General features: G+C 35.6%; 51 protein-coding genes and 1 tRNA gene (1 of these 52 running past the window's edge). 42 read left to right on the top strand and 10 right to left on the bottom strand.

Annotation, left to right across the window (positions count from 1 at the left end; all coding sequences use genetic code 11):
• Window positions 1-152 precede the first annotated feature (152 nt).
• From glgB to whiA, 13 genes are all read left to right on the top strand, one after another.
• Window positions 153-2,042 carry a 1,4-alpha-glucan branching protein GlgB gene (gene glgB, locus FC46_RS04495; protein WP_057798284.1) on the top strand — a complete coding sequence of 630 codons (1,890 nt, stop codon included), beginning with the start codon at window positions 153-155 and terminating at the stop codon, window positions 2,040-2,042.
• Window positions 2,043-2,055: 13 nt separating this feature from the next.
• Complete coding sequence (locus FC46_RS04500) at window positions 2,056-3,201, top strand: glucose-1-phosphate adenylyltransferase (protein ID WP_057798286.1); 1,146 nt, start codon at window positions 2,056-2,058, stop codon at window positions 3,199-3,201.
• Window positions 3,191-4,333, top strand: coding sequence for a glucose-1-phosphate adenylyltransferase subunit GlgD (gene glgD, locus FC46_RS04505; protein WP_057798289.1), 1,143 nt, complete (start codon window positions 3,191-3,193; stop codon window positions 4,331-4,333). Before FC46_RS04500 ends, glgD begins: the two co-directional genes overlap by 11 nt.
• Window positions 4,334-4,342: 9 nt before the next feature.
• Complete coding sequence (gene glgA, locus FC46_RS04510) at window positions 4,343-5,773, top strand: glycogen synthase GlgA (protein WP_057798291.1); 1,431 nt, start codon at window positions 4,343-4,345, stop codon at window positions 5,771-5,773.
• Window position 5,774: 1 nt separating this feature from the next.
• The gene (locus FC46_RS04515) at window positions 5,775-8,183 is read left to right on the top strand and encodes a glycogen/starch/alpha-glucan phosphorylase (RefSeq protein WP_057798293.1); all 2,409 of its coding nucleotides are present in this window, start codon (window positions 5,775-5,777) and stop codon (window positions 8,181-8,183) included.
• A 2-nt stretch (window positions 8,184-8,185) separates the two neighbouring features.
• Window positions 8,186-9,973 (top strand): glycoside hydrolase family 13 protein, encoded by a 1,788-nt coding sequence (locus FC46_RS04520; RefSeq protein ID WP_057798396.1) that lies wholly within the window; start codon window positions 8,186-8,188, stop codon window positions 9,971-9,973.
• A gap of 44 nt (window positions 9,974-10,017) precedes the next feature.
• On the top strand, window positions 10,018-11,742 hold the full coding sequence (locus tag FC46_RS04525) for a phospho-sugar mutase (RefSeq protein ID WP_057798295.1): 1,725 nt from the start codon (window positions 10,018-10,020) through the stop codon (window positions 11,740-11,742).
• 98 nt (window positions 11,743-11,840) lie between these two features.
• Window positions 11,841-13,886 carry an excinuclease ABC subunit UvrB gene (gene uvrB / locus FC46_RS04530; protein ID WP_057798297.1) on the top strand — a complete coding sequence of 682 codons (2,046 nt, stop codon included), beginning with the start codon at window positions 11,841-11,843 and terminating at the stop codon, window positions 13,884-13,886.
• The gene (uvrA, locus tag FC46_RS04535) at window positions 13,876-16,719 is read left to right on the top strand and encodes an excinuclease ABC subunit UvrA (RefSeq protein ID WP_057798299.1); all 2,844 of its coding nucleotides are present in this window, start codon (window positions 13,876-13,878) and stop codon (window positions 16,717-16,719) included. Before uvrB ends, uvrA begins: the two co-directional genes overlap by 11 nt.
• A 66-nt stretch (window positions 16,720-16,785) precedes the next feature.
• Complete coding sequence (locus FC46_RS04540; protein WP_057798301.1) at window positions 16,786-17,328, top strand: HdeD family acid-resistance protein; 543 nt, start codon at window positions 16,786-16,788, stop codon at window positions 17,326-17,328.
• Window positions 17,329-17,438: 110 nt separating this feature from the next.
• A complete protein-coding gene (gene rapZ, locus FC46_RS04545) occupies window positions 17,439-18,314 on the top strand; it encodes an RNase adapter RapZ (protein ID WP_057798303.1) in 876 nt (291 codons plus the stop codon).
• Between the two features lie 9 nt (window positions 18,315-18,323).
• The gene (locus FC46_RS04550; RefSeq protein WP_057798398.1) at window positions 18,324-19,367 is read left to right on the top strand and encodes a gluconeogenesis factor YvcK family protein; all 1,044 of its coding nucleotides are present in this window, start codon (window positions 18,324-18,326) and stop codon (window positions 19,365-19,367) included.
• Window positions 19,360-20,295, top strand: coding sequence for a DNA-binding protein WhiA (gene whiA, locus FC46_RS04555; RefSeq protein WP_057798305.1), 936 nt, complete (start codon window positions 19,360-19,362; stop codon window positions 20,293-20,295). The genes FC46_RS04550 and whiA overlap by 8 nt, the downstream gene beginning before the upstream one ends.
• Window positions 20,296-20,352: 57 nt before the next feature.
• On the opposite strand, the gene clpP is transcribed toward whiA, so the two are convergent.
• Window positions 20,353-20,937 carry an ATP-dependent Clp endopeptidase proteolytic subunit ClpP gene (gene clpP, locus FC46_RS04560; RefSeq protein ID WP_005718663.1) on the bottom strand — a complete coding sequence of 195 codons (585 nt, stop codon included), beginning with the start codon at window positions 20,935-20,937 and terminating at the stop codon, window positions 20,353-20,355.
• A gap of 178 nt (window positions 20,938-21,115) precedes the next feature.
• Between clpP and FC46_RS04565 the strand changes: the two genes are divergently transcribed.
• Window positions 21,116-22,702: an SH3-like domain-containing protein gene (locus tag FC46_RS04565; protein WP_057798307.1), complete on the top strand. Its 1,587-nt coding sequence runs from the start codon at window positions 21,116-21,118 to the stop codon at window positions 22,700-22,702.
• A gap of 40 nt (window positions 22,703-22,742) precedes the next feature.
• On the opposite strand, the gene FC46_RS04570 is transcribed toward FC46_RS04565, so the two are convergent.
• The 3 genes from FC46_RS04570 to FC46_RS04580 form a co-directional block, all read right to left on the bottom strand.
• Window positions 22,743-23,186, bottom strand: coding sequence for a Fur family transcriptional regulator (locus tag FC46_RS04570; RefSeq protein WP_057798309.1), 444 nt, complete (start codon window positions 23,184-23,186; stop codon window positions 22,743-22,745).
• A 97-nt stretch (window positions 23,187-23,283) separates the two neighbouring features.
• Complete coding sequence (locus FC46_RS04575) at window positions 23,284-24,717, bottom strand: APC family permease (RefSeq protein ID WP_057798311.1); 1,434 nt, start codon at window positions 24,715-24,717, stop codon at window positions 23,284-23,286.
• 143 nt (window positions 24,718-24,860) lie between these two features.
• Window positions 24,861-24,932: transfer RNA gene (locus FC46_RS04580), tRNA-Arg, on the bottom strand.
• A gap of 244 nt (window positions 24,933-25,176) precedes the next feature.
• Here FC46_RS04580 and FC46_RS04585 point away from each other — a divergent pair.
• The 5 genes from FC46_RS04585 to FC46_RS04605 all read left to right on the top strand — a co-directional run bounded on the left by FC46_RS04585 (window position 25,177) and on the right by FC46_RS04605 (window position 30,299).
• The gene (locus FC46_RS04585; protein WP_057798313.1) at window positions 25,177-26,208 is read left to right on the top strand and encodes a sugar-binding transcriptional regulator; all 1,032 of its coding nucleotides are present in this window, start codon (window positions 25,177-25,179) and stop codon (window positions 26,206-26,208) included.
• Window positions 26,209-26,260: 52 nt separating this feature from the next.
• Complete coding sequence (gap, locus tag FC46_RS04590) at window positions 26,261-27,277, top strand: type I glyceraldehyde-3-phosphate dehydrogenase (protein ID WP_057798315.1); 1,017 nt, start codon at window positions 26,261-26,263, stop codon at window positions 27,275-27,277.
• A gap of 103 nt (window positions 27,278-27,380) precedes the next feature.
• Window positions 27,381-28,592 (top strand): phosphoglycerate kinase, encoded by a 1,212-nt coding sequence (locus tag FC46_RS04595; protein ID WP_057798317.1) that lies wholly within the window; start codon window positions 27,381-27,383, stop codon window positions 28,590-28,592.
• A 21-nt stretch (window positions 28,593-28,613) separates the two neighbouring features.
• On the top strand, window positions 28,614-29,369 hold the full coding sequence (gene tpiA, locus FC46_RS04600) for a triose-phosphate isomerase (protein ID WP_057798319.1): 756 nt from the start codon (window positions 28,614-28,616) through the stop codon (window positions 29,367-29,369).
• A gap of 363 nt (window positions 29,370-29,732) precedes the next feature.
• A complete protein-coding gene (locus FC46_RS04605) occupies window positions 29,733-30,299 on the top strand; it encodes a GNAT family N-acetyltransferase (RefSeq protein ID WP_057798321.1) in 567 nt (188 codons plus the stop codon).
• On the opposite strand, the gene FC46_RS04610 is transcribed toward FC46_RS04605, so the two are convergent.
• Together FC46_RS04610 and FC46_RS04615 are read right to left on the bottom strand one after the other, a co-directional pair.
• Window positions 30,296-30,817, bottom strand: coding sequence for an LURP-one-related/scramblase family protein (locus tag FC46_RS04610; protein ID WP_057798322.1), 522 nt, complete (start codon window positions 30,815-30,817; stop codon window positions 30,296-30,298). The genes FC46_RS04605 and FC46_RS04610 overlap by 4 nt on opposite strands.
• A 5-nt stretch (window positions 30,818-30,822) precedes the next feature.
• On the bottom strand, window positions 30,823-31,701 hold the full coding sequence (locus tag FC46_RS04615) for a Cof-type HAD-IIB family hydrolase (protein ID WP_057798324.1): 879 nt from the start codon (window positions 31,699-31,701) through the stop codon (window positions 30,823-30,825).
• Window positions 31,702-31,768: 67 nt separating this feature from the next.
• Here FC46_RS04615 and FC46_RS04620 point away from each other — a divergent pair, with 67 nt between their 5' ends.
• From FC46_RS04620 to tsaE, 3 genes are read left to right on the top strand one after another with little or no spacing between them, the layout of a single operon-like run.
• Window positions 31,769-32,467: a uracil-DNA glycosylase gene (locus FC46_RS04620; protein ID WP_057798326.1), complete on the top strand. Its 699-nt coding sequence runs from the start codon at window positions 31,769-31,771 to the stop codon at window positions 32,465-32,467.
• 30 nt (window positions 32,468-32,497) lie between these two features.
• Complete coding sequence (gene pta, locus FC46_RS04625; protein ID WP_057798328.1) at window positions 32,498-33,478, top strand: phosphate acetyltransferase; 981 nt, start codon at window positions 32,498-32,500, stop codon at window positions 33,476-33,478.
• Window positions 33,475-33,954, top strand: a complete 480-nt coding sequence (tsaE, locus tag FC46_RS04630) for a tRNA (adenosine(37)-N6)-threonylcarbamoyltransferase complex ATPase subunit type 1 TsaE (protein ID WP_057798330.1) — start codon at window positions 33,475-33,477, stop codon at window positions 33,952-33,954. Before pta ends, tsaE begins: the two co-directional genes overlap by 4 nt.
• A 35-nt stretch (window positions 33,955-33,989) precedes the next feature.
• On the opposite strand, the gene FC46_RS04635 is transcribed toward tsaE, so the two are convergent.
• A complete protein-coding gene (locus FC46_RS04635) occupies window positions 33,990-34,523 on the bottom strand; it encodes a 3'-5' exonuclease (protein WP_057798331.1) in 534 nt (177 codons plus the stop codon).
• 100 nt (window positions 34,524-34,623) lie between these two features.
• Between FC46_RS04635 and murB the strand changes: the two genes are divergently transcribed.
• The 18 genes from murB to FC46_RS04725 all read left to right on the top strand — a co-directional run bounded on the left by murB (window position 34,624) and on the right by FC46_RS04725 (window position 53,233).
• Window positions 34,624-35,517: a UDP-N-acetylmuramate dehydrogenase gene (gene murB / locus FC46_RS04640; protein ID WP_057798333.1), complete on the top strand. Its 894-nt coding sequence runs from the start codon at window positions 34,624-34,626 to the stop codon at window positions 35,515-35,517.
• Window positions 35,518-35,568: 51 nt separating this feature from the next.
• Entirely contained in the window at window positions 35,569-36,666 is a 1,098-nt protein-coding gene (locus FC46_RS04645) for an ABC transporter ATP-binding protein (protein ID WP_057798336.1), read from the top strand.
• Window positions 36,659-37,477 carry an ABC transporter permease gene (locus FC46_RS04650; RefSeq protein WP_057798338.1) on the top strand — a complete coding sequence of 273 codons (819 nt, stop codon included), beginning with the start codon at window positions 36,659-36,661 and terminating at the stop codon, window positions 37,475-37,477. Before FC46_RS04645 ends, FC46_RS04650 begins: the two co-directional genes overlap by 8 nt.
• On the top strand, window positions 37,474-38,280 hold the full coding sequence (locus tag FC46_RS04655; protein WP_057798340.1) for an ABC transporter permease: 807 nt from the start codon (window positions 37,474-37,476) through the stop codon (window positions 38,278-38,280). Before FC46_RS04650 ends, FC46_RS04655 begins: the two co-directional genes overlap by 4 nt.
• Window positions 38,277-39,350, top strand: coding sequence for an ABC transporter substrate-binding protein (locus tag FC46_RS04660; protein WP_057798343.1), 1,074 nt, complete (start codon window positions 38,277-38,279; stop codon window positions 39,348-39,350). Before FC46_RS04655 ends, FC46_RS04660 begins: the two co-directional genes overlap by 4 nt.
• A gap of 44 nt (window positions 39,351-39,394) precedes the next feature.
• Window positions 39,395-40,240, top strand: coding sequence for a diadenylate cyclase CdaA (gene cdaA / locus FC46_RS04665; RefSeq protein ID WP_057798345.1), 846 nt, complete (start codon window positions 39,395-39,397; stop codon window positions 40,238-40,240).
• Window positions 40,237-41,208 carry a CdaR family protein gene (locus FC46_RS04670; protein WP_057798347.1) on the top strand — a complete coding sequence of 324 codons (972 nt, stop codon included), beginning with the start codon at window positions 40,237-40,239 and terminating at the stop codon, window positions 41,206-41,208. The genes cdaA and FC46_RS04670 overlap by 4 nt, the downstream gene beginning before the upstream one ends.
• Window positions 41,209-41,229: 21 nt before the next feature.
• Complete coding sequence (glmM, locus tag FC46_RS04675) at window positions 41,230-42,582, top strand: phosphoglucosamine mutase (RefSeq protein WP_057798350.1); 1,353 nt, start codon at window positions 41,230-41,232, stop codon at window positions 42,580-42,582.
• Between the two features lie 182 nt (window positions 42,583-42,764).
• Window positions 42,765-44,576: a glutamine--fructose-6-phosphate transaminase (isomerizing) gene (gene glmS, locus FC46_RS04680; RefSeq protein ID WP_057798352.1), complete on the top strand. Its 1,812-nt coding sequence runs from the start codon at window positions 42,765-42,767 to the stop codon at window positions 44,574-44,576.
• A 102-nt stretch (window positions 44,577-44,678) separates the two neighbouring features.
• Window positions 44,679-46,742 carry a BglG family transcription antiterminator gene (locus FC46_RS04685; RefSeq protein ID WP_236702291.1) on the top strand — a complete coding sequence of 688 codons (2,064 nt, stop codon included), beginning with the start codon at window positions 44,679-44,681 and terminating at the stop codon, window positions 46,740-46,742.
• A 128-nt stretch (window positions 46,743-46,870) separates the two neighbouring features.
• The gene (locus FC46_RS04690) at window positions 46,871-48,616 is read left to right on the top strand and encodes a PTS mannitol transporter subunit IIBC (protein WP_057798354.1); all 1,746 of its coding nucleotides are present in this window, start codon (window positions 46,871-46,873) and stop codon (window positions 48,614-48,616) included.
• Window positions 48,617-48,631: 15 nt separating this feature from the next.
• Window positions 48,632-49,078: a PTS mannitol transporter subunit IIA gene (locus FC46_RS04695; RefSeq protein WP_057798355.1), complete on the top strand. Its 447-nt coding sequence runs from the start codon at window positions 48,632-48,634 to the stop codon at window positions 49,076-49,078.
• Between the two features lie 2 nt (window positions 49,079-49,080).
• On the top strand, window positions 49,081-50,253 hold the full coding sequence (locus FC46_RS04700; protein WP_057798356.1) for a mannitol-1-phosphate 5-dehydrogenase: 1,173 nt from the start codon (window positions 49,081-49,083) through the stop codon (window positions 50,251-50,253).
• Between the two features lie 144 nt (window positions 50,254-50,397).
• Window positions 50,398-51,213 (top strand): Cof-type HAD-IIB family hydrolase, encoded by an 816-nt coding sequence (locus FC46_RS04705; protein WP_057798358.1) that lies wholly within the window; start codon window positions 50,398-50,400, stop codon window positions 51,211-51,213.
• Window positions 51,214-51,274: 61 nt separating this feature from the next.
• Entirely contained in the window at window positions 51,275-51,664 is a 390-nt protein-coding gene (locus tag FC46_RS04710) for a fluoride efflux transporter FluC (protein WP_057798360.1), read from the top strand.
• Window positions 51,665-51,666: 2 nt separating this feature from the next.
• A complete protein-coding gene (gene crcB, locus FC46_RS04715) occupies window positions 51,667-52,041 on the top strand; it encodes a fluoride efflux transporter CrcB (protein WP_057798361.1) in 375 nt (124 codons plus the stop codon).
• On the top strand, window positions 52,041-52,766 hold the full coding sequence (locus FC46_RS04720; protein WP_057798363.1) for a hypothetical protein: 726 nt from the start codon (window positions 52,041-52,043) through the stop codon (window positions 52,764-52,766). The genes crcB and FC46_RS04720 overlap by 1 nt, the downstream gene beginning before the upstream one ends.
• Window positions 52,766-53,233, top strand: a complete 468-nt coding sequence (locus tag FC46_RS04725) for a low molecular weight protein-tyrosine-phosphatase (protein WP_057798365.1) — start codon at window positions 52,766-52,768, stop codon at window positions 53,231-53,233. The genes FC46_RS04720 and FC46_RS04725 overlap by 1 nt, the downstream gene beginning before the upstream one ends.
• Window positions 53,234-53,246: 13 nt before the next feature.
• Here FC46_RS04725 and FC46_RS04730 read toward each other — a convergent pair whose 3' ends face one another.
• On the bottom strand, window positions 53,247-54,392 hold the full coding sequence (locus tag FC46_RS04730; RefSeq protein WP_057798367.1) for a glycerate kinase family protein: 1,146 nt from the start codon (window positions 54,390-54,392) through the stop codon (window positions 53,247-53,249).
• A gap of 166 nt (window positions 54,393-54,558) precedes the next feature.
• Here FC46_RS04730 and FC46_RS04735 point away from each other — a divergent pair, with 166 nt between their 5' ends.
• Together FC46_RS04735 and FC46_RS04740 are read left to right on the top strand one after the other, a co-directional pair.
• Window positions 54,559-54,828 (top strand): FMN-binding protein, encoded by a 270-nt coding sequence (locus tag FC46_RS04735; RefSeq protein WP_057798369.1) that lies wholly within the window; start codon window positions 54,559-54,561, stop codon window positions 54,826-54,828.
• 19 nt (window positions 54,829-54,847) lie between these two features.
• A complete protein-coding gene (locus FC46_RS04740) occupies window positions 54,848-55,846 on the top strand; it encodes an asparaginase (RefSeq protein WP_057798371.1) in 999 nt (332 codons plus the stop codon).
• 49 nt (window positions 55,847-55,895) lie between these two features.
• Here the strand turns inward: FC46_RS04740 and FC46_RS04745 are convergent, their stop codons facing one another.
• Together FC46_RS04745 and FC46_RS04750 are read right to left on the bottom strand one after the other, a co-directional pair.
• On the bottom strand, window positions 55,896-56,720 hold the full coding sequence (locus tag FC46_RS04745; RefSeq protein ID WP_057798374.1) for a Cof-type HAD-IIB family hydrolase: 825 nt from the start codon (window positions 56,718-56,720) through the stop codon (window positions 55,896-55,898).
• Between the two features lie 101 nt (window positions 56,721-56,821).
• Window positions 56,822-57,671: the 3' portion of an APC family permease gene (locus FC46_RS04750; RefSeq protein ID WP_169787531.1), read on the bottom strand. The gene runs 752 nt beyond the window's last position; 850 of the gene's 1,602 nt are visible here — the last part of the coding sequence; its start codon lies off the right edge, out of view; the stop codon is at window positions 56,822-56,824.

A 57,671-nucleotide genomic window follows, 5' to 3' on the forward strand; every position in this document is an offset into this window, starting at 1 on the left:
CAAATGACCTTTTTTAATTTAGGACATAGTGTCCAACTTCATTTTACAATCGGCCATTAAATAATATATAATGAAACTAGAAGAAATTGATTATATTAACTATATATAACCAGTAATATGCTTGCTTTTTGAGGAAGAAAGAAGTGAAGAATATGACAGAAGTATCTGAAAGGATTACAAGGTTTCATTTAGGAAAAGAATTTGCAGCACAAGAAATTTTGGGCTGTCACAAAGAAAATGATGAATATGTTTTTAGGGTTTGGGCACCTCATGCACAAAAAATCTGGCTAACAGGTGATTTTAATGATTGGTCAAAATCACTTGAAATGACTCGAAATTCGGAGGGGATTTGGAGTATTACAACTGATTTACCACAAGAAGACCAGTTGTATAAGTATTTGGTTAAACAAGCTGACGGAACGGAAATTATGAAGATTGATCCGTTTGCTATCCAATTAGAGGCAAGACCTGGTAATGCCGCTGTGATTAGAGATTTTCCTCAGAAGAAATGGCATGACGGTGGTTGGATTGGCCGCAACAAACGGTCAAATCACTTTGCAAGACCAATTAATATATATGAAGTTCATCTGAGCTCTTGGAAAAGACATGAAGATGGGGCGCTATATTCATTAAAAGAATTACAAAAAGAATTAATTCCGTATGTTAAGCAGCAAGGCTTTAATTATATTGAATTTTTACCTTTAACAGCGCATCCACTTGATGCGTCGTGGGGATATCAGACAATTGGCTATTATGCTTTAGAGCGGACGTATGGAACTCCTGAAGAATTGCAAGATTTTGTTGAAGCGTGTCATAACGAAAATATTGGTGTAATTACAGATTGGGTGCCAGGTCACTTTTGTAAAAATGATGATGCATTAGCTTATTACGATGGTACACCAACATTTGAATATTCAGAAAGTTGGCGTGCAGAAAATAAAGGTTGGGGCGTACTTAATTTTGATTTAGGAAAACCAGAAGTACAATCGTTTTTATTATCAAGCGCATTGTTTTGGTTAGAACTGTACCATATTGATGGACTTAGAGTAGATGCAGTTTCTAATATTCTTTATCGTGATTATGATCGAGCACCCGGAGAATGGACACCAGATAAGTTTGGTGGGAATCGCAATTTAGAAGGAATTGAATTCTTACAGAAGTTGAATAGAACTATCAAAGGTTGTCATCCAGAGTCTTTGATGATTGCTGAAGAAAGCTCTGCACAAGTAAAAATAACTGGTCGAATTGAAGATGGTGGACTTGGTTTTGACTTTAAATGGAATATGGGATGGATGAATGACATATTACGTTTTTATGAAATGGATCCACTCTTTAGAAAATTTAATTTCAATTTAGCTACTTTTCCATTTATGTATCGCATGAGTGAGAATTTCGTTTTACCGCTTTCGCACGATGAAGTCGTTCATGGCAAAAAAAGCTTAATGGATAAAATGTTTGGTAGCCGAGAAGACCAGTTTGATCAATTACGTAATCTTTATACCTTACAAATGACTTATCCGGGTAAGAAGTTACTATTCATGGGTAGTGAATTTGGACAATATATTGAATGGCGTTATGCAGAAGGATTAGATTGGGACGAATTATCTGATGAGTTAAATCAGAAAATGCAATTATTTGATAAGAAATTGAATGAATTGTATTTAAATCAACCATCACTATGGCAGTTAGAACAAAAGGAAGATTCAGTCGTTATCATTGATGCAGATAATAAAGATGAATCTGTTCTATCTTTTATCAGACAGGGAAAAATAAGGCACGATTTTTTAATTGTCATTCTGAATTTTACCCCAGTTGAACGAAAAGATTTTCATATCGGAGTTCCATACAAAGGAACATATGAAGAAATATTTAACACAGCAAGAAGTGAATATGGTGGTACATGGACTAAACCAAAACAAAAATTTGAAACTAAAGATTCCCCATTCAAAGATTTAAACTATCAAATCCATGTTGATTTACCTGGCTTTAGTGCAATGATTATCAAACCAGTCGATATTCACATTAAGAGAAGAAGAAAATAGTAGGAGAGGAAAAATGAGTACAAGAATGTTGGGCCTAATTTTAGCAGGAGGTAAAGGTACTAGATTAGGCAAACTTACTAGTGATCAAGCAAAACCAGCAGTTCCTTTTGGAGGGAGATATCGAATTATCGATTTTACCTTGAGTAACTGTGCTAATTCTGGAGTTAGAAATATTGGCATTATTACCCAATATGAGCCATTATTACTGAATAAACACATTGGTAATGGAGCAAGTTGGGGATTAGATGGATTAGAAGCTAGTACAACTATCTTACAACCATATACTGATAATGCAGGTAGTAAATGGTTTAAAGGTACTTCCCATGCTATTTATCAAAATATTAGTTTTATTGATAATGAAGATCCAGAATATGTTCTCATCTTGTCAGGTGACCATATTTACAAAATGGATTATGAATCAATGCTGCAAAATCATATTGACAATAATGCATCATTAACTGTTGCTGTTATTGATGTTCCAATGAATGAAGCATCAAGATTTGGAATTATGAATACAGATGTAAGTGGACGTATTACTGAGTTTGAAGAAAAACCGGAACATCCTAAAAGTAACCATGCTTCAATGGGAATCTACATTTTTAATTGGAAGAGATTACGTGAAGTCTTAACAACAGCATTTACAACTAATGACGACATGCTGGATTTTGGTAAGAATGTTATTCCATACTATTTAAAGAGCGATGAAAGAGTTTTTGCTTACCAATTTGCAGGATATTGGAAGGATGTTGGTACAATTTCATCATTATGGTCTGCAAATATGGAATTTTTAGATGGCAGTGATGGTCTCAATTTGTACGATCGTTCTTGGAGAATATACTCTAAAAATCCAATTGCTCCTCCTCAAATTATTACAGATAATGCCCGCATCAATAATTCGATGATAGTTGATGGTTGTTATGTTGATGGCAAAATTAATCATTCAGTTTTATCAACTAATGTAGATGTGCAAAGAGGCTCGAAAATTAGTGATTCGGTAATTATGCCAGGAGTGAAAATTGGTAAAAATGTAACCATCAAGTATGCGATAGTTGGTGAAAATGCTCAAATTGGTGACGGAGCTGTAGTAGAGGGTTCAATAGACGATATTAAAGTGATTGGTAATTCAGAAAGAGTAGGGGTGTTGCCTAATGAAGACTAGAAAAATGGCTGCAATTTTTAGTAATCAACATGAATATAAGGCTTTATCGCCATTAACTGACGAGAGATCTTTGTCAACATTATACTTTGCAGGCAAGTACCGTCTGATGGATTTTCCACTATCAAGTATTGTTGATGCAGGAATAAATGATATATATACCCTGATTAATCAAGAAAAAGTTAGATCTTATTTAGATCATCTAGGTGGCGGCAAGGAATGGGGATTGAGCACAATTGGATCGTATGAATATTTAGATTTTTATCAAAATATTATGCGAAAACAATCATCTGGTGCAAACTATTTTGATGATTTAATTACATTTCTTGAAACTTCGAATTATCCATACGCAGTCTTGATAGAAAATAAAATGATCGGAAATTTTGATCTTCAATCAATTTTACATTTTCATCAGGAAAATAATGATAAGATCACAGCAGTTTTCAAAAGAGTTAGTGAAGATAATGTTGCTAATGATGACCAAATGTTCATTTTGGATGAAAACAATACAATTATTTCCAATCAGCAAACAATTGATGCGCAACATCAAGATTTTTATAACTTAAGCATGAACATTTTTGTAACAGATACAGATTGGTTAATCGCAGAATTAAAGAAAGCTCAAAAGAGTGGCATTTCACTTGATTTAGGTCAAAAACTCACAGCATTAGCAGCAAAATATCGAACTCATGCTTATGAATATACAGGCTATCTACATAATGTTCATGATATTAAAAGCTATTATGACGCTAATATGGAAATGCTCGATAAGAAAAAGAGAGATCAACTGCTTTATGGTAATCAAAAAATTATTACTAGAATTAGAAATGAAGTTGGAACTTATTTCTCTAAAGATTCAAAAGTAAGAAACTCTATGTTAGCTACTGGTTGTAGAATAAACGGTGAAGTTATTAATTCGGTTCTTTCAAGAAGGGTGTCTGTTTCTGAAAATGCCAAATTAATTAATTCAGTGGTAATGGCCAATGTAGTTTTGGAAAAAGGCTGTACTGTTGAAAATGCCATTATTGATAAAAATGTTGTGATTAAGAAAAATGTCACAATTAAAGGAACTAGTGAAAAACCTTTGGTAATCAAAAAAGGTGCAATTATTACGAAAGATATTATTAAAAAGTAAGGAGACATTGTGCGAGTTTTATTTACAGGTGCGGAATGTGCACCATTCTTTAAAACAGGTGGATTAGGTGATGTATTAGGCGCTTTGCCTAATCAGTTAGCTAAAAGTGGCGTCGATGTTGGGGTGGTTTTACCTTTATATCAAGATATGCCAGAAAAATATCGTAAACAACTTGAATATCAAGGTAATTTTATTGTTCCTGTTGGTTGGCGTAACCAATATTGCGGTATTTTTAAACTTGAAAGAAATGGCGTTAAGTATTTCTTTGTTGATAATGAATACTATTTTAAACGTCCTGGAATATATGGATACTACGATGATGGAGAAAGATTTGCATTTTTCCAACAAGCAGTAATTATGATGATGGAAAGATTCGATTTTATTCCTAATATCTTGCATTGCAACGATTACCATACGTCGTTCATCCCATTTTTATTAAGAGAAAAATGGGGTTTTGTGCAAGCCTACCAAGGAATTAAAACTGTTTTGACGATTCATAACTTAGAATTTCAAGGTAAATATAACGCTCAAACTTTACCAGAATTCTTTAGCTTAGGTTATGATTGGTTTGATAGTGGAATCGTTCGTATGGATAATGATGTTAACTGGATGAAGACAGGGATACTGTATGCTGATCGGGTTACAACAGTTAGTTATTCTTATGCGCGTGAAATTCAAACTCCAGAATTTGGTCAAGGACTTGATGGCATATTAAGAATGTGCTCTCATAAGTTAACTGGTATTCTGAACGGGATTGATTTTAACAAATATAATCCTGAAACAGATAAGGATATTCATACCACGTACAATATTCATCATTTAAATAGAAAAATACAGAACAAAACGGCACTACAAAAAGAGTTAAATCTTCCAGTAAAATCAAATGTTCCACTAATTGGGATGGTTTCAAGATTAACTTCACAAAAAGGCTTTCAATTGCTAATTGACGAATTAGAAAATATTTTGAAGTTTAATGTTCAACTGGTAATTCTAGGAAATGGAGATCCATATTACGAACATTATTTGACTGAAATTGCTAATAATCACAAGAATAAATTAAAAGTGATTTTAGCCTTTGATGTTAAATTAGCTCAAAGAATTTATGCAGGTGCAGATAGTTTTCTAATGCCATCTGCTTTTGAACCTTGTGGGTTGTCTCAACTCATTGCCCTTAGATATGGAACTTTGCCAATTGTACATGAGATTGGTGGTTTAGCTGATACTGTGTGGGTATATGATAAAACAAAGAATGCTGGTACAGGATTTGGCTTTAAACAATTTGATGGTTATCAAATGGTTCAAGCAATTAAAAAGATGCTAACCGTTTATCAGCAAAAGAAAAATTGGATTATGATGCAGAAAAAGGCAATGAATTCTGATTTTTCATGGAAAAACTCAGCTGATAAATATAAATGGATGTATGGGGAGTTGATGGGATAAAATGAGAATTACGAAAGAAGAATTTAAACAACGACTAGCGCGAAAAGTTCGGAATTACTATGAAGAAGAAATTTCTGAAGCTTCCAATGCAGAATTATTTGCAGCTTTGAGCGCAATTGTTAGAGATGGCTTTGCCCCACAATGGCGTAGAACAAGAATTTCGGAAAAAGAACAGAAACAAAAACAAGTTTACTATTTTTCAATTGAGTTTTTGCCAGGAACTTTGTTAAAAAGCAACTTGTTAAACTTAGGTTGGCTTGAAACTGTAAGCGAAGCCTTGGAGGATCTAGGATTAGATCTAGATACGATTGCAACAGCAGAACCAGATATGGCTTTAGGAAATGGTGGATTAGGTCGTTTGGCTGCAGCTTTTATGGATTCACTTGCATCAACTGGTTATACTGGCAACGGTAATGGAATTCGTTATAAATACGGTTTATTTAAGCAAAAATTTGTTAATGGATATCAAAAAGAATTACCTAATGATTGGTTGAAGAGCCAAGATTATTGGGAAGTTCGACGTGAATCCAAATCTGTTTTAGTAAGATTTGGTGGGCAAGTTCATATGGTTGACGATAATGGCTGGCTTGTTCCTCAATATGAAGGTGAAGAAGTAGTTCGAGCTGTACCATATGATATTGCGATTGTTGGTTATCAAAATGGTTTAACAAATACTTTGCGTTTGTGGGATGCAGAAATTCCACCAGAGGGAGAATTAAATTATCCTACAATTGAAGATAGACGGCGAATTGAAGATATTACCTCAATTCTTTATCCAGACGATTCAAACTATGAAGGAAGATTATTGCGTCTTAAGCAAGAGTATTTCTTTACCTCTGCGGGATTACAAAGTATTTTGAACTATTATGTTAAAGAAATTGCAAAACATGATTTTTCTGAATTACCAAATTATGTAGCTATTCACATAAATGATACTCACCCTGCATTGGCCGTTGCAGAAATGATGCGTTTATTGGTTGATAAATATCGTGTTAGTTGGGATAAGGCATGGAATATTACAGTAAAAACCATGAGCTATACCAACCATACCATTATGCAAGAGGCACTAGAGAAGTGGGAAATTTCGATGATGAGTGAGCTTTTGCCTCGGATTATGCAAATTATTACCGAAATTGATCGTCGTTATGTTGAGAATTTAAAGAATAAAGTTTCAGATGAAGTAATTGAGAGAACTAGAATCATCAAAGATGGAAAAGTTCGCATGGCCCATTTAGCTATTATTGGATCACATTCAATAAACGGTGTTGCAGAGCTTCATACGCAATTACTTGAAACAGAAGTATTGAAAGACTTTTATAACCTTTATCCTGAACGTTTTAATAATAAAACAAATGGAATTACTTTACGTCGCTGGATTCAAATTGCTAATCCAGATCTATCTAAATTACTCGATAAGACAATTGGTAAAGAATGGCGAGCTAATTCCGATGAAATGCTGAATTTTGAAAAATACCTTCATAATTCAGAAACTTTAAATTCTTTAAAGAAAATTAAGTACGATAACAAAGTAAAGCTAGCTAAACTCATAAAAGATCGAACTGGTATTATTGTTGATCCAAAAGCTATTTTTGATGTTCAAGTTAAGAGATTACACGCATATAAACGTCAGACCTTAAAATTGTTGCACATTCTACACTTATATCAAGATTTGAAGGCAGGAATTGATCATCCAAAGCGTGTTGTGATTTTCGGTGCTAAAGCTGCTCCAAGTTATGTATTCGCAAAGCAAGTAATTAAAGTTATTAATGAAACAGCTAATATGATCAATAATGATCCAGATATTCATGATAAATTAAAGGTCATCTTCCTAGAAAATTATGATGTAACTCTTGCTGAAAAAATCATCCCTGCTGCTGACGTGAGTGAACAAATTTCAACTACTACTAAAGAAGCTAGTGGTACAAGTAATATGAAGCTTATGGCTAATGGTGCATTAACGGTTGCAACAATGGACGGAGCTAACATTGAAATTAAAGATGCAGTTGGTGAAGATAACATCTTTTCATTTGGCTTAGCTAAAGATGAAGTTTATAAATATTATGCTTCCAAGTCGTATCATCCAAGAAATTTGTATGAGAATGATGCGGTAATGAAGAGAGCTGTTGATAGCTTGATCGACGGCACAATTCCAAATAGCAATAGCGAGGGACAAGCACTGTTCAATAACTTCTTAGAAGATAACGAACAATTCTTGGTTTTAGCAGATTTTAGTAGCTATATAAAAATTCAGAATAAGCTTGAACAAGCTTGGGCTCAAGAGAGACTTTGGTACCAAATGAGTTTGGTCAATATTGCGCATTCAGAACGATTTGATGTTGACAAGACAATCAAACGATATGCAAAAGAAATTTGGCATTTGAATCAACTGAAAATAGAAAAGACAAAGTAAAAATGAAAGTTAAATTTGATTCTTGGGATGAAGATTTCAAAAGTGTATTTGGGGCAATCCAAGCAGGAACTACAGTTAAGTGGTGCCTGGAATTTGATCAAGATGTAAGAGAAGTAACTCTTTGGTTGATCAAAAGTGGTGAAGAACCTGTTGCATATCCGATGGGAATAAATACTCAAACTCAACGCTATGAAACTGAAGTTAGAGTTGGAACCTCAGGAATTTATTACTATTACTTCGCCTTTAAAGTTGATAATCAAATGAAATTTGTTGAACAAGGTAGATTTGGCCAAGGAGTTTTGACTGATAATGGTCAGAATATCAACAGTTTTCAATTAACTTGTTATGACTATGATGCCCCAGAAGTTGACTGGTATCAAAAAGGGACTGCGTATCAAATTTTTCCGGATCGTTTTGCCAATGGAAATCCTCATGGTGAGATTTATGGTAAAAAGAAAAATTCTTTTATTTATGCAACAGATGAGGATGTTCCATATTATATAAAGAATTCTCGTGGGGAAATTGTCAGGTGGGACTTTTTTGGCGGAAATTTAGAAGGAATTAGACAAAAAATCCCATATTTTAAGAAGCTTGGAATAAATATTATTTATTTAAATCCGATTTTTTTATCTTCAAGTAATCACCGGTACGATACAATTGATTATTTTAAAATTGATCCAATGCTTGGAGACGAAGAAGATTTAAATAACTTACTTACTGATTTGCATAAAAATAAGATACGTTTGATTTTAGATGGCGTGTTTAATCATGCAGGTCAGGATAGTATATATTTTCAAGCAGCAATTAATAATCCAGACAGTCGTTACAAATCTTGGTTTAATTTCATTAATTATCCAGAAAAATACCAGTCATGGTGGGGAGTTTCGACGTTACCAGAGTTTAATAAAAGTAATCCAGAATACCAAAATCTAATCTATGGTAAAAAAGGAGTATTAGATAAATGGACAACATTTGATATTGATGGTTGGAGATTGGATGTGGCTGATGAACTTCCGATGCCGTTCTTGCGTAATATTCGTAGCCGATTGGCAAAAGATAATTGCTCAGTTCTAATTGGTGAAGTATGGGAAGATGCGTCGAACAAATATGTTAATAGTGAATACCGTCCGTATATTACGGGAGATAATCTGACTGGGGTTATGAATTATCCTATCAGAAACTTTATAGTTAATTTGTTAACTGCGGATAACTATGAAAGAGAAACTCAAGTTTTTGATAACATTTCTCGAATTATCGAGCATTATCCTACGTCTTTTTTGAAAAATTGTTTGAACAATGTTGGTACTCATGATACTGCAAGAATAAAAACTGTTTTAGGGCAGAATGAGTATTTAGTCAGTTTGGCATTTGGATTGTTATTTATGTTGCCTGGTGTTCCTTGTATCTATTATGGGGATGAAGCAGGGCTAATCGGTGATAGCGATCCAGATAACAGAAGATTCTTTCCATGGGATAATATCAGCACTTTTTTACCAAATAGAATTAGAAACTGGATTGACTTTAGAAAGAATAATTCAGTACTAATTGATGGAAAAATTGGCTTTTTTCAAGCAGAATTTGGTGTTTCTGGTATTATTAGATATGATGATAAGAATATCTTTATTTATCTCATTAATAAGAATGAATATGACCTTAAGTTAAATAAAGATCATATCAAGTTTTATTGTTTACCTAAGGATGTTCAAAGTCAGGTTTTGAGTGAATTAAATCAAATAGAAATTAATCACTTCTCTGACTATCAAAAAAACATCAAGAGAATCAACAATTAGGTTTTTATTGCTGATTGAATTAAAGAAATTTCACAGAGGAATATATGGAAGCTAAAGAAATTTTTAATGAGTGGCAACAAGCCACCAATTTACCAGATTATTTGAGTGATCAATTAGCAGAATTAGGAAAAGATCCAAAATGGATTGAAGATGCATTTGGTCAAGATATCAACTTCGGAACAGCAGGCATGCGTGGAAGACTTGAACCAGGTACTAATAGAATTAATTTGTTCACTGTTGGACGAGTTACTGAAGGTATGGCGCGTTTAATTGAAGAAGAAGGCGAAGATGCTAAGCAACGTGGTGTCGCAATTTCATTTGATTCTCGTTACCATTCAAGAGAATTTGCGGAACATGCAGCCCGAATTTTAGGTGCACATGGCATTCACGTTTACTTATTTGATGATTTAAGACCTACACCTGAGCTTTCTTTTGCAGTTCGATATTTACATACTTTTGCAGGAATTAACATAACTGCTTCTCATAATGCTAAACAATATAACGGTTATAAAGCATATGGTGAAGATGGTGCTCAGATGGCTCCAGAGAATGCCGATAGATTGTTTGCTTATGCTCAAAAAGTAGATAATATTTTTGATATTAAAGCAGCTCCTGTGACTGAACTAAGAGCAAACGGAACTTTGCAATTAATTGGTGAAGATGTTGATGAAGCCTACTTTAATGAATTAAAGCAGGTCACAGTTGATACTGAAATGGTTAAGGCTAACGCTAATAAGTTAAAAATCATTTATACTCCACTTCACGGTACAGGTAAGATGCTTTATGATCGTGCATTTAGACAAGGCGGCTTTGATAATGTTATCCCTGTTCCTAGCCAATCAATTATTGATCCAGAATTTCCAACTACCATTAAGCCCAACCCAGAATATCGTGATGTTTTTGAACCAGGGTTTAAATTAGCTGATGAAGTTAATGCCAATGTTATCATTGCTACTGACCCAGATGCTGATAGAATGGGTGCTGCTGTTAGAAAAGAAAATGGTGATTTCCAAGTTTTAACTGGTAATCAAATTGCTACTTTAATGGCATACTATTTATTGCGTCACTTAAAGGAAAGCGGAAAATTAGAAAACGATTATGAAATTGTTACTTCCGTTGTTTCAAGTGCTTTACCATTTAAAATTGCTAAGGACTTCGGTATTAAAACTAAGCATGTTCTGACCGGGTTTAAGTATATTGGTGAAGAAGTAGACCGTATGAATAAAGAACATGATGGAAAATTCCTGATGGGCTTTGAAGAAAGTTACGGCTATTTGTTTAAACCATTTGCACGTGATAAAGATGCTATGCAAGGTGCCTTAATGTTTGCCGAAGTTGCAAGTTATTATGCTTCACGTGGCATGACTGTATTCGATGGATTGAAGGAAATTTGGCAAAAGTATGGTGTTGCTTATGAAGTTACTAAAGCCATTGAAATGCCTGGTATTGGCGGTCAAAAGAAGATGGCTGAATTGATGAGTAAGCTTAGAAGCGAACACTTAACTGAAATCGGTGGTAGTAAAGTTGTTAAGATTCAAGATTTCTTGAAGAAAGAAACCATTGAAAATGGTCAAGTAACTACCCTTGAAGGATTCCCAGAATCAAATGTTTTAAAATACTTCTTAGATGATGAAACTTGGGTTGCTTTAAGACCATCAGGCACAGAGCCTGTTATTAAGGCGTATGTAGGTGTCAATAAAGAAGATATCGAATCTGCTAAGAAGGCAGCTGATGATTATCAAGAAGCTTTATCAAATTTGTTAAAATAAAGCAAATTACGTGCGAAATTACGTTCGTAATAGTACAATTAAAGACGTTAAAATTAAAGTTGGACAGTGTGTCCAACTTTTTTTGCGAGGTGTCTTCAATGATTAAACGACAAAAAGATCGCAAGTTTGAACTTGTATCGAAATATAAGCCAGCTGGCGATCAACAACAAGCAATTGATAAGTTAACAGAAGGTTTTAAAAAAGGATATAAAGAGCAAATCCTTGAAGGTGCTACCGGGACAGGTAAGACCTTTACAATGGCAAATATCATTGCCAAGCTTAATAAGCCAACTTTAGTAATTTCTCATAATAAAACTTTAGTTGGTCAACTTTATGGGGAATTTAAGAGTTTCTTCCCTAAGAATGCGGTTGAATATTTTGTCTCTTATTATGATTATTATCAACCAGAAGCATATGTGCCACAATCTGATACTTATATTGAAAAAGATTCAGCAATCAATGATGAAATTGATCAACTTCGGCACGCTGCTACTAGTGCCTTGATGGAACGTAATGACGTTATTGTCGTTGCTTCAGTATCTTGCATTTATGGGTTAGGTGATCCACGTGAATATGCTAAGAGTGTTTTAACCATCCATGAAGGCGACGAGATTGAACGGAATGAATTATTAAGAGATTTGGTTAATATCCAATACGACCGCAATGATATTGATTTCCAACGTGGACGTTTCCGTGTACGTGGAGATGTAGTTGAAATCTTTCCAGCTGGTAATTCAAATCATGCTTATCGAGTTGAATTTTTTGGGGATGAAATTGATCGAATTGTTGAAATTGACTCATTAACTGGAGAAGTAATTGGAGAACGTGAAACTATTTCGCTTTTCCCAGCTACTCACTTTATGACTAACGATGAGCAATTAAGGCGGGCTTTGAAGTCAATTTCTAAAGAAATGAATATTCAAGTTAAAAAATTCGAAGGTGAAGGTAAATTGCTTGAAGCTCAGAGAATCAAGCAAAGAACCACTTATGATATGGAAATGATGGGTGAAGTTGGTTACACTAATGGGATCGAAAACTACTCTCGTCATATGGAAAACCGCAAAGAGGGTGAACCACCATATACTTTGCTTGATTTCTTTCCAGATGATTTCTTGATTTTAATTGATGAATCTCACGCAACTATGCCAGAAATTCGGGCAATGTACAACGGTGACCGTAATCGTAAGCAAACTTTGATAGATTATGGTTTCCGCTTACCATCAGCTTTGGATAACCGACCACTTAAGCTAGAAGAATTTGAAAAGCATGTTAATAAGATTCTTTATGTTTCTGCAACACCTGGTGATTATGAATTAGAGCGAACTGATCATAAGGTTGAGCAAATTATTCGTCCAACTGGATTGCTTGATCCTAAAGTCGAGGTAAGGCCGATTCAAGGACAAATTGATGACTTGGTTGGAGAAATCAATAAACGAATTGAACGCAATGAACGTGTTTTTGTCACTACTTTAACTAAGAAGATGGCGGAAGATTTAACTGATTATTTGAAAGACTTAGGAATCAAAGTTCGCTATTTGCATTCAGATATTAAAACTCTTGAAAGAATGCAAACATTGCGTGATTTACGGTTAGGAAAATTTGATGTTTTGATCGGAATTAACTTACTTCGTGAAGGAATCGATGTTCCAGAAGTTTCATTAGTGGCAATTTTGGATGCTGATAAGGAAGGATTCTTAAGAGCATATCGTCCATTAGTTCAGACAATGGGGCGTGCTGCACGTAATGCAAATGGTGAGGTAATTATGTATGCTGATACAATTACTGATTCAATGAGAGCAGCGATTGATGCTACTAATCGGCGTCGCAGAATTCAAATGAAATTTAATAAGGAACATGGAATTACGCCTAAGACAATTATTAAACCAATTAGAGAGGCGATTTCAGCCACTAAGAAGACTGATCAAAAAGAAGAAAAGTCAGATAGCTTTGCAGATTTGAACTTTGACGAATTAACTGTCAAGCAGAAGCAAACAATGATTGCCAATCTTGAAACACAGATGAAAGAAGCTGCTAAAAAGCTTGATTTCGAAGAAGCAGCTAATTTGCGTGACGCAATTATGGAATTACAAAAATCAGTTAAAAAACCAAAGAAGAAAAAGGGCAGTGCATTAAATGGGAAATGATAACATTGTAGTTCGCGGTGCACGTGAACATAATTTGAAAGATGTAAATTTAACAATCCCTAAGAATAAATTGGTTGTTATTACAGGTTTATCTGGATCGGGAAAAAGCTCATTAGCTTTTGATACTTTATATGCCGAAGGACGTAGACGCTATGTTCAATCATTATCTAGTTATGCTAGACAATTTCTGGGGCAAATGGATAAACCAGATGTAGATTCTATTGATGGGTTAAATCCAGCAATTTCAATTGATCAAAAGACTACGTCTCATAATCCTCGTTCAACTGTAGGTACAGTTACAGAAATTAATGATTATTTACGTCTGCTTTGGGCTAGAGTCGGTACGCCAATTTGTCCAAATGATGGAACAGTGATTGAACGCCAGAGTGTTGATCAAATGGTCGACATTATTATGGCTCTTCCAGAAAGAAGTAAGATTCAGTTGCTTGCTCCAGTTGTTAGAGCTAAGCGCGGTGAACATAAAGAAGTGTTTAAACGTGTTCAACGTGCTGGTTATGTTCGTGTTATTGTTGATGGAGAAATGCACGAAATAGGCGAGGAATTCAATCTTGAAAAAAATAAGCGTCACTCGATTGATATTGTGGTTGATCGTTTAGTTGTCAAAGAAAGTATTCGCTCGCGTTTATTCGATTCCATTGAAGCGGCTTTGCGTCTATCTGATGGGTATTTAAATGTTGATGTTATTGGTGATAAAATGCTCAACTTTTCTGAATACTACGCTTGTCCTAAATGCGGCTTTACAGTAGGCGAAATGGAACCACGATTATTTTCATTCAATGCACCATTTGGTGCTTGTCCTGACTGTGATGGACTTGGAATGAAATTGTCAGTTGATGAAGATTTAGTTATTCCAGACAAGACAAAGACTTTGGCCGAGGGGGCTTTAGCACCTTGGAAGACTTCTAAGTACTACAGTGAAATGCTAGAGCAGGCTTGCACAGCTCTAAAGATTCCAATGGATAAACCATTTAACAAACTTACAAAACGGCAAAAAGATATCATTTTATTTGGATCCAAAAAAGATATTAACTTCCATGTTACCGGAGATTTTGGTGTTAACGATACAACGCAACCGTTTGAAGGGGTAATGGTAAATGTTAACCGCCGCTACAACAAGCCAATGTCTAAATTCATGCAAGAAGTCATGGGGAAATATATGACTGAATTAACTTGTTCAACTTGTCATGGTATGCGTCTTAATGAAAAAGCTTTGGCTGTCAAGGTTGGCGGTAAAGATATTGCACAAGCATCCGATCTTTCAATTGATAAAGCTCTAGCCTTTTTTAAAGACCTCAGTTTTGATGGTGCTAAAACGACAATTGCTAAGCCAATTTTGAAGGAAGTGCGTGATCGACTCAGCTTCTTAAACAGTGTTGGCTTGGATTATTTAACTTTGTCTCGTTCTGCTAATACCTTATCTGGTGGAGAAGCCCAACGTATTCGCTTGGCTACGCAAATTGGTTCGAATTTATCAGGTGTTATGTATGTTCTTGACGAACCTTCAATTGGTCTTCATCAAAGAGATAATGATCGTTTAATTGCTTCGCTTAAACGAATGAGGGACTTAGGTAATTCTCTTATCGTAGTTGAACACGATGATGAGACGATGAAGCAAGCGGATTATTTAATTGATATGGGACCTGGCGCAGGTGTCTATGGCGGTAAAGTGATGGCTGCAGGAACACCAGAAGAGGTAGAAAAGAACCCCGAGTCATTGACTGGTCAATATCTTTCGGGCGAAAAATTTGTTCCGGTTCCTTTAAAGAGAAGAAAAGGTAATGGAAAGAAGATCACAATTAAAGGCGCTCAAGAAAACAATTTAAAAGATATTAATGTCGATTTTCCTTTAGGGAAATTAACTGTGGTTACTGGTGTATCAGGCTCTGGTAAATCAACTTTAGTTAACATGATCCTAAAGAGGGCTTTAGCGCAAAAATTAAACAATAATTCCACTAAGCCAGGTAAGTATAAGAGTATTACTGGTTACAAGAATATTGAGAAAATTATCGATATTGACCAAACTCCAATTGGTAGAACTCCGCGTTCTAACCCTGCAACCTACACCAGCGTTTTTGATGATATTAGAACTTTATTTGCTCAAACAAATGAAGCTAAGATGCGTGGTTATACCAAGGCTCGTTTTTCATTTAATGTTAAAGGTGGACGCTGCGAGGCTTGTCATGGAGATGGAATTATCAAGATCGAGATGAACTTCTTGCCTGATGTTTATGTCCCTTGTGAGGTGTGTCATGGTACGCGTTATAATTCTGAAACTTTAGAAGTAACTTATCGCGAAAAGAATATTTCTCAGGTTTTGGATATGACAATTAACGAAGCCGTTAAATTCTTCAAGAATATACCTAAGATTGAGCGTAAATTGCAGACTATTGTGGACGTTGGCTTAGGGTATGTAAAACTTGGGCAATCTGCTACCACTTTGTCAGGTGGGGAAGCTCAAAGAATGAAATTGGCAGCAGAGTTACAAAAATTATCTACTGGCAAGAATTTCTATATCTTAGATGAACCAACGACTGGTCTTCATACTGATGATATTAAACGCCTTATGGATGTTTTGCAGCGTTTGGTTGATGAAGGTAACACCGTTTTGATCATTGAACACAATTTAGATGTGATTAAATGTGCTGACTGGCTAATTGATTTGGGGCCAGAAGGTGGCGATGGCGGTGGAACGATTGTTGCTACCGGTACTCCTGAAGAAATTGCTGAAGTAAAGGAAAGTTACACAGGTAAATATTTAAAGCCGGTGTTAGAGCGCGATACTAAATTAACTAAAGAAGCCGAAAATAAATAGATTATTTTTAAGCAGAAAAGTTAAAATTTTCTCAAAATATAGTAAAATACTTGCAGGAGGATAATTATGAATAACTTTTCTAATTACAGAGATAATGGCGGTTTTGACTGGGGTGCCTTTATTGCAGGCGTCCTAATGGTTATTACTTCATTTTTGTTGATTCGTCACCCTGCAAAGGGATTGCATGCTTTCGTTTTGATTTTTGGAATTGTATCAATTCTTCAAGGAATCGTATGGATTGCTGGTTACTCACGTTTTCGTAATATCTTTTCACGTAGTTGGGTAACTTTGATTTCAGGTATCTTAGATATTATTGTCGGTATTTTGTTCTTATGTTCATACGATGTTGGTAGTTTAACCATTGCATATTTGTTTGCAATTTGGTTCTTTGTTGATTCAGTTGTTGGTATTGCCTTTTCATGGCACTTACGCGATTTATCAACTGGCTACTTTATCTTCAGTTTAATCATGAACATCTTAAGTTTATTTATCGCAATTTTGTTAATTTTTAATCCAGTACTTGCAGCTTTAAGCCTTGTTTGGCTTGTAGCATTCTGGTTGTTAGTATTTGGTGTTAACGAAATTGTCGTTGCATGGATGCATAGATAAAAATTGAATCAGAAAATAATAGAAATACTAGTTTTGGTACTAGTATTTTTATTTTGATTAAAAAAAGAAACACCCGGTATGCTATAATTATTGAGACAGGAGAAGAAATTATGGCTAAGGATAAAAAACAACTTTTAATTGTTACAGGGATGAGTGGCGCTGGGAAAACCGTTGCCGCACATGCTCTTGAAGATATGGGGTACTTTGTAGTTGATAATTTACCACCAACACTTTTGGGAAGTTTCTGGGATTTAATTGTCCATTCAAATGACTTCAAGAAAGTGGCAGTTGTTATTGATTTAAGAGTTAAAGATTTCTATAGCGATTTATTGAATGAAGTTAACTCACTTGAAGATAACGGTGATGTTTCAGCTACAATTGTCTTTTTGGACTGTTCAGATGATACTTTGGTTGCTCGGTATAAAGAAACTAGACGCTTACCACCATTAGCTACTAATGGTCGCTTGCTGGATGGAATTCAAGAAGAGCGCCGCATTTTACAACCAATTAAGAATCGATCAAATTATATTATTGATACTTCTGATATTTCAACGAAGGAATTAAAGCAAAAATTGCTCAATGAATTCAGTGAAGGCCAGCGTCAGCCGTTTTCTATCGAAGTGATGTCATTTGGCTTTAAGTATGGGATGCCAATTGATGCAGATATTGTGATGGATGTTAGATTTTTACCTAATCCATTCTATATTCCAGAACTTCGTCCATTTACAGGTTTAGATAAGCGTGTATTTGATTACGTAATGAGCAAAGAAGAAACGAAAGTTTTTTACCAAAAATTATTAGACCTTCTTGAAACAGCCATTCCAGGCTATATCACAGAGGGTAAGGAAAAATTAACGATTGCAATTGGATGTACTGGTGGCCAGCACAGAAGTGTTTCAATTGCTCAGCAATTAGCTCGAGATCTAGCTAAAAAATATCCAGTTGATATTACTCATCGTGAAGTTAGTCGTTATATCAGAAAGTAGGTGATGACTGTGACGTTTTCAGAAACAAGAATAGTTCGAGTGATTAAAGGAAGACGACCACGTGTTGTAGTTATCGGTGGTGGCACAGGCTTGCCGGTTATTTTGAATGCATTAAAGGATCAAAATGCCGAAATCACTGCAATTGTGACAGTTTCAGATGATGGTGGATCATCTGGTTCAATTAGAAATTTTATTAATGTTGTTCCACCTGGTGATATTAGAAATGTATTGGTGTCTTTAAGTGATCTCCCTCAAGAAGAAAAAAACGTCTTTCAATATCGCTTTGATTCATCAGATTCGTTCTTCTCAGGTCATGCAATTGGCAACCTAATTATTGCTGCACTAAACGAAATGCATGGTAATATTTTTGATGCTGTTCAATCTCTCTCAAAAATGATGAAGGTTGATGGGCATGTTTTTCCAGCTTCAAATGAGCCATTAACCTTAAATGCGGAATTTGTCGATGACACAACTGAAGCTGGTGAAACAGAAATAACTTCTAAAGACAAACGAATTAAGCGTGTCTGGGTAACTAATACTAACTCAGATGAGAAGCCTAAAGCTGTTTTAGCCGTTTTAGCAGCAATTATGCAAGCTGATGCGGTTGTTTTAGGACCGGGGAGTTTATTTACCTCCATTTTGCCGAACTTAATGATTTCTGACTTAGGCGAAGCAGTTCGTGAAACTCAAGCTGAAGTAATCTATATTTGTAATATTATGACTCAGCGCGGAGAAACCGATCACTTTAGTGATGCCGACCATGTTCGCGTTATTAATGAACACTTAGGTGGACATTATATCAATACCGCTTTGGTTAACGGTGCAAAAATCGATATGTCAAAGTTTCATCCTGAAGATTATGATGAATATCTTGAGCCAGTTAAGAATGACTTTAAAGGGTTGCGTGAGCAAGAATGCCGCGTAATCACTGATGATTTTATTGATCAACGTCATGGTTTGGTCTTCCATGGTGGGCATAAGGTTGGTCAAGAAATCATTAACCTTGCTTTTGAGGCAATGTCTCGAAAGAGAATGGAAGAAGATAATGGCTAGTTATGCTAGTGATGTAAAAAAGGAATTAACGTCGCTTCCGGTTTATCCAGAACATGCCAAGGCAGAACTTGCGGCATTTTTAAGAATGAATGGTGTTTTAAACTTACACGATCACCAATTCAGTTTGGATATTACGACTGAAAATCCAGCAATTGCTAGAAGGATTTTTAGTTTAATCAAAGTTGCCTTTAAAGTTGAACCTTTGCTTATTGTTTCGCGTAAGATGAAACTAAAAAAGAATAACCAATATTTGGTTCGTTTGCAGCGAAAGGTGAATGAGATCTTGGAAGCTCTTATGATCTGGGATCCAGAAAAAGGGTTAATTACCCGAATTCCGGAAAGAATTATGAATTCTCAAGAAGGTGCCATGTCATACTTACGTGGCGCTTTTTTGGCCGGAGGAAGCGTTAATAATCCTGAAACCAGCCGTTATCATTTAGAAATATATTCTACCTACGAAGACCATAATGAAGATTTGGCAGAATTAATGAATAAGCATTTTCATTTGAATGCTAAGACAACCAAAAGACGTAGAGGCTATATTGTTTATCTGAAAGAAGCAGAAAAAATCGGTGATTTTCTTCATATTACTGGTGCTTTAAATGCGATGCTTGCTTTTGAAGACTTACGAATTATGCGTGATATGCGTAATTCAGTTAACCGTTTGGTAAATTGCGATACTGCTAACTTAAAAAAGACTGCAAATGCAGCCGCCAAACAGGTCGAAGATATACAGTTGATTGAAGAAAAACAGGGGCTTGACTCTTTACCTGAAAAGTTAGCTGGTTTAGCAAGATTTCGCTTGCAGCACCCTGAATTGTCGCTTAAAGAAGTGGCAGAACAGGTACCAGATGGACCGATTTCTAAATCCGGTGTTAATCATCGTTTTAAGAAGTTAAAAGAAATTGCTGAAAATTTAAGAGAGTAACAAAAAATGCGCGGAATTAATCTGCGCATTTTTTACATTTTTTATTATTGAACTGAATTACTTCTTCTTGTTGACCATAATTTCGTCAATCAAACCATATTCTTTAGCTTCTTCAGCAGTTAAGTAGTTATCACGTTCAGTATCCTTTTGGATCTTTTCCAAAGGTTGACCGGTAGTTTCGTGTAAGATTTCGTTGATTTTCTTACGGCTCTTCAAGATCTCGTTAGCTGCAATTTGAATATCAGTTTGTTGACCTTGTGCACCACCTAATGGTTGGTGAATAAGAACAGTAGAGTTTGGAAGAGCAAAACGCTTACCCTTAGTACCACTAGTTAAAAGAATAGAAGCCATTGATGCTGCCATACCGATAGCAATAGTTGAAACATCTGACTTGATAAAGTTCATTGTATCCATAATTGCTAAACCTGAAGTAATAACACCACCAGGTGAGTTAATATAAAGTGAGATGTCTTTAGTGTTATCTTGAGCGTCTAAGAATAATAATTGAGCAATAATTGAGTTTGCCATTTGGTCATTAATTTCGCCGCTCAACATGATAATTCTGTCTTTTAGTAAACGAGAGTAAATGTCGTAGGCACGTTCGCCGCGAGCTGTTTGTTCAATAACTGTAGGTACAAGCATATGTTTACCTCCTGAAATTTTCATTTTTATAATTAGCACTCATTTGAGTACAGTGCTAATTAAATCACTTACTTTTAATACTGTCAATCAAAGTGTATTGATTTTGTATTTTTATTACAAGTCAGTTTATATTACAATGAAAGAGTATAATTTTTAAGTAAATTGCGGGGGAAATATTTTGAATTATAAAAAAATATTAACAGCAAGTTCGGCTGTTTTATTAGGTTTTGGATTATTGGCTGGTGCATCTAGTCATGTATCTGCAGATGATTCTAACAGTAGCGATACAAGCACTAAAAATACGCCAGCACAAACTTCTACTAGTTATAACTTAATGACTAAGGTAGCTGGTAGTAAAAACTACACTATCTGGAAAAATGTTGAAAATGGTAAGCCTTATGGTAAAGTTGCCAACGCCATTAATTTCCGCTATAACCATATTCAATCTAACCAAAGTATTAAGACTAAGAAGTACACTTATTGGTTAGTTTATGTTGATGGTCGCCGTGTTGGTTGGGTTAATGAAAAATTCTTTGCAAGAAATGATATTGAAGTAGCTAAGAGCGTTACTTTGGTAAGAAATGATAACTATTTGTTTGACACTCGTGATGCAATTAGTTATGCCACTGACAGTACAGGTACTGTTGTCGACAATTCAGAAGTTAAAGTTTCAAAAGATGGCATTAGTTGCACAGATCCAGGTACTACTAAAGTTAAATACTCATACGGTTCAGGTAAAGCAACTGTAAACGTAACTGTAAGAAAGAGTACTACTGAGGGTATTGGTGATGCTAACACAGTTACTCCTAAGGAAGGAACTAATAAGTTAACTAGCTGGGATAGTCACTATGGTGCTTCACTTAACTACTTAAGCCCGCATGACTTTACTCCTGAAACTAAGCGTCACTCATGGACTAGTGGAAACATGACCTTATCTACCAGATTGTTCCAACCAGTTCTTCTTAGCGTTAAGACTGATACTAACAATGAAGGTTACATCAACCGTGTAGGTCATATTCCAGAAGGTGTTACTGTTTCAAACGGTTGGGCATACACTAGCTTGCTTTCAAGCACTAAGCTTATTCAAGGTCACATTGTAGGTTACAACTTGGACAAGTTGACTAATCCATATAACCCTCAAAAGCTTCTAACTATGAGTCAAAGTAAGTTTAATACTTACGTTAAGAACATTAAGGTAAGTCCATATATTCCAATTGGCCACGGTCAAGCAATGGGATCAACTAAGGATTACATCTACGTTTTAGTAAATGATAATACTGACCAAGACAGTAATAAGTCAGAAGAATTAGTTCAAATTCGTCGTAGTGATATGTGCATTAACAAGATCTGGACTATCAAGTGTTGGGATGGCGATGAAAATTCACCACGATACTTCAAGAATGCTGTAATCACTTCAGATAAGCAAATGTATGGTGTTTACTACGATAAAACTAATGATCGTTATGAATACTGGGAATTGAACCGTACTGGTGATAACTGGAGACCAACATTAGTTGGTGCAACTAAGGGTAAATTTGTTTCTGATGACTCACCCGTACAAGGTTTTGCTTATGATCAAAACAACCAGAACTTCTACTTAGGATTTAACGACTTAATTGTTAAGATCGGTAGAACTGGTGAATTAAAGGATTCATACTCATTCAACACTGGTCGTGAAGTTGAAGGTCTTTCAGTAAATAACAACAAGTTGTATGTGAACTTAGCACAACGTGCAGAATTACTCGAAAGTAATGAGCTTAATTAAAAGTAAAGAAAAATAAAGGCTGCAATTAATTTTGCAACCTTTATTTTTTTATATTAAGTTTTTCCTGACAATTTGGACATAAACCATATATTTCTAAATGGCTTGAAGAGGCGAGATAGCCAGTTTGTTCTTGTGCTTTTTCTTTCATTTTTTCTTCTATTGCATCAAAGTTAGGGTAGAAAACGTCAGAAATTTTGCCACAGTTTTTACAAATGATATGAAAGTGTGGCTCGACAAAATAGTCATAATGGGTCGAATTATCTCCATTCTTAATCTCAATCACGATTCCAACTGAAATCAAGCTATTTAAAGTATTGTAAATTGTAGCTTTGCTAGATTGTTCATCTTCAGCTAGGTCATGGTAAAGCATTTCAGCAGTGGGATGATTATGATTTTTGATTAGATATGAAAGTATCTTAATTCGGGGCTTAGTTGCATTTAAATGATGCTTGTGTAAAAGCTCTTTAGCTTTCTCATCATACAAAATTATCCCTCCTTAACTTATCTTTGTAATTTTAGTTTAACACAAACATAAAAAAACACCTTTTCAGGTGTTTTTATTTATATTTGTGTTAATAATTTTATTCTGCTTTAGCCATTTCACGTTTCTTAATAGCAGGCAAGATTAAACCTAAAGCAATCAAGACGATTGGTGTGATAATATTCAAGAATAAAGTGAACGGATCTGGTGAATAGATTCCGAGTAAGCAGCAGGCTGCAGTAACTAAGAAACACCAGTATCCAGCTGTATATGCTAAGCCTTGATGCTTAGTCATTTGATAACTTGTTTCAAATTGCTCTTGGTGTTTTCTCAAAGCGATATATGCTGCGAATACCCAGAGGTAACGCATTGGCATAGTAGTTGAATTTAATTTAACAAGTTGTGCCATAACGGTTTGAGCGTCTGGAACAAAAGCTTGAATAGCAATTAAACCACCGGATAAAATGACAACCATCCAAATACCATTAATGTAGGCACCATGCTTATTAAGCTTGAGCAATTTCTTTGGAATGAAGTTGGCTGCTTCTTTTGATCCTAAAAGCATTCTCAATGGAGCATCGATACTTATTACCAATGTGGAGAATTGACCGATCACGTTACACCATGAGTATATGTACATGAATAAACCACCAACGTGATAATATTCACCGAGACGATCAAAAGCCATGTAGGCACCATTTGAGATATATTCATTCAAGTTGTTGTTAACAACCTTTGGATCAAACATTAAAGCCATGGCAAATGTTCCCAAAATAGCTGAAATCATAACCATGATTGCCAAGGCCATCATTGCCTTAGGGAAGTTCTTTGATGGATCTTTAACTTTATTTACATAAGGTGAGATCTTTTCACAACCACCAACGGCAAAAACTAAAATTGACAATGAAGTTAAATATTTAATGTTGAACGTTGGCATTAAATTCTTCCAATTAAAGTTGAGTGAGTAATATGAAGCGTGTGGGTTAATTGCTGGTGCAGCAAACATCATGATAATGAATAAAATTGACATGATGAACATTGAACTACCAGCGATTGTTGCTAAACCTTTTAATACAGGAATACCACGACTAGCAACCCAGCAGAAGAATAAGAAAACTACTAAAGTAGCAAGTTGAGTGTAGGCAGTTGGCAAACCATCATACCATTTGGTATTACCGAAAATTCCCCAAGCCATTGCTCTCAAGCCACCGGTTCCTTTACTTGAAATATAAACAACGTGGCAAGCCCAGTAGGTCCATCCAGCGTAGTAGGCCCATTTTGCTCCCATTGTGGCATTAACCCATGAGGAGACACCACCTTCAGAATTCTTGAAGGTAGCCCCTAATTCCCCAACCATTAATGCGTAAGGAACAAAATAGAGTAGGAACATGATTACCCAGCTAAAGATGACTCTAGTTCCGTCAAAATAAACAAATCCGTTAACAACGTTACCGAATCCCCAAACAGTGGAGAATGCCATCATTGCTAAGGTAGTCCAGGTCATCTTTTTCTGATTGTTTGTTGTTTCAACCATAAAAACATTTTCTCCTTAACTAATACAAAACAAATACAAAACAAATAACTATTTAATTATATACTAATTAGGTTATGAATGCTCTTACATATGCAATATTAGCAAGAAAAAAGCCACAAGCTTTAAACTTGTGGCTCAACTTATGGGTCCCCTGGGAGTCGAACCCAGATTTTAAGAACCGGAATCTTACGTGCGATCCATTACACTAAGGACCCAATATTACAGCAAAGATAAGTATAACAGAAAATAGGAATAAATAGAAATGTTTTCTCTTTTTTAAAATAAAGCACGTTTTTTCTTGAATTGCGAAAAATAGATTGTTATACTAACAGTGTCGATTGGGAAATGTTTGAGTAAACAAATTAGTGTGACTCCACGTTTCTCTTATATTTTTAAGCAATCTGGGACAGTAAGTGACAATGCGATGGTCGCCAAGTGTCCCAATAGGAAGGAGAAGCAATGAACACGGATTTTTCCTTGCTCGAAGCTTTTGTTCCTGATCTCTTAAAAGTACTTCGACAAAGATATCTTGTTCTTGAACAGATTTCTGAAAATGCTCCAGTCGGAAGGAGAAATGTCGCTCAACGGTTAGGGCTTTCGGAAAGAAACGTTAGAACTGAGACTGAGTATTTGAAAAAACTGGGTCTGATCGAAATTAAGAGTTTCGGAATGTTTCTTACGGAGAAGGGCAAGAAAGCATTAAAAGATGCAGCACCATTAATAGATCTTATCTTTAACGCAGGTGAGACTGAGGTTGAGCTTGCAAAGCAACTTGGAATTGAAAGAACTATTATTGTTCCAGGTAATGCTGATTTGCAAGATAGGGTTTATCAAGAGCTTGGGGAAGCTTTGAGTTCAGCACTTGATTTACTTCTGCCACTTGGACACTCTATTGTCACTATCTTAGGTGGGGATGTAATAGCAAAATCTGCTCGTTTTCTTTCAAAGAGCTTAGGGAATAATCGTCAACTGGAATTTGTTCCAGGGCGAGGAGCTCTAGGTGAAAACGTAGCAACTCAAAGTAACACAATAGTTCAAGAAATGGCTGAAAAAACTGGTGGTACTTATAAAACTTTATACTTACCAGAACAAGTTTCAGAAGTGGCATATCGATCGTTGATTCGTGAAGATACAATTGCTGATTTGCTGCAAGATATTTCTCAAAGTGATGCTGTGATTCATGGCATTGGCTTGGCACAAGAAATGGCTAAGCGTCGCGGATATGGTTCAGTTGAACTTTCAAATCTGCGAGAGAAAAAAGCTGTTACCGAATGTTTTGGGTGTTTCTTCGATAGCAATGGAAAGATTGTCGACCGTATTACTCAGGTTGGATTACAGTTCGAGAATCTAAAGAAAATACCTCACATATTTGCTCTTTCTTGCGGTGCTAAGAAAGCAGAAGCAATTAAGGCATATATGCTCAATGCACCTCGTCAAACCTGGTTAATTACTGACGAGGGTGCCTCAAGTATGATTTTAAAGGGGAAGTAATTCCCGTTTAAAATAAATGTTGTTTATAGTTCTTAAGGAGGACTTTTAGATTATGACAGTTAAAATTGGTATTAACGGTTTCGGCCGTATCGGTCGTTTAGCATTCCGTCGTATTATGGACTTGGGCGAAAAGTCAAAGGACATCGAAGTTGTTGCAATTAACGACTTGACTACTCCAGCACTTTTGGCACACTTACTTAAGTATGACTCAACTCATGGTACTTTCGACCACGAAGTTTCTTCAACTGAAGACTCAATCGTAGTTGACGGTAAGAAGTACCGTGTTTACGCTGAACCACAAGCACAAAACATTCCTTGGGTTAAGAATGATGGTGTTGACTTCGTTCTTGAATGTACTGGTTTCTACACTAGCAAGGCTAAGTCACAAGCTCACCTTGACGCAGGTGCTAAGCGTGTATTGATCTCAGCTCCAGCAGGTAACGACTTGAAGACTGTTGTTTACTCAGTAAACCAAGACACTTTAACTGCTGACGACAAGATCGTTTCAGCTGGTTCATGTACTACTAACTCATTGGCACCAATGGTTAATGCTTTACAAAAGGAATTCGGCATTGAAGTTGGTACTATGACTACTATCCACGCATACACTTCAACTCAAATGATCTTGGATGGTCCTGTACGTGGTGGTAACTTACGTGCTGCACGTGCTGCTGCCGTAAACATCATTCCTCACTCAACTGGTGCTGCTAAGGCTATCGGTCTTGTAATTCCAGAATTGAACGGTAAGTTGAACGGTCACGCACAACGTGTTCCAGTTCCAGATGGTTCAGTAACTGAATTAGTATCAATCTTGAACAAGAAGGTTACTGCTGATGAAGTTAATGAAGCAATGAAGAAGTACGAAAGTCCTTCATTTGAATACGAACCAAACAATGTTGTTTCAAGCGACATTTTAGGTAGAACTGCTGGTTCAATCTTTGACCCAACTCAAACTATGGTAACTACTGCAGGTGACAAGCAATTAGTTAAGACTGTTGCTTGGTACGACAACGAATACTCATTCACTTGCCAAATGGTTCGTACTTTATTACACTTCGCTACTCTTTAATTTTTAGTTTTAAAGATTAGATTTTAAGTGATAATTGAGAAGGCGGAGGGAAATTCTTCCTTCCGCCTTTTTTTGAAGAAAAAATATTATCTGGAGGATAATAATGGCTAAATTAATCGTTTCAGACCTTGATGTTAAGGGTAAGAAAGTTTTAGTTCGTGTTGACTTTAACGTTCCTATTAAAAATGGTGTTATCGGTGATGATAACCGTATCGTTGCTGCACTTCCTACTATTAAGTTCATCATCGAACATGGTGGTAAGGCAATTTTGCTCAGCCACTTAGGCCGTGTTAAGAGCGATGCTGACAAGAAGGAATTGTCATTAAAGCCAGTTGCTGAACGTTTAAGCGAATTGCTTGAAAAGCCTGTAACTTTTGTACCATCAAATGAAGGTAAAGAAGTTGAAGACGCTATCAACAACATGAAGGATGGCGACGTTATCGTTCTTGAAAACACTAGATTCCAAGATATCGACAACGACTTTGGCAAGCGTGAATCAGGCAACGATCCTAAGCTTGGCGAATACTGGGCAAGTCTTGGCGACATGTTCGTAAACGACGCTTTTGGTACTGCTCACAGAAGCCACGCTTCAAACGTTGGTATTGCAACTGCTATGAAGGCAGAAGGTAAGCCTGCAGCAGCTGGTTACTTACTTGAAAAAGAAATTAAGTTTTTAGGTGATGCTGTTGAAAACCCAGTTCACCCATTCGTAACTATCTTGGGTGGTGCTAAAGTATCAGACAAGATCGGTGTTATCGAAAACTTAATTCCTAAGTCAGACCACATCTTAATCGGTGGTGGTATGGCTTACACTTTCTTAGCAGCACAAGGCCACAAGATTGGTAAATCATTATTTGAAGCAGACAAGGTTGAATTAGCTAAGAGTCTTTTGGAAAAGGCTGGCGACAAGATTGTTCTTCCTGTAGACAACGTTGCTGCTACTGAATTCTCAAACGATGCTTCTCATGAAGTTGTTGGTGATGACATTCCTGACAACATGATGGGTCTTGACATTGGTCCTAAGACTATTGAAAAGTTTAAGGACATTTTAAAGGATGCTAAGACTGTTGTTTGGAACGGACCAATGGGTGCATTCGAAATGCCAAACTTTGCTGAAGGTACTTTGGAAGTTGGTCGTGCTTTGGCAGACTTAACTGACGCTGTAACTATTATTGGTGGTGGTGACTCAACTGCCGCTGCTAAGCAATTAGGTATTGCACCTAAGATCAGCCACATTTCAACTGGTGGTGGTGCATCACTTAACTACCTTGAAGGTAAGGAATTACCAGGTATCGCTTGCGTTTCTGACAAGTAATAAACTAGGAGGAATAATTTAATGCGTACACCAATTATTGCTGGTAACTGGAAGTTAAATATGAATCCAGAACAAACTACTGAATTCGTAGAAGCTGTTAAAGCTAAGTTGCCAGATCCAAGTAAAGTTGAATCACTTATTTGTGCCCCAGCAGTTGACCTTGATGCTTTGAGAAAAGCAGCTGAAGGTTCAAACTTGCACATTGGTGCAGAAAACTGCTACTTTGAAGATGAAGGTGCTTTCACTGGTGAAACCTCTCCAAAGGTTTTAAATGAAATGGGAATTGACTACGTAATTATTGGTCACTCAGAACGTCGTGGATACTTCCATGAAACTGATGAAGATATTAACAAGAAGGCTAAGGCTATTTTTGCTAATAACATGACTCCAATTATTTGCTGTGGTGAATCACTTGAAACTCGTGAAGCTAACAAGCAAGAAGAATGGGTAGTTGCTCAAATTAAGGCTGCTTTAGAAGGTCTTACTGCTGAACAAGTATCATCACTTGTAATTGCTTATGAACCAATCTGGGCTATTGGTACTGGTAAGACTGCTTCTTCAGATCAAGCTGAAGAAATGTGCAAGACTATTCGTGAAACCATTAAGGACTTGTACAACGAAGAAACTGCAGAAAATGTTCGTATTCAATACGGTGGTTCTGTAAAGCCAGCTAATGTTAAGGAATTAATGTCTAAGCCTGATATTGATGGTGGTTTGGTCGGTGGTGCTTCACTTGACCCTGAATCATTCTTAGCTTTGGTAAACTACCAAGACTAATTACTGTCATAAAACAAAAAAGTTCATGCATTTTGCATGAACTTTTTTATTCAATAATATTTTAAGGCGTTAGGGTAATTAGGACGCACAATAATAAGTGCTTTAAAATAACACTTAATACTTGTCCTTTTTGGCTAATGATTGTATAATATCAGTGGAGATTGAGTTAGACATTGACTCATCTCCAAATATTCAGTCTTTGCCAGTTCCTTATTACTCAAAAATATTATGGCAGATACATCTATATCTATATCTATATCACTTTCTGGGAGGGCAGTTATGAGAATCTTCATAGCTGTCTTCTTTTTGTTGCAAAAAAAGTACTAATTCATTATTCTAAATAAAGAAAAGGAGCCGAACAGAATGATTAGAAAAGCAGAAAAATCAGATTTTCCATTTGTCTATCCAATCCTAAAGCAAATATTTGATGAAATGCAGATGGAAACTATTAATAAATTACCAGAATCTCAATTCTATGACTTAATGCGTTTAGGCTATATTTCAGAAGATTATCGCTATTCATATCGTAGAATTTGGGTTGATGTTAATGATCAGGGTGAAGTATTAGGCATTTTAGATATGTACTCATACGATGACCAAAAGATTATTGACTTTGTGTTAAAAAATGCATATGCGAAGGTAGGCTTGCCGATTGATACAGTAATTTTCTCTGATCAAGAGGCTTGGCCACACGAATGGTATATTGACGCCATTGCAGTTCATCCAGATCATTGGGGAGAAGGCGTAGCAAGTCGATTGATGGATACTGCAGTCGAGATTGCAAAAAAATATGGCTATTCAAAGATTAGTCTAAATGTTGATAAAGAAAACCCTCGTGCGCAAAAATTGTATGAGCACAAGGGTTATAAGACTACAAATTCAATGACTATTGGAGATAGAACCTACGATCATATGGTTAAAGAAATTTAATTAGGATCTGTTGAGAATTTCTGTCCAATTGGTGGAAAAGTTGGTAGGCGCAGCGGTGTAACGTGCCATTGTGTAAATAGAATGGAAATTAATAAAATAAAAGGAATGTCTTCAGGCCGTGCTACATCACAAACTAAAGTGACACCAGTATTGCCCATAATTGTTTTGACACTTGCAACGTTCTTAACTCCAGAGCGGAACTTGTAAGTGCCTTTTTTTATGCTTCCAGTAATCCAATAGTTTAATCTTGTTACATAAAAAAGATTGGTAAGTGGACTATTAACTTTTTTTACTCGAACCAAAGAATGATTAATTACATCGACTGTAAAAGAAGCAACAAGCCCGCCACCATCAGCAAATAACCGTCCAATTTCCTGATTGTCTCTATTGTAAAGATAAAGAGTATGATTAGGGTTATCTAGATTTCCTCGAATAATATATTGAATTTTTCCATTGGGACCAGTTACTGGAATTTGCCCGTAATTTTTTTCATTATTAAGTTGTAGTAAGAATTTCATGATTCTCACCCCTCGTGACGATTTTCAGCGATAAACTTATTTAAAATCTTTGCCACGCCATTCTCGTTATTAGTGGTTGTTTCAATATCAGCAATTTGTTTAATGGCGGAAACAGCATTTCCCATTGCCACACCCACTCCAGCATCTCGGATCATTGAGATGTCATTAAGATTGTCACCAATGGCAGCTGTTTCACTTATTTCGATTCCTTTTGCTTTTGCATAATCGAGTAGAGCAATCCCTTTTTGAGCTTTTTCAAAATTAATCTCGATATTATTAATTGAGCTTGAAGAAACAACTAGCCCACCCAACTTGTCGATAAAATCTTTGGTTTCTGTGAAAGCAGCAGGTCCGCGAGAATCAAAGACAATAATTTTCATTATTTCTTCTGCAAAGTTATTATAAAAATCATCAAAACTATTAACTTGTGTGATATTCAAAATTGATTTACTGCTTGCAGTTGATGCAACAGCCTCTTTAAAAGTCATGCCAGGATTTAGATTAACCATTACATGAGCTACATTTGCAATTCTTTGTGATAGGTCTTGACTATAAACATGTTCAGCAGTCAAAATTTCGTAATAAAAGCCTGCATTATTTAAATACGAAATTAATTTATTTGCTTTTTCCTGAGGTAACGGATGCTTAACGATTAGGTTGTTATTAACATCAAAAACAAGGGCACCGTTTAAGTTGATGAAACCTGTCTGAATATTAGCATCCTTCAATAAAATTTTCGACTCTTTTGGAGCTCGGCCAGTAGCTACTAAAAACTCAATCCCATTATTTTGCGCAGCAACTATAGCTTTTCTATTTTCCTCAGAAATTTCCATGTTGCTATTAAAGAGTGTGCCATCTAAATCACAAGCGACTAATTTAATCATGCGTTTCCTCCCATTAACGTTCATTTTTATGATAACATAAAGATAATTGAAAAAGGGGCTGTAAGTACTGATGAAAGAGCTAATAGGTAATGATTGGGATGGAATATTAGATCCTGTTTTTGCAAGTGAAGAATATCACCAATTGCATGACTTTTTAAAAGAAGAATATTCAACAAAACAGATTTATCCGGATATGTACCATATTTTCACTGCTTTTAAGTTAACACCTTTTAATAAAACAAAAGTTGTAATCTTGGGACAAGATCCATATCACAATCCTGGTCAAGCAAATGGAATGAGCTTTTCCGTCATGCCAGGAACTAATCTGCCACCATCCTTAAAAAATATTTACAAAGAATTGTACGATGATGTTGGTGCAAGACCTGTCAATCACGGTTATCTGAAGAGATGGGCAGACCAAGGAGTCCTTCTCTTGAATGCTGTTTTAACGGTCCCTTGTGGTCATGCTAATGGACATCAGGGAAAAGGCTGGGAAGCAGTAACAGATTCTGCGATTAAAGCTCTGAGCCAAAGAGGTAAAGTTGTTTTTATTTTGTGGGGTCGTTTTGCTCAAAAGAAGATTCCGCTTATTGATCAAAGCCGTAATTTTATTATTAAGTCCGCCCATCCAAGTCCATTTTCAGCAGACCGTGGATTTTTTGGGTCAAGACCGTTTTCAAAGTGTAATGAAGCATTAGAAAAATTTGGTGAAACTCCAATTGATTGGCAATTACCAGAAACGGTAACGAAAGATGATCTTGCATAGATTTTAAATGTTTATATGAGAGGAACTGTAATGAAAGTATTTGATGTTTTAAAGAAAACTGCAATGAAAGAAAAAAAGACAATTGTTTTTCCTGAAGGAGAAGACAAGAGAATTCTTGAAGCTGCAACTCGACTTGAAAATGAAGGGGTAGTATCAGCAATTTTACTTGGTAATATTGATAATATTAAGACTTTAGCTGAAAAGATGGATCTTGATATTAGTAAAGTAAAATTAATTGATCCAAAGGCATACCCTGATTTTGAAAGATTAGCTGAAGATTTGTACAAAATCCGTAAAGACAAGAATACTTTTGAACAAGTAAAGGAAATGCTCTGTCAAGAGACATTCTTTGGTACGATGCTTGTTTATGAAAAAATCGCTGATGGTATGGTTTCAGGTGCTGCGCATTCAACTGCAGATACTGTTCGTCCAGCTTTGCAAATTGTTAAGACAGCTAAGGGTATGCACAGAGTATCAAGTTCTTTCATTATGGAACGTGGTGATGAAAAGTATATTTTCGCAGATTGTGCAATTAACATCGATCCTGATGCTGAAACTTTAACAGAAATAGCTTATCAATCTGCTCAAACTGCTAAAGCGGTTGGAATTGATCCTAAAATTGCATTCCTTAGCTTTTCAACTAAAGGTTCAGCTAAAGGTGAAATGATTGATAAAGTTGTTGAAGCAACTAAATTATTTAATAAGAAATACCCAGAAATTCCAGCTGATGGTGAGCTTCAGTTTGATGCTGCGTTTGTTCCAAGTATTGGTGAAGCTAAGGCTCCTGGTTCTAAAGTTGCAGGTCATGCAAATGTCTTTATTTTCCCAGAATTACAATCAGGAAATATTGGCTACAAGATTGCTCAAAGATTAGGTAACTTTTCTGCTGTTGGTCCAATTCTTCAAGGACTCGCTGAACCAATCAACGATCTTTCAAGAGGTTGCAGCACACAAGATGTCTATGACTTAGCAATCGTAACCGCAGCACAAGCGACAAGGGATGACAAATAATGAAACTTGAGATTAATTCTTCTGAAGAGATGCAGAATTTAGGTGCGACAATTGCCAAAACAGCTCAACCTAATGATCTCCTTTTGCTTACAGGTGATTTAGGCGCTGGTAAAACGACAATGACGCAAGGAATAGGTCGTGCACTTGGAGTTAGAAGACCAGTTAAAAGCCCAACTTTTACTATTGTGCGTGAATATCGTGAAGCAAAAATTCCCCTTTTTCATATGGACTTTTATCGTTTAGAAAATGATGACTTGTCTTCAATCGATTTGAATGCTTACTTACATGAAGATGGACTTGTAGTGATGGAATGGCCACAAGTAATTATGACTGAACTACCTGATGAATATTTACAATTGAATATTAAACGGGTAGACGATAGTTGGAACTCAACTAAGCGTGAAGTCGAAATTCAAGCAAAAGGTAAACGCAATGAAGATTGGGAAAATGATATTTTAACTAAATTTAAAGCTTAAAAATAAGATCTGGTCATATAAAGCCAGATCTTATTTTAGATTTGATAAATCATATTTTTAATTAATTCATCACCAAACTGTTTATTTTGTTCAATCAAAATTCCAGCGCATGCCTCACTGTCACTTAAAGCGTTGTGGTGGTGCCAAAGTTCTACTTGCAAGGCATCTGAAACGGTATCAAGTTTATGATTTGGTAAATCAGGTTCGAATTTTTTGCTAGTTTGTAAAGTATCAATTACCAAATAATGTGGTTCAGGGATACTATAGCGAGCAAGAGACTGCTTCATTACGTTTGTATCAAAGCGAGCATTGTGGGCAGCTACAAGCATTCCCGGTTGATATAAATCTTGGATATGAGGCCATACTTCAGCCATTGTTGGTGCGTCTTTAACGTCATCAGCTGTAATTTGGTGTACTTTAATATTTTGTGCATCAAAGGGCATCTGCGGATTGATCACAGTATAAAAACGATCAACAATTTCATTATTTCTAACCATCACTAGTGCAAGTGAACAAGCACTTTCTGGATAATGATTAGCAGTTTCGAAGTCCATTGCGATAAAGTTCATTTTTTCTCCTTAATAAAAACAAATTCAGTATAACATATGGTGAAGCAGAAAGCTTAATGCGGTAAAATAAGAACAACAGATTACGAGAGGAGCTAAAATAGTGAAGTTGCTTGATTTAAAGAAAAAAGGAATTAATATACAGGAACATATTCCTCTGAGTAGATATACTTTTACAAAAACAGGTGGAGAGGCTGAATATCTAGCTTTTCCTAAAAATTTACAGGAATTAGAAGAACTACTTCAAGCAACCCGTGAAGAAAAGATGCCACTAACGGTCATCGGTAATGCTTCAAACTTGATTATTCGTGACGGTGGAATTGACGGTCTAGTTATTATTTTAACCGATATGAATAAGATTAAAGTAGAAAAGAATCGTGTAATCGCCGAAGCTGGTGCCAAGATAGTTGATACTGCTTTTACTGCTGCAAATAATGGATTAAGCGGGATGGAATTCGCTGCAGGAATTCCAGGCAGTGTAGGTGGAGGCGTATTTATGAACGCTGGAGCTTATGGAGGCGAAACCTGCGAAGTAGTTGAAAGTGTCAAGATTCTCACAAAAGACGGTGAATTGAAGTCTTATTCAAATGAAGAAATGGAATTTTCATATCGTCATTCCAAAATTCAAGAAACTGGAGATATTGTTGTTGAATCAACTTTTAAATTAAAGCGAGGAAACAAGCACCAAATTCTTGACCAAATGCATTATTTAAACGCCTTACGCCGCTTTAAACAACCGCTTGAGTATCCATCCTGTGGTAGTGTTTTTAAGCGCCCAAAGGGACATTTTGTTGGCCCAATGATCATTAAGGCTGGTCTTCAAGGTAAGCAAATCGGTGGAGCACAAGATTCAACTAAACATGCTGGTTTCATTGTTAATAAAGGTGGAGCAACCGCGACAGATTACTTAGATTTGATCCATTATATTCAAAAGGTAATCAAAGAAAAATACGACATTAATTTACATACCGAAGTAAGAATTATCGGTAAAAAATAGTAGGCGGGCTACAGGTTTGAAGCTTGTAGCTCTTTTAGTGTGGGTGAAAAAATGGACATCATTCAACTTAAAAATGTAACTAAGCGTTATGATGACGGTTTTGTAGCGCTAAAAAATATCAATTTAACAATCGAATCGGGAAAATTTTATTCATTACTCGGTCCAAGTGGTTCAGGAAAATCTACAATTTTGAGAATTATTGCTGGCTTTAGTAATCCAACTGAAGGGCAAGTGTATTTTGATGGAAAAGATATCACAGAGCTAGATCCTGCAAAGCGACAAATTAATACTGTTTTTCAAAATTATGCTTTATTTCCACATTTAAACGTATTTGAAAATGTGGCTTTTGGTCTGAAAATTAAAAAGAGATCAATAAAAGATATCAAAGTTGCTGTTAAGGATGCTCTTCATATGGTGCGATTAGATGGCTTTGCTAATCGTGAAATTTCAGAACTTAGTGGTGGGCAGCAGCAGCGAGTAGCAATTGCTAGAGCGATTGTTAATGAACCAAAAGTATTGCTATTAGATGAATCGCTTTCCGCTTTAGATAAGCGTTTACGTAAGGAAATGCAATTTGAACTACGTGCAATTCAAAAAAAGCTGGGAATTACTTTTATTTTTGTTACTCATGATCAAGAAGAAGCCCTTTCAATGAGTGATGAAATTTTTGTTTTAAATGATGGCAAAATTCAACAAAGTGGGTCACCTGTTAATATTTATGATGAACCCATTAATGATTTCGTTGCAAGATTTATTGGAGATTCGAATATCTTGCCTGGAAGAATGATTAAGGATTTTGAAGTTGAATTTGCTAATAAGCATTTTCAATGTGCCGATGCAGGGATGAAGGAAAACGAAAAAGTTGAAATCGTCATTCGTCCTGAAGATTTAGATATTGTTGTTCCAGAAAAAGGAAAATTAGTTGTTACTGCTCAAACCCAATTATTTTTAGGAGATCACTTTGAAATTAAGGCACTTGATGCAGATGAAAATGAATGGTTAATTCATTCCACTAATGCTTGTAAATTAAATGAACGTATTGGCTTGTTTTTTGATCCTGAAGATATTCATGTTATGCGTTTACACGAAAGCCAGGCCGATTTTGATGCTCGTTTAGATAGTTATGAAGAGGATAGAGAGAATGATTAATAAAAAAACACGTACCTTTTTTATGATTCCATATCTTCTATGGATTTTTCTATTCGTTATTTTACCGATTCTATTGATTCTTTGGTATTCATTAACTGATAGTAGCCATCATTTTACCCTTGATAATTTTGCTCTTTTCTTTCGGAATGGCACTTTTCTAAGGATGATGTTAAATTCATTCTGGTATGCTTTTGTAATTACCTTAATTACGCTACTTATTTCGTATCCTGCTGCTTACTTCTTGACCAAGACAAAAAATCAGCAATTTTGGTTATTATTGATCATTTTACCGACCTGGATCAATTTATTGCTAAAAGCTTATGCTTTTATTGGAATATTGGGTAGCAGTGGTTTAATCAACAAATTTTTGCATTTATTTGGGTTAGGACCGGTTAATATCTTGTTTACTGATTTTGCCTTTATCTTTGTAGCAACATATATTGAAATTCCCTTTATGATTTTGCCAATTTATAATGCAATTAGAGAAGTTAATCCTGCAATAATTCAAGCTTCAGAGGACTTAGGAGCAAATAAATGGCAAACTTTTAAATATGTCTTGTGGCCATTATCAAGACCAGGAGTTGAAAGTGGCGTTCAAGCAATTTTTATTCCTTCTTTGTCACTATTCATGCTAACTAGATTGATCGGTGGTAATAGGGTAATTACTTTAGGAACTGCTATTGAAGAATACTTCATGACAACAATGAATTGGAATATGGGGGCAACTATTGGCGTTGTTTTAATTGTTTTGATGGTGATCGTCATGTTGATTACCGGTAAAAAGCCAAATAGAAAGAAGGTTCAACTATGAAAAAATCTATTGGTAGAATCTATTTAGCTTTGGTATTGGTAATTCTTTATGTGCCCATTTTCTATTTGATATATTTTTCATTTTCAAGTGGGAAAAATATGAATAAATTTCAACATTTTACTTGGGCTCACTATCAAACTTTATTTCAGGATAATCGACTACTTGCAATTTTTTTAGAAACAATCTTACTTGCACTTTTATCGAGTTTGATTGCAACAATCATTGGCGCCTTTGGTGCAATTGCAATTAGTAATGTAAAGAAAAAAACAAGCCAAAATACTTTGCTATCATTGAATAATGTTTTAATGGTTTCACCAGATGTCATTATTGGGGCAAGTTTTTTGATTTTTTTTACAGCGCTTGGAATGGGCTTGAATTTTTATTCAGTTTTACTTAGTCATATTGCTTTTTCAATTCCGATTGTTGTTTTGATGGTTTTACCGCGTTTAAAAGAAATGGATTATTCTTTAATTGATGCCGCAAGAGATCTAGGAGCTAATAATTATCAGGTTTTTAGTAATGTAATAATTCCGGCAATTTTACCAGGAATTCTATCTGGCTTTTTCATGGCGTTAACATATTCACTTGACGATTTTGCTGTAACTTTTTTTGTTACTGGTAATGGTTTTTCTACATTGTCTGTTGAAATTTATTCTCGTGCCAGACAAGGGATTGATTTGGAGATCAATGCACTAAGTACAGTAATGTTCTTGTTTGTTTTGGTATTGGTAATCATCTATTATTTCATTACTTCTCGAAAAGGTCGTAAGAATAGAAAGATGGTAGGAGGGATGATTAAATGAAAAAAGTGTTTTGGTCAATCCTTGCTATTATTTTATCATGTTTAGCCCTAGGTTCTGGCGCATATCGATTGCAAAAGCCATCAGATGAAACAAAAAAAGAAAGTCTGATTATTTATAATTGGGGAGATTATCTTGATCCAAAATTAATTAGTAAATTTGAAAAACAAACTGGTTACCATGTTGTTTATGAAACGTTCGATTCTAATGAAGCGATGTTTACTAAGATTAAGCAAGGTGGAACTGCTTATGATATTACTTTTCCGTCTGAATATATGGTTTCAAAAATGCGTAAGGCAAATTTACTAGAAAAATTAGATCTAAAGAAAATTCCAAATTTAAATAATATCGGACCATATTTTTTACATAAATCTTTTGATCGCAATAATTCTTATTCTGTTCCATATTTTTGGGGAACTTTGGGAATTGTTTATAATGATAAATTTGTCAAAAAGGGCAGCATTACAACTTGGGATGATCTCTGGAAAAAGAAATATCACCATCAGATTTTGCTAGTAGATTCAGCAAGAGATGCGATGGGAATGGCACTTGCATCTTTAGGGTATTCGATGAATACCACAAGTTCTCTACAGTTAAAATTAGCCCAAACTAAATTGGAAAACTTAGGACCAAATATTAAAGCAATTATTGCAGATGAAATGCGGATGTACTTAGTCCAAAATGAAGCAGCAATTGGTGTTACTTGGTCTGGTGAAGCTCATGAAATGATGGAAGATAATCCGCATTTACATTATGTAGTTCCATCTCAGGGATCCAATTTATGGTTTGATAATTTTGTCATTCCTAAGACTGCGAAAAATAAAAGTGCAGCCTACAAATTCATTAACTTTATGCTGCAACCTCAAAATGCAGCCCAAAATGCAGAATATGTTGGCTACGCAACGCCAAATATTGCGGCGCAGAAGCTATTACCTAAGAAGATTCGCGATGATCGTCAATTTTATCCAGATGAAAAAACGTTGAAACATCTACAGGTTTACCGCGATTTAGGAAATAAAGTAACACAGGAATATAACGATTTATTCTTAGAGTTTAAAATGTATGCACGATAAAATGCTAATTGGTTATAATTAAAAGGTAATAGAAAGGAGTAACAATGAGCAATTTCAATATATCAAACCTACTAACTTGGAATAACCTTTCAATTGTCTTAGATGTATTAATCATTTGGTACTTGGTTTACCGACTGATTATGCTTATTCGAGGCACAAAAGCTGTTCAACTAGCAAAAGGGATTGTTCTTATCTTTCTAATTAGAATTATTGCTGGCTTTTTGCAGCTTCATGCATTAACTTATATTGTTGATCAGATTGTTTCTTGGTCTGTACTTGGAATTATTATTATTTTCCAACCAGAAATTAGACGAGGACTTGAGCGTTTAGGTCGAACCCCAATTTTCGGTGGTAGAGAAAATAGTGAATATGATCGGTCAATGAAGCTTGTTAACGAATTAGATAAAGCGATCCAATATATGTCTAAGCGTAGGATTGGTGCTTTGATTACGATTCAGCAAGAGACAGGACTAGAAGATTATATCGAAACAGGAATTAAACTTGATGCCGATGTTACTGGTGAGTTATTAATTAATATCTTCATCCCTAATACGCCATTACACGATGGGGCAGTAATTATCAATAAAGATCGCATTGCCGTAGCGGCTGCTTACTTGCCACTATCGGATAGTAGCATGATTCCTAAGCGTCTTGGGACTCGGCACCGCGCAGCTGTTGGTATTTCAGAAGTAACTGATGCTATTACAATTGTTGTTTCTGAAGAAACTGGTGGTGTGACAATCACAAGAAATGGTCGTTTCTTGCTTGATTTGACTCAGGAAGAATACTTGAAGTATTTAAGAGCTGAACTAGTTCCTAAGAAAGAAAAGAAAAAGACTTGGTATCAAAAGTTATTTGATAGAGTATGGAAATGGGGTGTGGACAAATGAAAAATTTTTGGAATAAATCATGGTTTGTTCGTATTGTTTCTCTATTATTAGCGATTTTAATTGTAGTCTATATCGATTCAACTCAGACGGGTTTTATGACCCAAGGTGAAGATAGTAAAACTAGACAAACGGCTAATGAAACAGAGACTATCCGTGTTCCTTTACAAGTATCTGTTGATACTGATAAGTATTATGTTGTTGGTTACCCTGAAAAAGTTAAAGTGACTTTGGAGGGACCAAATGCTCTTGTTACTTCTGCTGTTAATACCCAAAATTTTAGAGCTTTTATTGATTTGACTAAAAGAAAAGTTGGTGAGCAGACAGTAAGAGTACGAATAACTGGTTTAAATAAGCAAATTTCTTACTCGATCAATCCAAAGACAATTAAGGTTAATATTCAACGACGAAAATCTAGAACTCTACCTGTACAAATAAGGTATAATAAGGATGCTGTTGCAAACGGCTATCATTTTGGAAAAGCCACAGTTGATCCGAGTCAAGTTGAGGTTACGGGAGCAATTGGTGAAGTTAATCAAATTGATCAGATTGTAGCTAAGGCTGATTTGCCAAATAATATCAATCGTGATTTTGAACGACAAGTGATACTGGTGGCGGAGGATAAGAAGGGTCGTCAGTTGAATGTAATTATTCAGCCGTCTACAGTTAAAGTTAATATTCCAATTTCTATTTCTAAAAAGAAAGTAAAATTGAATTTAAGCTCCAAGAATGAATCAAGTAATAAAGTTTATTCTGTTACTGCGAAACAAGATGAAATAACTTTGTATGGTGATAAGAATAAGCTGGATAAAATTAAAAATCTTAATCTTGATGTTGACTTAAGAGGAATAAATTCTTCAACTAGAAAAGTTATTCCGCTTAAGTTACCTAGTGGCGTGGTTCGATCAGATCCAAGCGAAGTTATGATTCAAATTAGAGTGAAAAATACAAGCAGTTCAAAACAAAGTTAAAAGTTGGGAAGGTAAAAATAAATGTTAAAATATTTCGGAACTGATGGTGTACGTGGTGTTGCTAATGCTGGCTTAACTCCAGAAATGGCTTTTAAATTAGGTCGTGATGGTGGTTATGTTTTAACTAAAGAAAAGTCAGATGATAAGCAAGCTCGCGTTTTAGTTTCTCGTGATACTCGTATTTCAGGCCAAATGCTTGAATATGCTTTGATTTCAGGTTTGCTTTCAGTTGGTATTGAAGTACTTGAAGTTGGTGTAATTACGACTCCAGGTTTATCATACTTAGTTCGTGCACAAGGCGCTGATGCTGGTGTTCAAATTTCTGCTTCACATAACCCTGTTGAAGATAATGGTATTAAGTTTTTTGGTAGCGATGGGTTGAAGTTATCAGATGCGATGGAAGAAGAAATTGAAAAGTTAATTGACGCTGAAGAAGATACTCTTCCTCGTCCATCTGCAGAAGGTTTAGGAACTGTAACTGATTTCCATGAAGGTAGTTCTAAGTACTTACAATTTATTGAAAATACCATTCCTGAAGATTTAAGTGGTATTAAGGTAGTTGTTGACGGTGCTAATGGTGCTTCAAGTGCTTTGATTTCAAGATTATTCGCTGATTGTGGAGTAGACTTTACTACTATTGCAACTCACCCTAATGGTTTGAACATTAACGATCATGTTGGTGCTACTCATACTAAGAAGCTTCAAGAAGAAGTTGTTAAGCAAGGTGCACAGCTTGGGTTAGCCTTTGATGGGGATGCTGACCGTTGTATTGCTGTTGATGAAAATGGTAATGAAGTTGACGGGGATCACATTATGTATGTTCTCGGCACTTATTTACAAGACCACGGCCGTTTGAAGAAAGATACTATTGTTACTACGGTAATGAGCAATCTCGGCTTTACTAAGGCCTTGGAAAGAAGAGGAATTAAGAATATCCGTACGCAAGTTGGTGACCGCTCTGTTTCAGAAGAAATGCGTGCTCATGGCTATAATCTTGGTGGTGAGCAATCAGGTCACGTTATCATGAGTGACTACCACAACACTGGTGATGGTATGCTTACAGGTCTTCATTTGATGCTTGTAATGAAGAAGACTGGAAAGTCATTATCAGAGCTTTTAGCTGACTTCAAGGAATATCCACAATGCTTAGTAAACGTTCCAGTTAAGGACAAGAAGTCTTGGAAGGAGCACCAAGCTATTTTGGATGTTATCAAAGAAGTTGAAGACGAAATGGGCGGCGATGGTCGTATTTTGGTTCGTCCTTCAGGCACTCAATCACTTCTTAGAGTTATGGCAGAAGGTCCAACTCAAGAAGAAACTGATGCATATGTAGACCGAATTGTAAAAGTTGTTAAAGATGAAATGGGTGAATAATTAACTTTTTCGCCCGAAGGCCCTGGTATATCTGGGGTCTTTTATTTTACCAAAATTTAATATACCAATTTAGAGAATTATTCCTTGACCAATTTTATTAAAAAGGCTATCATTGCACTTGTAACAATAAAAATTAACTAGTCCACTAAATGAAAGTGAACTAGACCAAAGGAGAAAAATATATGTGTGGAATTGTTGGTGTTGTAGGTAAACCTGCAAGAGATATCATTTTAAATGGTTTAACTAATCTTGAATACCGTGGTTATGATTCAGCTGGTATTTACCTTAATGATTTAAATGGTAATGAATACTTAACTAAAGCCGTTGGTCGCATTAGCAACTTAAAGGAAAAGTTAACTCCTGATGAACAAGGTCTAGTTGGTATTGGTCATACTCGTTGGGCAACTCACGGTAAGCCAACTGTTGATAATGCTCACCCTCACTACGATGAAACTAAGCGTTTCTACTTAGTTCACAATGGCGTTATTGAAAATTACACTGAGTTAAAAGAAAAGTACTTACAAGATGTTAACTTCCATTCAGATACTGATACTGAAGTTGTTGTTCAATTAATTGGTAAGATTGCGCGTGAAAAGAACTTAGATGGTTTTTCAGCATTCAAAGAAGCTTTGAAGCTTGTTAAAGGTTCATATGCATTCTTACTTGTTGATAATACTGAACCAGATCACGTATTTATCGCTAAGAACAAGTCACCAATGATGCTTGGTTTAGGTGATGGCTTCAACATCATCGCTTCAGATGCAATTTCTGTTTTGGACCAAACTAAGACTTTCGTTGACTTACAAGATGGCGATGTTGGTGACATTACAAAGGATAGCTACACTATCGAAACTGTTGATGGTGAAAAAGTAGAACGTGAACCACACGTATTGAACATCGATCCAAACGCCGCTTCAAAGGGTGCATACGAATTCTACATGCTTAAGGAAATCGATGAACAACCTGGCGTAATGCGTAACATGTCTCAAACTTACCTTGACGACAATGGTGAACCTAAGGTTGATCAGGATATTATTGATGCTGTTTCTAAGGCAGATCGTCTTTACATCTTTGCTGCAGGAACAAGTTATCACGCTGGTCTTGTAGGTAAGACTATTTTTGAACACTACACTGGCATTCCTACTGAAGTTGGTTATGCTTCAGAAGCTGGTTACCACTTCCCAATGATGAGTAAGCACCCATTCTTCATCTTCTTAACTCAATCAGGTGAAACTGCTGACTCACGTGTTGTTTTGAAAGAAGCAAACAAGCGTGGTATTCCAAGTTTGACTATGACTAACGTTGAAGGTTCAACTTTATCTCGTGAAGCTAACTACACCATGCTTTTAGGTGCAGGTCCTGAAATTGCTGTTGCTTCAACCAAGGCTTATACTGCCCAAGTTGCTTTGCAAGCAGTACTTGCTAAAGCTTTAGGTGAAAAGTTAGGTGTTCAAGAAGCTAAGGATTGGAACTTAAAGCACGACTTAGCTATTGCCGCTGAAGGTATTCAACAAGTTGTTGATGGAAAAGAAAAACTTGAAGAACTAGCTGTTAAGTACCTTGTTCCATCAAGAAATGCTTTCTACATTGGACGTGGAATTGACCATGCTGTAGCTCTTGAAGGTGCATTGAAGCTTAAAGAAGTTTCATACATCCAAACTGAAGGTTTTGCTGCTGCTGAACTTAAGCACGGAACCATTTCCTTAATTGAAAAAGACACACCAGTTATTGCTTTGATCAACGATCCAGTTACTGCAGATCTTACTCGTGGTAACATTCAAGAAGTTGTTTCTCGTGGTGCCAACATCATTACTATTGTTGGTAAGGACTTTGCCAGAGAAGGCGATAACATTGTTTTACCAGAAATTAATTACTACATGTCAGCACTTTTGACAGTAGTTCCAACTCAACTTCTTGCATACTATGCTTCTAAGAACAAAGGCTTAGATGTTGATAAGCCACGTAACTTGGCAAAGAGTGTTACTGTTGAATAATTAATTTGGTAACTTATATTAAAAGAACAGATTATGTCTGTTCTTTTTTTTATGCATTTCGGTATAATCATTTTAGAAAGATTAGACAGGACTTGAGCAAAGATGATTTATTTAACTGATCGACAAAAACAAATTTTACAAGTTTTATCGGATTGTCCGGATGGAATTAGTATCAAAGAACTTGAAAATAGAGTTAGCGTTAGCCGAAGAACTATTTATCGTGAATTTAAAGATTTACGTAGCGTTTTAGAAGCAGAAGGGCTAGAAATTAATAATAGTAATCGTAAATATAGTTTATTAGGTGATCGGGTAGCTCAAGAAAAGCTTCGTCAAGTTGTTAAACAGGTTAAAAGCCAGCAAGTAATGTCAGTAGCAGAGCGCGAAAATGCGATTGCAGCTAAACTCTTACTAGAAGATGAACCTTGTAAAATAATTCAGTTAGCTTTGGATTTAGGTGTAAGTGAAGCAACTATTCAAAACGATTTAAATGCAGTTGAGAAGTCGCTTAAAGAGTATGGTATTGAACTTTTGAGAAAAAAAGGCGTGGGTATTTCTACAGAGACATCTGAAAGTGAACGCCGTCAAATCTTAATTGGGATTCTTTTAAGTGAGATTAATGATTATGATTTTTTCAGATTTGTCCATAATAAGAAAGTAAATGAAAATTTCTTTTTGAAATTATTAGATCAAGACTTACTAGTAAAAGTTGATCAAGCGTTAAAAGAAAGTGTTTTTGATAAAGTCGATCTTGATTCTGATTATCAAATTATGGAGTTGCTCCTATCATTCACTATTTCGATTATTAGATTGCAAGCTCAACATCCAATTGAAAGCATTAAGCCTGCAGCGGATTCTTTGAAATATCAAGGATATGTTTTTCATTTTATGGCATTAATTTCAGAGAATATGAAAGTGAATATCCAGCCAAATGACGCCATTTATTTGGCAAATAAAATTTTGAGTTGTGACCATCAACAGAGCTTTTTATATTATGATAACGATCATAAATTAATGATATCGATCAAAGTGAAAAATATGGTTAAATCTGTGTCAGAAGCGATGCATTGGAATTTTCAAAAAAATACCAACTTTGTTAATCGCTTAACTGAACACATTTTAAGCTTGACTGAACACCGTGTTACGCCACTACCTAATGCTAAAATTGACATGTTGATGGACTTAAGCGAAAGGTTCCCAGAATTGTATTGTGTTGTCAAAGATGCTTGGCAAGAGTGTTTCCCTCAAGAAAAGCTCACGCGTCCAGAATTACAATTGCTGCTCTTGTATTTTGCCAATGAGTATACTAGTAGTCACAATCATCCACATTTAAATGCTTTGGTGATTTGCGAAAATGGTATTGGAACATCAGCCATCTTAGGGGCAAGATTAAAACAAAAATTTGCGGAAATTAATGAAGTAAAGTTGAGCCGTGTGTCTAATATTCCTAATCTTGATTTGCAAAAATATGATTTGGTGCTTTCAACTTTAGAACTGAAGGGCTTTTCTCGTGATTATCTGTTAGTTAGTCCGCTCTTAATTGATGACGAGATTAGTCACATTGAACGCTATATTCAAGACTATGAACGAAAATATCCTATTGACAGTAGAAAAGAAAATCAAACGCATGAAGTGGTTAAATCACATTCAGTTGCCAAATTAAATGAACTGTCGATTAGTAGTTTGTTTTGTAATGAATTAGTAAATGACATTAAGCTGCAAAGACTCTACTATAATGCTGATAACTTAATTGCTGTTGTTCAAGAATGTTTAGCTCATACTGATAAAAGTATTATTAAGCATCAACAACCTGTAGCTAAGAAATTACTTGAGAGAATTAGACTAGCACCAGTAGGTATTCCTAATAGTAATTTAGCATTACTTCATACTAGTACTAATGAAATTACCCGCTGCAGTTTTACTATTTTTGATTTGGATAATGAAATTAAACTACCAGCAATGGATCATAACGAAATTCAAGTGAAGAGAATTTTGTTAATGTTGGGGCCAAAAGATCTGTCTGAACCTGAAAGAGAAGTCATGAGTTTAATATCAAGCATGATAATTATGAATGATGTCAATCTTCATTTGTTTGAAAATGGCAGTCAAGATGAAATAAAAAATGCTATTTCAAGCCAGTATATAAGCGATTTGAAAAGAAAACTATAAAATAACGTGAAAGCCTTAACAAACTCTGGCACAAACTAGTGTGCCAGAGTTCTATTTTGATTTCATTGAAACCGCTTGCACCATATCTTATGATAGAACCATAAGATAAATGAGAGAGGAAGAAGAAAATGAATCAAGCAAAGAGTAGCTCTTCACTTAAAGTGAAAGTGCAAAAATTTGGTACAGCTTTGTCTGGTATGATCATGCCAAACATTGGTGCGATCATTGCTTGGGGATTAGTCGCAGCGATCTTTATGTCACCTAACGGTTGGTTCCCTAACAAAAATATTAATAATTTAATTCAACCAATGCTTCACTACTTGCTTCCATTATTAATTGGATACACAGGTGGTCGTATGGTTCACGATGAACGTGGTGCCGTCGCTGGAGCAATTGGTACTTTAGGTGTAATTGTTGGTACCACTCAGCCAATGTTCTTAGGTGCCATGATTATGGGACCATTAAGTGCATGGCTCTTAAAGAAGTTAGATAATCAATTCCAAAGCAAGATTAAATCTGGTTTTGAAATGATCTATAACAACTTCTCACTCGGTATTTTAGGTATGATTTGTGCAATCTTTGCCTACTTTATCATTGGTCCTGTTATGGATTGGGGAAGTCACTGGGCAAGTGTAGGTGTTAATGCAATTATTAATGCTCACTTATTACCACTTGCTAACATCGTTATTGAACCAGCCAAGGTATTGTTCTTAAACAACGCTATTGGTAATGGTATTTTGGTTCCATTAGGTATCCAACAAGCTGCAGAAGCTGGTAAATCAGTTCTGTTCTTGATGGAATCAAACCCAGGTCCGGGTCTTGGAATTTTAATTGCTTTCATGTTATTTGGTAAGGGTAGTTCTAAGAGTTCCGCTCCAGGTGCCGCAATTATTGAATTCTTTGGTGGTATTCACGAAATTTACTTCCCATACATTTTGATGAAACCTTCATTAATCATCGCAGCTATCGGTGGTGGATTGAAGGCTGCTGCTTCACCAGGTTCAATCTTTGCTATTTTACTTGTATCAGCTAAGGATGCATACTTTGGCAACATTGTTGGTGTGCTTGGCGCTGCAATCGTCTCATTTGTTATTGCTGCAATCATTCTTAAAAATGATAAGAGTGAAGGCACTGACTTAGCTACTAAGCAAAAAGAAATGCAAGCAATGAAAGCAGAATCAAAAGGTCAAACAATGCCTACTGAAGAATCTGCAAATGAATCAGTTAAATCATACTCTGACATTAATAAAGTAATTTTCGCTTGTGACGCTGGTATGGGTTCATCAGCAATGGGTGCTTCCTTACTCCGCGACAAATTCAAAAAGGCAGGAATTAACATTCCAGTCACTAACACAGCTGTTAGAAACTTAAAAGATGAAAATGGATTATTAGTTATTACTCAAGAAGAATTAGCTGATCGTGCTTTACAAAAGAGTCCAAATGCAATGCATGTTTCAGTTGGTAACTTCTTAAATAGTCCAAAATACGATGCAATTGTTGCTAATTTTAAAGCATTAACTCAGGTATCTGATAAACCAACTGCTTCTAATCAACCGGCTAAGAGTGTTGGTAAGCTTGAAAATATCGATTTCGCTAAAGTTAAGGAAGTTGACTTTATCCGTCACGATCAACACCTAGGCACTGCAACGATGGCAACTAGTTTATTCAATGATGCAATGAAGAAGGCTGGTAAGAAGATTCCAGTTAAAGCAATTCGAATTAATGAACTTGAAGATGATCCAAAGCACTTAGTAATCATTACCCCGGCTGTTAAGAAAACTTTAGCAACTCGTTATAGTGATGTTCAGGTAGTCGTAGTTGATGACTTACTTAAAGATAAGAAGCTTGGCGAAATTATCAGTAAGTTGAATTAGAAAGGGATGAGATAAATGCAGTTAGAAGCAAGTATGATTAAGTTGAATCAAGATGTTCCAACACGTGATCAAGCTATTAGAATGGCAGGGCAACTGCTTGTTGATGGAGAATGTGTTGAACCAGATTACATTGATTCAATGATCGCTCGTAATAATGATGTTTCCACTTACATGGGGAATTTTATCGCTATCCCTCACGGAACTGATGAAGGAAAGAAATTCATTAAGAAGACTGGTATTTCAGTTGTTCAAATTCCAATGGGCGTTGACTTTAGTGATCCTGAGACTGAAGGAGAACAGTTAGTTACAGTAGTCTTTGGGATTGCTGGTTTGAATAATGAACACTTAAATATTTTGTCACAGATTGCTATTTTCTGTAGTGATGTTTCAAACGTTGCCAAATTAGCTGACGCACAATCACCACAAGAAATTATTGATTTATTAAAGAACGTAGGAGATTAAAAATGAGAGCAGTACATTTTGGTGCAGGTAATATTGGTCGTGGATTTATTGGTGAAACTTTAGCAGATAATGGCTTTGGCATCGATTTTGTTGATGTTAATGAAACAATTATCGACGAATTAAACAAGCGCGGTGAATATGATATCGAGCTTGCCGCACCTGGTAAGAAGAGAATCCATGTTTCAGATGTTGATGGTATTAATAATGCCAAGAATCCAGAAAAGGTTATCGAACAAATTAAGACCACAGACATGATTACTACTGCCATTGGCCCTAAGATTTTGGCAATTATTGCTCCATTAATTGCACAAGGCTTAACCGAAAGAATTAAGTCAGGCAATACGAAGCCACTTGATGTTATCGCATGTGAAAACATGATTGGTGGTTCAGAACACTTAAAAGAGGAAGTTTACAAACACTTAGATGATGATATTAAGCCAGAAGTTGACAAGTACATTGGCTTCCCTAATGCAGCTGTAGACAGAATTGTTCCAATTCAACATAACGATGATCCGCTCTTTGTTTCAGTTGAAGACTTTAAGGAATGGGTTATTGACGAAAGTCAAATGAAGAACAAGGATATCAAGCTAAAGGGTGTTGATTATGCCCCAGACCTTGAACCATATATTGAAAGAAAGTTATTCTCAGTTAATACGGGTCACGCAACAGTTGCCTACACTGGTAAGAGTCTCGACTACTCAACCATTGGGGATGCAATCGAAGATCCATTTGTTTTAAAGCAAGTTAAGCGGGTTTTAAGTGAAACTAGATCACTTCTTCATAATAAGTGGAACAAAGAATTTACTGAAGAAAGCCTTGAAGAATACCACAACAAGATCTTAAGTAGATTCCAAAATCCATATATTTCTGATGACATTGCTCGTGTTGGTAGAACTCCAATCCGTAAGTTAGGATATAACGAAAGATTCATTCGCCCAATTCGTGAATTAAAGGAACGTGGTTTGTCATACGATGCTTTGATGGAAACTGTTGGTAGAATTTATCACTTCGATGAACCTAACGATAAGGAAAGCGTTAAGTTAATGCAAATGCTTAAGGATGAAGACTTAAAGGACGTTATTGTTGAAACTACTGGTCTTAAAGACGATCCTGAATTAGTAGATGAAATTGCCCTTTCTTACAAGAATGCTGACAAAGATGTCAAAAAAGCTTAATTAAAATATTTCTTCTCCAAAATTGATTGAGTATAAAAGTGCGAGTTTACTCGCACTTTTTTTTACCTAAAAGCAAGTAATAATCGTAGTTCATTGCATTATTTTGTATAATATAACCATATAAAATGTTAGGAGTACGTAATAATGGCAATTAAAATGATCGCAGTTGATTTGGACGGAACTTTATTAAATAGTGGAAAGAGAATCTCCTCAGAAACTTTACGAACTTTACAAGCAGCTCACGGACAAGGAATTAAAATTGTTTTAGCATCTGGTCGTCCTCTATCAGGAGTTCTACCTTTTGACGAAGAAATTGGTTTAAAGGGTGAAGATGAATATGCCGTTGTTTTTAATGGTGCGGTTGTTCAAGATTTGGCTGGTAATGTCATGATGAGTCAAAAGCTAGACTATCGTGATTTTGAAACTTTGTTGCGTTTTCAAAGATTAAGTCATGTAAACTTACATTTTGAAACAACTGAATGTTTTTACACCTTAGATCGTGATCTTTGTGTTCAATTATTAATTAGTGCTGCTATGACTGATAACGAATTGAAGGTGCGTGAGCGCAGTGACATACCTAAGGACTTTATTTTTAATAAAGCTGTCTTTACTTGTGATCAGAATAGTGATCAAATTGGAAAATTATGGGCATCACTTCCAGATTGGGCTTTTCAATCATATGATATCGTTCGCAGCTTAGATAATTGTATTGAATTAAATGCTATTGGTGCTTCAAAAGGGAATGCTTTGATGGAATTAGCTGATCGCTTAAAGATTAGTCAATCTAATGTCATGGTTTTTGGTGATCAAGGAAATGATATTTCAATGTTTGATAATCCCGAATTCAAGAAGATTGCAATGGGTAATGCTATTGAAGATATCAAACAAAGAGCAGATTATGTGACTGATGACAATGATCATAATGGTATCGCAAAAGCATTAAAGAAATTTGTCCTTTAACCTTTCTTAAAAAAACGGGTATAATAAATTTCAGAATGTTCGGGAGAAACGAGGAGATTTTTTGTCTAATAAAATAAAAAACTACCTTAGCGTAGCTTTTTTTGCGTTTTTTGGAGGCGCATTTAGGGCAGCATTAAATACTAATTATGGTTTCTATGGAACTTTTTGGGGTAATATTATTGGCTGTTTTTTATTAGCCTTTTTGACATATTTTTTTATTGAATTTAAAGATTTCTACGAATGGTTAACAGTAGGATTAGGTACCGGTTTTATTGGAGCTTTTACCACTTTTTCAACCTTCACACTTGACACTTTGAAGCAATTACAAGCAGGTCAAACGATTAATGCACTAATTTACTTCTTTACATCAATTGTTTTTGGCTTTTTATTTGCTGAACTGGGTTCAAAAATTGGCACAAAGTTGGGTAAAACAATAATAGGGATGGAGTAAAGATGAATTTACTACTAGCAGGGATTGGTGCAATGATCGGTGCAAGTCTGCGTTATGGCATCACTAATTACGGTAAAAAACATTGGGAAAAATTTAAACAAAAGTATAATAACTTACCTTTCCCAACTTTGTTTATCAATTTATCTGGCGCATTTTTATTGGGACTTATTTTCGGTATCGGTAGCAATGTTTTTTTCTACGCTTTGGTAGGAACTGGTGTAATGGGTGGATATACTACTTTTTCGACTTTAAACACAGAACTACTAGCCTTATATCGAGATAAAAATTATCGTGCGCTACTTTGGTATATGCTCACTTCCTATTTAGGCGGTTTAATTCTTGTCTATGTAGGATTTTGGATAGGAAGTTTATATTAATGAGAAAATTTATTCCGAAAGTGGTTAAGATAATCGCGGTTTTATTAGCTGGATTATCTTTATATTTACTTTTGCTCAGTTCGGCAACCGTGAGAGTTGATGACACTCACAAAATGGCTAAAGAAGTCATTGATAAAGTTTTGAAAAATTCTGACCAACCTGAGTTGACTGATGCTATTAAGATGGTGAGAACTTCTGGACTTGAAGATGATTTGATTGCAAATTTAAATCCACGTATTAAAATAGATTTTTCCTATGCAGACGTTTATCAGTTAAGCACAAAATATGACAATAATGGTAAGTTAACAGTTAAAGATTTTCCTTACAAGCCACACAATAGCTTAGAGGAAGTTATTGAAAAGTTCTTATTAGTTCAGGTCAATAAAGAATTAAAAAAAGAGTCAGAACAAGTTTCTCATTTGATTAGTATTTTTCGCTATTCAATTTTTGCGATTGTTCTTCTCTATATTTTAGCGGCAATTTTATTTATTTTTGGTCGCTACTGGGCCTCTATTCCGCTTTTAGTTGGTTCACTAACATCTTTTGGAGCTCTATGGCTCTTCTGTAATTCGATGACTAGACAGCTTCAAGCTGAAGTATATAGCGGTATTACAATTGATGTTAACTCGGGTATTTGGATAGGGTTGATTATAGGGCTAGTTACTGCAATTGCTTGGCCATTTTTGTTAAAATTAACCCAAGATAAAAAGAAAGAAGAGAATTAATGCATAAGATATTATTCGTTTGCCATGGTAATATTTGTCGCTCACCAATGGCCGAATTTGTTATGAAAGATATAGTTTATCAAAATAAACTAGGGGATAAGTATATAATTGAATCGGCTGCAGCAACAAATGATGCAGTTGGGATGACAATGGATCTACGGGCAAAAAGAGAATTAGATAAACATCATGTTTCTTATACAACTCACATCGCTCGAAAGATGACACGTGAAGATTATCAAAGCTACGATTATTTGGTTTGTATGGACGAAGAAAATTTTTTGGATATGAATCAAATTACTGGCGGCGATCCAGAGCAAAAAGAATATAAATTATTGGCGTTTACAGGGAGTCATAAAGATGTTGATGATCCTTGGTACACCGGTGACTTTGATACAGCTTATAAAGAAATTAGACAAGGCTGTGAAGCTTTATTTAATCAAATTGAAAGCAAAAAAGAAGAGGAGTAAAAAAGCTCCTCTTTTATTTTTGCAATAATAATCTAACAATATTTTCGCAGGTGCGACTGACATTTTCCGGACCATTAATCAGTGCTTCTTCTAAACTACAAGGTCGATCAATAATACTAAAGAAAGCGGTGAAACCGTATGAATAAAGCTGCTCAATTCCTTTTCCAAGAGTTCCAGCTAAAGAAATTACTGGAATTTGATATTTTTTGGAAATTTGTGCTACTCCAAAAGGTGTTTTACCATATTTCGTTTGAAAATCAGTTCCACCCTCACCAGTGAAAACAATATCTGCATTTTTGATCTTATCTTCTAAGTGACTTTCTTTGGCAACAACTTGCACTCCAGGAATAAGTTGAGCATTAGTGAATGAAAGCAGGCCAGCTCCAAGCCCACCAGCAGCTCCAGCACCTGGAAGTAGAGCTATATCTTTATTAGTTTCTTTTTTGATTATTTGTGCATAATGAGCTAGGTTTTGATCTAATAATTCCTGCGTTACTTTATCTGCACCTTTTTGTTTACCAAAAGTGAAGGAGGCACCAGTAGGTCCAATTAATGGATTTGTGACATCACTTGCTATAATAAATTCTACTTGTTTTAAGGCAGGATTTATTTTTGATAAGTCTAGGCTCGCTATTTTGTCTAAATCACCACCGCCAAGATGGTGAGAAATAAGCTGTTGATTTTTATCAAAAAACTTTACCCCTAAAGCTTGCGCCATTCCAGCACCGCCGTCATTTGTTGCACTACCGCCTAGACCGATAATAATTTTATTGACTCCTTTTTTGAGAGCGGAATTAATTAGTTGTCCTACACCATATGTGTTGGCTATTTTAATATTATCTGGATTACGTTCTTTTTTTGTTAAAAAGGTAAGTCCACTGCTAGCTGCCATTTCAATAATTGCGGTTTTTTCATTATTGATTAAGCCGTAAGTTGCAGTAACTTTATTATTAAGTGGATCAAATACTTCTTCAGTAATATAATGTCCATTTTGACTGTCAACTAAAGCAGCTGTTGTTCCTTCCCCTCCATCAGCCATTGGCACTGCGATAATTTCTGAATTTGGATCGGCTTTTCTAATACCTTTTTCCATTGCTTGGCAAACTTCTCTTGCCGACATGCTGTCCTTGAAAGAATCTGGCGCTAAGATATATTTCATAATTTTCACCATTCATTGTTAAAGAATTAATTATTTCGCTGTACATTGCAATTATAACAATTAATTTATATTAAGATTGATAACTTTAAATTTTCATGAGTATCTATTAAAATTATTTAGTGGATAAATGGACATATGCTAAATTAAGATTAATGGGGATTAGACAATGATTTTCAAACCTGGTTATTATGAAGCTGAGATAGATAACCCGGCACGAATTAAGACCGAAGTAAAAATAGAAGATAAGAGAATTGTTGACGTAAAGTTGTACACTTTAAAAGATGAACGACCAATTGAACCCGATCTTGCAAAAGAGTTCAAAGGTCAGATAATTGATGCACAATCAGTTAATATTGATGGTGTATCAGCTGCAAGTATTCTTACCAAGGCTGTCAAGTCTGTTGTTGGTAAGGCTTTGGCAGATGCTAGAATATAGCTTATAGGGGGCTGGATTAATGACAAAGAAAATTTTATTACTATCAACGGGAGGAACAATTGCGTCCGTAGTTTCTGAGTCAGGATTAGTACCTAAAGAATCTGGTGAAGAATTAATAAAGCTATTAGGTGATTTGCCTTATGAAATCGATGTTAAAGATATTTTGCAACTTGACTCTTCAAATATTCAACCAGAAGAATGGAAATATATTGCAGAAAAGATTTATAAGTATCGCTTGGATTATGATGGTATTGTAGTTTCTCATGGTACTGATACTATGGCTTATACTGCTTCAATGCTTTCATTTATGCTTCAAAATATTGAAATACCTGTTGTATTAACGGGAAGTCAGGTACCAATCAATGTAGTTTTAAGTGATGCCCCAGATAATTTACGCTTAGCATTTGCAGCTGCAGCAAACTGTCAAGCTGGAATATATTTGGCTTTTGATCGTAAAGTAATGCTGGGTTGCCGTACAGTTAAGGTGAGAACCATTAACTTTAATGCTTTCGAGAGTGTGAATGTCCCGCCTGTAGCTGAAGTAACTTCTGATGGACTGGTTTTTAAGCATAAGATAGCTGATAAGCAAAAAAAATGTGTCTTAAATACCAACATTGATACCCATGTTTCATTGGTTAAATTATTCCCTGGTTTTGATCCTAATCTCTTATTTGCTATGGCTGATAGTGGTTGCCATGGAATCGTTATTGAAGCATATGGAATGGGCGGAATGAACTATATTAGACGAAATATGGTTGGAGCTGTTGGTGATTTGATTAAACGTGGAATTCCAGTTATTGCCAGCAGTCAATGCTTGTATGAGCGTAGTGACCTGACTAAATACGAAGTTGGGCGTTTAGCTCTTCTTGAAGGAGCAATTAGTGCTAGAGATATGACTTCCGAAAGTGCTATAACTAAGTTGATGTGGGCTTTAGGACAGGGAATGAATGTCCATGAAGTGACTGAATTTTTCAACCAAGATGTGGTAGGCGAAGTTACAATCGAAATTGAAGAATAAAAGCTATCAATAGCAATTCTGAAGTTGAGTTGCTACTGATAGCTTTTTGTTATTTTTCGGCTTTATCTAAATATTCTTCTAGAACTTGTAAAACGCCACTATCATTATTACTTGGTGCAGTGTACTTGGCTAATTTGATTATTTCAGGATTACCGTTAGCCATTGCATAGCTATAACCAGCAAGTTCAAGCATTTCTTTGTCATTTAAACCATCACCAAAGGCAATTAACTGACTGGGTTCCAAATTGAAGAATCGTAAGAAATATTTTAATCCTTGAGCTTTATTAACACCATAAGCAATCACATCGATATCATCAAAGCCGCTGGTAGTGCAGTGAATTCTCTCAGTATGTTTTGAATTGAAAGTATTTTCCATCTCTTCAGCTAAGCTAGAATCTATATTCAAAGTTAACTTGATAATTCGTTCCCTGGTTGGAATTTCATCAAAACTGTCTACACCTTCGTTATTTGGATAATAGAAGTTCATCAAGCGTTTGAAATCAGTAGGGTATGAATTTAAGTAATAAGCCCCTTCACGGCCACTTGCACAAATATGAGCTTGTGGGTAGTTTTCTTGAATAAAATTAATTAATTGGATCCCGGTTTGATAAGTTAAGTAGTGACTTGAAATAATTTCATTGTCCTTAACTAAAAGTGCTCCATTTTCTGCGACGATATCAATCTTGTCCAAAAAGCCTGCAAAATCTCGCTTGAGGCGCGCTAACGGACGCCCACTAGAAACAATGAAGTGAATGTGATGTTTTTTGAGTCTAGTTAAAACTTTGCTAAATCTTTCATGATCATAAGTTAAATCATCATTCATGAAAGTTCCATCCATATCAACAGCAACTGCTTTAAAAGGAATATCAGTCATTTTTTTCTCCTTACTTAATAAAGTATGTATTTTTATTATACCGTAAGCGATTACATATGAGTAGAAAAAAAGAATGCATAAGCATTCTTAAAAAGTTGAGTTTAATTATCGCCATCTTTTTCAGCTTTAAAAGCGTCGTTAAGATTTGGTTTACGACGGCCAATTATCCAAACTACAAATAATGCAATAATACCTTCGATTAGGATATATAGACCGCGTAAGGTAATCTTGCTACCACCCATGTATAAGCCGAGGATAACGGCAATTAAGATGATTGCAATGATTGAAATCCATTGTGGTTTATCAAAAGCAACACCATACTTAATTTCACGTCTTCTAATACTTGGTAAGATTGTTCCTAATCCAACTAAAACAACAACAGCAACGATGTTAATAATCAATTCGTACCACCAAGTACTGCTTCCTTCTGGCACATCTTGAGGGGTGATGCCCATAAGAGTAGCAATAGCTGTTACAGCAAGTAAGATAAAACCAACAGCATATGCGATTTTATCATTTTTGATGAAGACATAATCTGATGGAAACTTTTGAGAATCTCTTCTAATTCTCATGAATGAGTAAAAGATCCAGCAAGTTACACCTGGAGAAACGATTGAGTTTAAGTTTAAGAGCCAATTGAAGATATCATTCATGTCTGGAAGGAAGATACCAAGCAACATGATAAAGGCAGATAGTGAAACAGTTAAAATGTAACCGTTAATTGGCAAACCGTTTTTGTCGGTTTTTCTCAAGAAACTTGGCATGTAACGCTTACCAGTATCGGAGATGAGCATTCTAGTCATAGCATCAAGTAAAACAGCCAACATTGCACAGTTAAAGAAGAGTGAAGTCCAAGCCCAGATGAAGAGCAAGGTATGTCCAATTCCGTATTGTTGACCAATCATGTCAAAGACGTAGTAGGCACCGTTCATCTTCAAATCATTTGGAATA

The organism is Lactobacillus kalixensis DSM 16043 (assembly GCF_001434335.1).
Lineage (GTDB): Bacteria > Bacillota > Bacilli > Lactobacillales > Lactobacillaceae > Lactobacillus > Lactobacillus kalixensis.

Excerpts from the sequence above, each read along its gene's own strand:
- FC46_RS04610 (WP_057798322.1), bottom strand. The coding sequence starts at position 30,817 with ATGAAATTCTTACTACAACTTAATAATGAAAAAAATTACGGGCAAATT.
- gap (WP_057798315.1), top strand. The coding sequence starts at position 26,261 with ATGACAGTTAAAATTGGTATTAACGGTTTCGGCCGTATCGGTCGTTTA.
- whiA (WP_057798305.1), top strand. The coding sequence starts at position 19,360 with ATGGCTAGTTATGCTAGTGATGTAAAAAAGGAATTAACGTCGCTTCCG.
- FC46_RS04740 (WP_057798371.1), top strand. The coding sequence starts at position 54,848 with ATGACAAAGAAAATTTTATTACTATCAACGGGAGGAACAATTGCGTCC.
- FC46_RS04690 (WP_057798354.1), top strand. The coding sequence starts at position 46,871 with ATGAATCAAGCAAAGAGTAGCTCTTCACTTAAAGTGAAAGTGCAAAAA.
- uvrB (WP_057798297.1), top strand. The coding sequence starts at position 11,841 with ATGATTAAACGACAAAAAGATCGCAAGTTTGAACTTGTATCGAAATAT.
- FC46_RS04575 (WP_057798311.1), bottom strand. The coding sequence starts at position 24,717 with ATGGTTGAAACAACAAACAATCAGAAAAAGATGACCTGGACTACCTTA.
- FC46_RS04515 (WP_057798293.1), top strand. The coding sequence starts at position 5,775 with ATGAGAATTACGAAAGAAGAATTTAAACAACGACTAGCGCGAAAAGTT.
- uvrA (WP_057798299.1), top strand. The coding sequence starts at position 13,876 with ATGGGAAATGATAACATTGTAGTTCGCGGTGCACGTGAACATAATTTG.
- FC46_RS04700 (WP_057798356.1), top strand. The coding sequence starts at position 49,081 with ATGAGAGCAGTACATTTTGGTGCAGGTAATATTGGTCGTGGATTTATT.
- FC46_RS04695 (WP_057798355.1), top strand. The coding sequence starts at position 48,632 with ATGCAGTTAGAAGCAAGTATGATTAAGTTGAATCAAGATGTTCCAACA.
- FC46_RS04735 (WP_057798369.1), top strand. The coding sequence starts at position 54,559 with ATGATTTTCAAACCTGGTTATTATGAAGCTGAGATAGATAACCCGGCA.
- rapZ (WP_057798303.1), top strand. The coding sequence starts at position 17,439 with ATGGCTAAGGATAAAAAACAACTTTTAATTGTTACAGGGATGAGTGGC.
- tpiA (WP_057798319.1), top strand. The coding sequence starts at position 28,614 with ATGCGTACACCAATTATTGCTGGTAACTGGAAGTTAAATATGAATCCA.
- FC46_RS04720 (WP_057798363.1), top strand. The coding sequence starts at position 52,041 with ATGAGAAAATTTATTCCGAAAGTGGTTAAGATAATCGCGGTTTTATTA.
- crcB (WP_057798361.1), top strand. The coding sequence starts at position 51,667 with ATGAATTTACTACTAGCAGGGATTGGTGCAATGATCGGTGCAAGTCTG.
- FC46_RS04650 (WP_057798338.1), top strand. The coding sequence starts at position 36,659 with ATGATTAATAAAAAAACACGTACCTTTTTTATGATTCCATATCTTCTA.
- FC46_RS04595 (WP_057798317.1), top strand. The coding sequence starts at position 27,381 with ATGGCTAAATTAATCGTTTCAGACCTTGATGTTAAGGGTAAGAAAGTT.
- FC46_RS04705 (WP_057798358.1), top strand. The coding sequence starts at position 50,398 with ATGGCAATTAAAATGATCGCAGTTGATTTGGACGGAACTTTATTAAAT.
- pta (WP_057798328.1), top strand. The coding sequence starts at position 32,498 with ATGAAAGTATTTGATGTTTTAAAGAAAACTGCAATGAAAGAAAAAAAG.
- FC46_RS04615 (WP_057798324.1), bottom strand. The coding sequence starts at position 31,701 with ATGATTAAATTAGTCGCTTGTGATTTAGATGGCACACTCTTTAATAGC.
- FC46_RS04585 (WP_057798313.1), top strand. The coding sequence starts at position 25,177 with ATGAACACGGATTTTTCCTTGCTCGAAGCTTTTGTTCCTGATCTCTTA.
- FC46_RS04525 (WP_057798295.1), top strand. The coding sequence starts at position 10,018 with ATGGAAGCTAAAGAAATTTTTAATGAGTGGCAACAAGCCACCAATTTA.
- FC46_RS04520 (WP_057798396.1), top strand. The coding sequence starts at position 8,186 with ATGAAAGTTAAATTTGATTCTTGGGATGAAGATTTCAAAAGTGTATTT.
- FC46_RS04685 (WP_236702291.1), top strand. The coding sequence starts at position 44,679 with ATGATTTATTTAACTGATCGACAAAAACAAATTTTACAAGTTTTATCG.
- FC46_RS04655 (WP_057798340.1), top strand. The coding sequence starts at position 37,474 with ATGAAAAAATCTATTGGTAGAATCTATTTAGCTTTGGTATTGGTAATT.
- glmS (WP_057798352.1), top strand. The coding sequence starts at position 42,765 with ATGTGTGGAATTGTTGGTGTTGTAGGTAAACCTGCAAGAGATATCATT.
- FC46_RS04540 (WP_057798301.1), top strand. The coding sequence starts at position 16,786 with ATGAATAACTTTTCTAATTACAGAGATAATGGCGGTTTTGACTGGGGT.
- clpP (WP_005718663.1), bottom strand. The coding sequence starts at position 20,937 with ATGCTTGTACCTACAGTTATTGAACAAACAGCTCGCGGCGAACGTGCC.
- FC46_RS04660 (WP_057798343.1), top strand. The coding sequence starts at position 38,277 with ATGAAAAAAGTGTTTTGGTCAATCCTTGCTATTATTTTATCATGTTTA.
- FC46_RS04730 (WP_057798367.1), bottom strand. The coding sequence starts at position 54,392 with ATGAAATATATCTTAGCGCCAGATTCTTTCAAGGACAGCATGTCGGCA.
- FC46_RS04605 (WP_057798321.1), top strand. The coding sequence starts at position 29,733 with ATGATTAGAAAAGCAGAAAAATCAGATTTTCCATTTGTCTATCCAATC.
- FC46_RS04635 (WP_057798331.1), bottom strand. The coding sequence starts at position 34,523 with ATGAACTTTATCGCAATGGACTTCGAAACTGCTAATCATTATCCAGAA.
- FC46_RS04645 (WP_057798336.1), top strand. The coding sequence starts at position 35,569 with ATGGACATCATTCAACTTAAAAATGTAACTAAGCGTTATGATGACGGT.
- cdaA (WP_057798345.1), top strand. The coding sequence starts at position 39,395 with ATGAGCAATTTCAATATATCAAACCTACTAACTTGGAATAACCTTTCA.
- FC46_RS04500 (WP_057798286.1), top strand. The coding sequence starts at position 2,056 with ATGAGTACAAGAATGTTGGGCCTAATTTTAGCAGGAGGTAAAGGTACT.
- glgD (WP_057798289.1), top strand. The coding sequence starts at position 3,191 with ATGAAGACTAGAAAAATGGCTGCAATTTTTAGTAATCAACATGAATAT.
- FC46_RS04745 (WP_057798374.1), bottom strand. The coding sequence starts at position 56,720 with ATGACTGATATTCCTTTTAAAGCAGTTGCTGTTGATATGGATGGAACT.
- glmM (WP_057798350.1), top strand. The coding sequence starts at position 41,230 with ATGTTAAAATATTTCGGAACTGATGGTGTACGTGGTGTTGCTAATGCT.
- glgB (WP_057798284.1), top strand. The coding sequence starts at position 153 with ATGACAGAAGTATCTGAAAGGATTACAAGGTTTCATTTAGGAAAAGAA.
- FC46_RS04725 (WP_057798365.1), top strand. The coding sequence starts at position 52,766 with ATGCATAAGATATTATTCGTTTGCCATGGTAATATTTGTCGCTCACCA.
- FC46_RS04670 (WP_057798347.1), top strand. The coding sequence starts at position 40,237 with ATGAAAAATTTTTGGAATAAATCATGGTTTGTTCGTATTGTTTCTCTA.